At 50.7% G+C, this 57671-nt stretch carries 60 protein-coding genes (2 of these 60 cut by a window edge); 19 read left to right on the forward strand and 41 right to left on the reverse strand.

Annotated features, from left to right (window positions below; translation table 11 throughout):
- Together leuA and IMCC21906_RS12810 are read left to right on the forward strand one after the other, a co-directional pair.
- Positions 1 to 1256: the 3' portion of a 2-isopropylmalate synthase gene (gene leuA / locus IMCC21906_RS12805; protein WP_047012489.1), read on the forward strand. Its footprint begins 430 nt before the window's first position; the window shows 1256 of its 1686 coding nt (coding positions 431-1686); its start codon lies beyond the left edge, outside the window; it ends in the stop codon at positions 1254 to 1256.
- A gap of 283 nt (positions 1257 to 1539) precedes the next feature.
- Positions 1540 to 2016 carry a hypothetical protein gene (locus IMCC21906_RS12810; RefSeq protein WP_047012490.1) on the forward strand — a complete coding sequence of 159 codons (477 nt, stop codon included), beginning with the start codon at positions 1540 to 1542 and terminating at the stop codon, positions 2014 to 2016.
- A 34-nt stretch (positions 2017 to 2050) separates the two neighbouring features.
- Here the strand turns inward: IMCC21906_RS12810 and IMCC21906_RS12815 are convergent, their stop codons facing one another.
- Positions 2051 to 3667 carry an acyl-CoA synthetase gene (locus IMCC21906_RS12815; RefSeq protein ID WP_047012491.1) on the reverse strand — a complete coding sequence of 539 codons (1617 nt, stop codon included), beginning with the start codon at positions 3665 to 3667 and terminating at the stop codon, positions 2051 to 2053.
- A gap of 371 nt (positions 3668 to 4038) precedes the next feature.
- Between IMCC21906_RS12815 and IMCC21906_RS12820 the strand changes: the two genes are divergently transcribed.
- Positions 4039 to 4464, forward strand: a complete 426-nt coding sequence (locus IMCC21906_RS12820; RefSeq protein WP_231580267.1) for a YbaN family protein — start codon at positions 4039 to 4041, stop codon at positions 4462 to 4464.
- Between the two features lie 97 nt (positions 4465 to 4561).
- Here the strand turns inward: IMCC21906_RS12820 and der are convergent, their stop codons facing one another.
- The 37 genes from der to rpsB form a co-directional block, all read right to left on the reverse strand.
- Entirely contained in the window at positions 4562 to 5977 is a 1416-nt protein-coding gene (der, locus tag IMCC21906_RS12825) for a ribosome biogenesis GTPase Der (protein ID WP_047012493.1), read from the reverse strand.
- A 51-nt stretch (positions 5978 to 6028) separates the two neighbouring features.
- Positions 6029 to 7180, reverse strand: a complete 1152-nt coding sequence (gene bamB / locus IMCC21906_RS12830; protein WP_047012494.1) for an outer membrane protein assembly factor BamB — start codon at positions 7178 to 7180, stop codon at positions 6029 to 6031.
- Positions 7177 to 7848: a tetratricopeptide repeat protein gene (locus IMCC21906_RS12835; RefSeq protein ID WP_047012495.1), complete on the reverse strand. Its 672-nt coding sequence runs from the start codon at positions 7846 to 7848 to the stop codon at positions 7177 to 7179. The genes bamB and IMCC21906_RS12835 overlap by 4 nt, the downstream gene beginning before the upstream one ends.
- Positions 7849 to 7886: 38 nt before the next feature.
- Complete coding sequence (gene hisS / locus IMCC21906_RS12840) at positions 7887 to 9158, reverse strand: histidine--tRNA ligase (RefSeq protein WP_047012496.1); 1272 nt, start codon at positions 9156 to 9158, stop codon at positions 7887 to 7889.
- Positions 9159 to 9190: 32 nt separating this feature from the next.
- Entirely contained in the window at positions 9191 to 10303 is a 1113-nt protein-coding gene (ispG, locus tag IMCC21906_RS12845; protein ID WP_047012497.1) for a flavodoxin-dependent (E)-4-hydroxy-3-methylbut-2-enyl-diphosphate synthase, read from the reverse strand.
- A complete protein-coding gene (locus tag IMCC21906_RS12850) occupies positions 10300 to 11085 on the reverse strand; it encodes a RodZ domain-containing protein (RefSeq protein ID WP_047012498.1) in 786 nt (261 codons plus the stop codon). The genes ispG and IMCC21906_RS12850 overlap by 4 nt, the downstream gene beginning before the upstream one ends.
- Before the next feature lie 8 nt (positions 11086 to 11093).
- Positions 11094 to 11900: a type IV pilus biogenesis/stability protein PilW gene (gene pilW / locus IMCC21906_RS12855; protein ID WP_047012499.1), complete on the reverse strand. Its 807-nt coding sequence runs from the start codon at positions 11898 to 11900 to the stop codon at positions 11094 to 11096.
- Between the two features lie 11 nt (positions 11901 to 11911).
- Positions 11912 to 13066, reverse strand: coding sequence for a 23S rRNA (adenine(2503)-C(2))-methyltransferase RlmN (rlmN, locus tag IMCC21906_RS12860; RefSeq protein ID WP_369795783.1), 1155 nt, complete (start codon positions 13064 to 13066; stop codon positions 11912 to 11914).
- Positions 13067 to 13090: 24 nt separating this feature from the next.
- Positions 13091 to 13519 carry a nucleoside-diphosphate kinase gene (ndk, locus tag IMCC21906_RS12865; RefSeq protein WP_047012500.1) on the reverse strand — a complete coding sequence of 143 codons (429 nt, stop codon included), beginning with the start codon at positions 13517 to 13519 and terminating at the stop codon, positions 13091 to 13093.
- A gap of 129 nt (positions 13520 to 13648) precedes the next feature.
- On the reverse strand, positions 13649 to 14812 hold the full coding sequence (locus tag IMCC21906_RS12870) for an IscS subfamily cysteine desulfurase (RefSeq protein WP_047012501.1): 1164 nt from the start codon (positions 14810 to 14812) through the stop codon (positions 13649 to 13651).
- Positions 14813 to 15283 (reverse strand): Fe-S cluster assembly transcriptional regulator IscR, encoded by a 471-nt coding sequence (gene iscR / locus IMCC21906_RS12875; protein WP_047012502.1) that lies wholly within the window; start codon positions 15281 to 15283, stop codon positions 14813 to 14815.
- 76 nt (positions 15284 to 15359) lie between these two features.
- A complete protein-coding gene (trmJ, locus tag IMCC21906_RS12880; RefSeq protein ID WP_047012503.1) occupies positions 15360 to 16130 on the reverse strand; it encodes a tRNA (cytosine(32)/uridine(32)-2'-O)-methyltransferase TrmJ in 771 nt (256 codons plus the stop codon).
- Between the two features lie 4 nt (positions 16131 to 16134).
- Positions 16135 to 16569, reverse strand: coding sequence for a SufE family protein (locus IMCC21906_RS12885; protein WP_047012504.1), 435 nt, complete (start codon positions 16567 to 16569; stop codon positions 16135 to 16137).
- A gap of 33 nt (positions 16570 to 16602) precedes the next feature.
- Entirely contained in the window at positions 16603 to 17136 is a 534-nt protein-coding gene (gene sufT / locus IMCC21906_RS12890) for a putative Fe-S cluster assembly protein SufT (RefSeq protein WP_231580268.1), read from the reverse strand.
- Between the two features lie 16 nt (positions 17137 to 17152).
- Positions 17153 to 17506 carry an iron-sulfur cluster assembly accessory protein gene (locus tag IMCC21906_RS12895; RefSeq protein WP_047012505.1) on the reverse strand — a complete coding sequence of 118 codons (354 nt, stop codon included), beginning with the start codon at positions 17504 to 17506 and terminating at the stop codon, positions 17153 to 17155.
- Between the two features lie 98 nt (positions 17507 to 17604).
- On the reverse strand, positions 17605 to 18852 hold the full coding sequence (locus tag IMCC21906_RS12900) for an aminotransferase class V-fold PLP-dependent enzyme (protein ID WP_047012506.1): 1248 nt from the start codon (positions 18850 to 18852) through the stop codon (positions 17605 to 17607).
- Complete coding sequence (gene sufD, locus IMCC21906_RS12905) at positions 18849 to 20156, reverse strand: Fe-S cluster assembly protein SufD (protein WP_047012507.1); 1308 nt, start codon at positions 20154 to 20156, stop codon at positions 18849 to 18851. The genes IMCC21906_RS12900 and sufD overlap by 4 nt, the downstream gene beginning before the upstream one ends.
- On the reverse strand, positions 20156 to 20905 hold the full coding sequence (gene sufC, locus IMCC21906_RS12910; RefSeq protein WP_197085899.1) for a Fe-S cluster assembly ATPase SufC: 750 nt from the start codon (positions 20903 to 20905) through the stop codon (positions 20156 to 20158). The genes sufD and sufC overlap by 1 nt, the downstream gene beginning before the upstream one ends.
- 35 nt (positions 20906 to 20940) lie before the next feature.
- A complete protein-coding gene (sufB, locus tag IMCC21906_RS12915) occupies positions 20941 to 22389 on the reverse strand; it encodes a Fe-S cluster assembly protein SufB (protein WP_047012509.1) in 1449 nt (482 codons plus the stop codon).
- Positions 22390 to 22657: 268 nt separating this feature from the next.
- Positions 22658 to 23971, reverse strand: coding sequence for a tRNA lysidine(34) synthetase TilS (gene tilS, locus IMCC21906_RS12920; protein WP_047012510.1), 1314 nt, complete (start codon positions 23969 to 23971; stop codon positions 22658 to 22660).
- A 31-nt stretch (positions 23972 to 24002) separates the two neighbouring features.
- The gene (accA, locus tag IMCC21906_RS12925; protein WP_047012511.1) at positions 24003 to 24953 is read right to left on the reverse strand and encodes an acetyl-CoA carboxylase carboxyl transferase subunit alpha; all 951 of its coding nucleotides are present in this window, start codon (positions 24951 to 24953) and stop codon (positions 24003 to 24005) included.
- An 89-nt stretch (positions 24954 to 25042) separates the two neighbouring features.
- Positions 25043 to 28522 (reverse strand): DNA polymerase III subunit alpha, encoded by a 3480-nt coding sequence (gene dnaE, locus IMCC21906_RS12930; protein ID WP_047012512.1) that lies wholly within the window; start codon positions 28520 to 28522, stop codon positions 25043 to 25045.
- Positions 28512 to 29120: a ribonuclease HII gene (gene rnhB, locus IMCC21906_RS12935; RefSeq protein WP_369795784.1), complete on the reverse strand. Its 609-nt coding sequence runs from the start codon at positions 29118 to 29120 to the stop codon at positions 28512 to 28514. The genes dnaE and rnhB overlap by 11 nt, the downstream gene beginning before the upstream one ends.
- A gap of 1 nt (position 29121) precedes the next feature.
- The gene (gene lpxB / locus IMCC21906_RS12940; protein WP_047012514.1) at positions 29122 to 30282 is read right to left on the reverse strand and encodes a lipid-A-disaccharide synthase; all 1161 of its coding nucleotides are present in this window, start codon (positions 30280 to 30282) and stop codon (positions 29122 to 29124) included.
- Between the two features lie 46 nt (positions 30283 to 30328).
- A complete protein-coding gene (gene lpxA / locus IMCC21906_RS12945; protein ID WP_369795841.1) occupies positions 30329 to 31096 on the reverse strand; it encodes an acyl-ACP--UDP-N-acetylglucosamine O-acyltransferase in 768 nt (255 codons plus the stop codon).
- Positions 31097 to 31128: 32 nt separating this feature from the next.
- A complete protein-coding gene (gene fabZ / locus IMCC21906_RS12950) occupies positions 31129 to 31566 on the reverse strand; it encodes a 3-hydroxyacyl-ACP dehydratase FabZ (RefSeq protein ID WP_047013415.1) in 438 nt (145 codons plus the stop codon).
- A gap of 6 nt (positions 31567 to 31572) precedes the next feature.
- Positions 31573 to 32610 carry a UDP-3-O-(3-hydroxymyristoyl)glucosamine N-acyltransferase gene (gene lpxD / locus IMCC21906_RS12955; RefSeq protein WP_047012515.1) on the reverse strand — a complete coding sequence of 346 codons (1038 nt, stop codon included), beginning with the start codon at positions 32608 to 32610 and terminating at the stop codon, positions 31573 to 31575.
- Positions 32610 to 33119, reverse strand: coding sequence for an OmpH family outer membrane protein (locus IMCC21906_RS12960; protein WP_047012516.1), 510 nt, complete (start codon positions 33117 to 33119; stop codon positions 32610 to 32612). Before IMCC21906_RS12960 ends, lpxD begins: the two co-directional genes overlap by 1 nt.
- A 32-nt stretch (positions 33120 to 33151) precedes the next feature.
- Entirely contained in the window at positions 33152 to 35728 is a 2577-nt protein-coding gene (bamA, locus tag IMCC21906_RS12965; RefSeq protein ID WP_047012517.1) for an outer membrane protein assembly factor BamA, read from the reverse strand.
- A gap of 88 nt (positions 35729 to 35816) precedes the next feature.
- Positions 35817 to 37175, reverse strand: a complete 1359-nt coding sequence (gene rseP, locus IMCC21906_RS12970) for an RIP metalloprotease RseP (protein ID WP_047012518.1) — start codon at positions 37173 to 37175, stop codon at positions 35817 to 35819.
- A gap of 10 nt (positions 37176 to 37185) precedes the next feature.
- Complete coding sequence (gene ispC, locus IMCC21906_RS12975; RefSeq protein ID WP_047012519.1) at positions 37186 to 38364, reverse strand: 1-deoxy-D-xylulose-5-phosphate reductoisomerase; 1179 nt, start codon at positions 38362 to 38364, stop codon at positions 37186 to 37188.
- Positions 38364 to 39200, reverse strand: coding sequence for a phosphatidate cytidylyltransferase (locus IMCC21906_RS12980; RefSeq protein ID WP_047012520.1), 837 nt, complete (start codon positions 39198 to 39200; stop codon positions 38364 to 38366). The genes ispC and IMCC21906_RS12980 overlap by 1 nt, the downstream gene beginning before the upstream one ends.
- 8 nt (positions 39201 to 39208) lie before the next feature.
- On the reverse strand, positions 39209 to 39955 hold the full coding sequence (uppS, locus tag IMCC21906_RS12985; RefSeq protein WP_082117478.1) for a polyprenyl diphosphate synthase: 747 nt from the start codon (positions 39953 to 39955) through the stop codon (positions 39209 to 39211).
- A gap of 40 nt (positions 39956 to 39995) precedes the next feature.
- Positions 39996 to 40517: a ribosome recycling factor gene (frr, locus tag IMCC21906_RS12990; protein WP_369795842.1), complete on the reverse strand. Its 522-nt coding sequence runs from the start codon at positions 40515 to 40517 to the stop codon at positions 39996 to 39998.
- A 37-nt stretch (positions 40518 to 40554) separates the two neighbouring features.
- Positions 40555 to 41301 carry a UMP kinase gene (gene pyrH / locus IMCC21906_RS12995; protein WP_047013416.1) on the reverse strand — a complete coding sequence of 249 codons (747 nt, stop codon included), beginning with the start codon at positions 41299 to 41301 and terminating at the stop codon, positions 40555 to 40557.
- A gap of 231 nt (positions 41302 to 41532) precedes the next feature.
- Positions 41533 to 42396, reverse strand: coding sequence for a translation elongation factor Ts (gene tsf / locus IMCC21906_RS13000; protein WP_047012523.1), 864 nt, complete (start codon positions 42394 to 42396; stop codon positions 41533 to 41535).
- Positions 42397 to 42510: 114 nt separating this feature from the next.
- Positions 42511 to 43257 carry a 30S ribosomal protein S2 gene (gene rpsB / locus IMCC21906_RS13005; protein ID WP_047012524.1) on the reverse strand — a complete coding sequence of 249 codons (747 nt, stop codon included), beginning with the start codon at positions 43255 to 43257 and terminating at the stop codon, positions 42511 to 42513.
- A gap of 108 nt (positions 43258 to 43365) precedes the next feature.
- Between rpsB and IMCC21906_RS16890 the strand changes: the two genes are divergently transcribed.
- The 15 genes from IMCC21906_RS16890 (at position 43366) to IMCC21906_RS13075 (ending at position 55345) form a co-directional block, all read left to right on the forward strand.
- Complete coding sequence (locus tag IMCC21906_RS16890; protein WP_156166049.1) at positions 43366 to 43542, forward strand: hypothetical protein; 177 nt, start codon at positions 43366 to 43368, stop codon at positions 43540 to 43542.
- Positions 43539 to 44330 carry a type I methionyl aminopeptidase gene (gene map / locus IMCC21906_RS13010; RefSeq protein WP_047012525.1) on the forward strand — a complete coding sequence of 264 codons (792 nt, stop codon included), beginning with the start codon at positions 43539 to 43541 and terminating at the stop codon, positions 44328 to 44330. The genes IMCC21906_RS16890 and map overlap by 4 nt, the downstream gene beginning before the upstream one ends.
- A gap of 3 nt (positions 44331 to 44333) precedes the next feature.
- Positions 44334 to 47018 (forward strand): [protein-PII] uridylyltransferase, encoded by a 2685-nt coding sequence (gene glnD / locus IMCC21906_RS13015; RefSeq protein WP_047012526.1) that lies wholly within the window; start codon positions 44334 to 44336, stop codon positions 47016 to 47018.
- Complete coding sequence (gene dapC / locus IMCC21906_RS13020; RefSeq protein ID WP_047012527.1) at positions 46978 to 48171, forward strand: succinyldiaminopimelate transaminase; 1194 nt, start codon at positions 46978 to 46980, stop codon at positions 48169 to 48171. The genes glnD and dapC overlap by 41 nt, the downstream gene beginning before the upstream one ends.
- Before the next feature lie 3 nt (positions 48172 to 48174).
- A complete protein-coding gene (gene nth / locus IMCC21906_RS13025; protein ID WP_047012528.1) occupies positions 48175 to 48828 on the forward strand; it encodes an endonuclease III in 654 nt (217 codons plus the stop codon).
- A 59-nt stretch (positions 48829 to 48887) separates the two neighbouring features.
- On the forward strand, positions 48888 to 49241 hold the full coding sequence (locus tag IMCC21906_RS13030; RefSeq protein WP_047012529.1) for an ArsC family reductase: 354 nt from the start codon (positions 48888 to 48890) through the stop codon (positions 49239 to 49241).
- Between the two features lie 64 nt (positions 49242 to 49305).
- Positions 49306 to 50343 carry a 2,3,4,5-tetrahydropyridine-2,6-dicarboxylate N-succinyltransferase gene (dapD, locus tag IMCC21906_RS13035; protein WP_047012530.1) on the forward strand — a complete coding sequence of 346 codons (1038 nt, stop codon included), beginning with the start codon at positions 49306 to 49308 and terminating at the stop codon, positions 50341 to 50343.
- 173 nt (positions 50344 to 50516) lie between these two features.
- Positions 50517 to 50699 (forward strand): PLDc N-terminal domain-containing protein, encoded by a 183-nt coding sequence (locus IMCC21906_RS13040; protein ID WP_047012531.1) that lies wholly within the window; start codon positions 50517 to 50519, stop codon positions 50697 to 50699.
- Between the two features lie 7 nt (positions 50700 to 50706).
- Positions 50707 to 51159 (forward strand): MgtC/SapB family protein, encoded by a 453-nt coding sequence (locus IMCC21906_RS13045; RefSeq protein WP_047012532.1) that lies wholly within the window; start codon positions 50707 to 50709, stop codon positions 51157 to 51159.
- A 2-nt stretch (positions 51160 to 51161) separates the two neighbouring features.
- Entirely contained in the window at positions 51162 to 52232 is a 1071-nt protein-coding gene (locus IMCC21906_RS13050; protein WP_052763529.1) for an AI-2E family transporter, read from the forward strand.
- A 1-nt stretch (position 52233) separates the two neighbouring features.
- Positions 52234 to 53247: an amidoligase family protein gene (locus IMCC21906_RS13055; protein WP_047012533.1), complete on the forward strand. Its 1014-nt coding sequence runs from the start codon at positions 52234 to 52236 to the stop codon at positions 53245 to 53247.
- Positions 53244 to 53906: a gamma-glutamyl-gamma-aminobutyrate hydrolase family protein gene (locus IMCC21906_RS13060; RefSeq protein WP_047012534.1), complete on the forward strand. Its 663-nt coding sequence runs from the start codon at positions 53244 to 53246 to the stop codon at positions 53904 to 53906. The genes IMCC21906_RS13055 and IMCC21906_RS13060 overlap by 4 nt, the downstream gene beginning before the upstream one ends.
- Positions 53906 to 54331 (forward strand): YqaA family protein, encoded by a 426-nt coding sequence (locus IMCC21906_RS13065; protein WP_047012535.1) that lies wholly within the window; start codon positions 53906 to 53908, stop codon positions 54329 to 54331. The genes IMCC21906_RS13060 and IMCC21906_RS13065 overlap by 1 nt, the downstream gene beginning before the upstream one ends.
- 36 nt (positions 54332 to 54367) lie before the next feature.
- On the forward strand, positions 54368 to 54919 hold the full coding sequence (locus IMCC21906_RS13070) for a YaeQ family protein (protein WP_047012536.1): 552 nt from the start codon (positions 54368 to 54370) through the stop codon (positions 54917 to 54919).
- A gap of 15 nt (positions 54920 to 54934) precedes the next feature.
- Positions 54935 to 55345, forward strand: a complete 411-nt coding sequence (locus tag IMCC21906_RS13075; RefSeq protein WP_047012537.1) for a VOC family protein — start codon at positions 54935 to 54937, stop codon at positions 55343 to 55345.
- Positions 55346 to 55400: 55 nt separating this feature from the next.
- On the opposite strand, the gene IMCC21906_RS13080 is transcribed toward IMCC21906_RS13075, so the two are convergent.
- Positions 55401 to 55697 carry a hypothetical protein gene (locus IMCC21906_RS13080; RefSeq protein ID WP_052763530.1) on the reverse strand — a complete coding sequence of 99 codons (297 nt, stop codon included), beginning with the start codon at positions 55695 to 55697 and terminating at the stop codon, positions 55401 to 55403.
- A 282-nt stretch (positions 55698 to 55979) separates the two neighbouring features.
- Positions 55980 to 56165, reverse strand: a complete 186-nt coding sequence (locus IMCC21906_RS13085; RefSeq protein ID WP_047012538.1) for a hypothetical protein — start codon at positions 56163 to 56165, stop codon at positions 55980 to 55982.
- A gap of 262 nt (positions 56166 to 56427) precedes the next feature.
- On the opposite strand from IMCC21906_RS13085, the gene dapE reads away from it, so the two are divergent.
- The gene (dapE, locus tag IMCC21906_RS13090) at positions 56428 to 57564 is read left to right on the forward strand and encodes a succinyl-diaminopimelate desuccinylase (protein ID WP_047012539.1); all 1137 of its coding nucleotides are present in this window, start codon (positions 56428 to 56430) and stop codon (positions 57562 to 57564) included.
- Between the two features lie 48 nt (positions 57565 to 57612).
- Here the strand turns inward: dapE and IMCC21906_RS13095 are convergent, their stop codons facing one another.
- On the reverse strand, positions 57613 to 57671 hold the 3' end of the coding sequence (locus IMCC21906_RS13095; protein ID WP_052763531.1) for a class I SAM-dependent methyltransferase. It continues 718 nt past the right edge of the window; the window shows 59 of its 777 coding nt (coding positions 719-777); its start codon lies off the right edge, out of view; its stop codon occupies positions 57613 to 57615.

Raw genomic sequence — 57671 nt, forward strand, 5'->3', positions numbered from 1 at the left:
AAGGCATTAAAGCCATTGGTGTGCAGGGCGCACGCTGGGTAAAAGAGTACGCCGAAAAATACCCCAACACAGAATGGAGCTTTCAATACTCCCCCGAGAGCTTTAGCAGCACCGAAGTAGAGTATGCTACCGAGGTCTGCGACGCTGTTATTGCCGAATGGCACGACACCGGTAAACCGATCATCATTAACCTGCCTGCCACGGTGGAGTGCACCACTCCCAACGTATTTGCCGATCAGGTTGAGTGGTTTTGCCGCAATGTAAAACACCGCCAAGATATTATTGTATCGCTGCACACCCACAATGACCGTGGCTGCGCAATTGCCGCCGCCGAGCTGGGCGTGATGGCTGGCGCCGACCGAATCGAAGGCACTTTGCTGGGTAATGGTGAGCGCACCGGCAATATGGACATCGTCACCATGGCAATGAATCTTTACAGCCAAGGTGTCGACCCCGAGTTGGACTTGTCTCAAATGGACGAGATTATTGCCGTTGCCGAACATTGCACCAATATTCCACTGCACCCTCGCCACCCTTATGCCGGCGATCTGGTCTTTACCGCATTCTCTGGCAGCCACCAGGATGCTATTCGCAAATGCATGAGCAAACAGGGCGACGACGAACATTGGCAAGTGGCTTATCTGCCCATTGATCCCGCCGATTTGGGGCGGACTTACGAAGCGGTTATTCGTATCAACAGCCAATCGGGTAAAGGTGGCGTGACGTGGGTACTGGAAAATGATTACGGCCTGAACTTGCCCCGCTGGATGCAAATTGACGCCAGCCGTAAAGTCCAAGCTGCCGCCGAGGAGATTTCTGGCGAAATCAGCCCTCAGCAAATATGGGAGCTGTTTGAAGAAAACTACCTGAAACCCGTTGATGGCTGCGCCATGCAAAACTTTGCATTAAGCCAAGATAACGCCGAAAACGACGGCCGCGACGCCCTTAAGTTGATTTTTGACTACCAAGGTAAGTCGGTGGAGATTACCGGTCAGGGCGAAGGGGCTATCAGTGCCTTGGTTAACGGCTGGCGCGATCACTACGGCGATACCGTTGAGATTTTGGACTACAGCGAACACGCCCTGAATTCTGGCACCTCGTCGCAAGCCATTGCCTACGTAATGCTGTCAGTAAACAACACGCGCTATATTGGTGTTGCCGCTCACAGAGACGTGGTTAGCGCTTCTATGCAGGCCGTGATCAACGCTGCAGCCCAATCTCAGGCAGAGGCCGAAAGCCAACGTAAAGCGGGATAAGCCTGTACTCACGTCACCACAACGATCAAGCCCCCCTGCCAAAACAGCAGGGGGGCTTTTTATTTCAGCAGCCTTACATCGCCAGTACATCGCCAATCTATTCTAGCTCAAATGTGATGCTGACATCGTTCCGGCTTGTCCCTGATCAGTACCCCTAGCCCCGCCCCAGCACTTCTGCCATTATTGCCAGCACGTACTAAAGTTGATTTATCTAGTCGCCTCAAAAGCAATACTCAACACAGCCCACATCACGGAAACTGAGAAAACTAAAAGGATAAAAGGCATGAAAACGCTATTACTGACTCTGGGTCTCATCTTATCCGCAGGCACAAGCCTTGCCGAAACCCAAACCCAAGAGATCAATGGCATCACCATCGGCGGCAAATCCACTTGCCCATTTATATCAGACCAGAGCTTGATTAATATGCTAGGCCAGCAGCTTAGCCGCGCGCCGCACCCGGTTATTCCACCCAACCAGCGCGGCATGCGCATTGTCAGCAATTTTCATTGTGATACGCCTGAGCAAGCTGGCGGTCATGTTCTGTATACCGGCGCCGTTGCCCTGGAGGTTTTGGCTCGGGTAGACCGCCCCTTTTCTGATAACTATTGGTTGCCGATTTACGACTACAAAATTTACGGCATTAAAACCAAAGAGGATTTACCTAGCTCTTTCGCGATGGGCGTCAATGAGTTTATTGGCTCAATGAAAAACGTCACGCCAACAGCCTACCGAGGTTTTGGACTGCAGCCACCACGTTAGTAAGCTTTGAGCCTCTTAAATCAAACCACTGATTCTACGCCGTCCAGCCACCGTGACTGGAGGCGTAGGCTTTCGCAAAACCGTAATCGGGTTTGCCGCTGGGGCTGCGAGGCAGCTCGTCTATTACATGAATTTCCCTAGGCAACTTGTAACTGGCAATATGCTGACGGCAATGGGCAAGCAAGCCCTCAAAATCCACTGCCTGCTCTTCTCGACACTGTATAACCGCACTCACCTTACTCCCCCAGCGGGCATCTTCTAAACCCATTACCAGAGCATCGTAGACTGCGGGATGGCTCTTCAACGCTATCTCAACCTCTTCTGGAAAGACCTTTTCACCCCCGCTGTTAATGCAACTACTACCACGGCCAAAAATTGTGATGCTGCCGTCTTCACCGCGTTCTGCCACATCCCCGGTTAGCAGCCAACGCTGCTGGTTAAACATCACAAAAGCCTGCGCGGTCGCCTTAGGGTCGCCGAAGTAAGCTTCGGGAATATGCCCGCAACGGGCTAAAATCCCCGGCTCACCAATTGCTGCTACACGAGTGCCATAGCGATCTAACACCAGTACGGCCGTATCACTTCGCGGCTCTATTTTAACCAGCCCCAAACCGGCGGAGCTGCCAATGCCCGCGCCCACTTGGCCACTCTCAGATGAGCCGTAACTATTCGTTAAATAAAGCTGAGGGAAATGCGCCAACAACCCCTCTGAGCTAGAAGGCGAAAGAAGCGCACCACCAGTCCCCAAGGCAAAAAGGCGCGACAAATCCCAACGTTCCGGGTTGGCCTCTAAGGCATCCAGCAGCGGTATCGCCATGGCGTCTCCCACAATTTGAATTAAATTGCAGCCCTCGTCAGCAACACATTGCCATGCCTGTTCCGCATCAAAGGAGCTCGACCCCATCAGCACCAGTTTGTTTCCAGCCAATAGCTGAATTAGACCAAACCACTGAGCCGCCCCATGCATTAACGGCGCCATGGCAATACTACAAAACGCCGGAGTATTTATTCGTTGAACGATATCTTCGGGTTGTTTACATGCGCCTTCAGAAGAAAAATAACCGCCACCACCAAGCGCCGCAAAAAAAACATTCTCGTGGGACCAGAGCACTCCTTTTGGCAAGCCCGTCGTGCCTCCGGTATACAACACATAAGAGTCCTGGCCGGAGCGGCTGGGAAAGTCGCTCGAATTTTCATGCCGATCCCTGGCATTGGCATAGTCTGCAGCGGGCAAAGTGAGCTCTTCACCGCTGCCATCATCCACTGCAATCAAAAAGCGAAAGGCGTGGCCGCTACAATGTAGCTCCTGAACCATTGGCGCAAAACGCCGATGAAAAATACACACCTGCAGATTCGCATTATCAAACAAGTGCTTTAGTTCATCTTTCACATAACGGTAGTTAATATTGACGGGCACTGCGCGAATTTTGAAACAGCCTAAAAGCAGCTCAAAATATTCGGTACCGTTAAGGAGATATAAACCCACGTGGTCACCCTGCCCTACGCCTAACTCCGAGAGATAATGAGCAATTTGATTCGCCCGCTTATCCAACTCCCCGTAGCTTAAGCGGCTTTCACCACACACCAAGGCTTCCCGGCTCGGCACTTCCTTGGCCACCGCCTCAAACAAATCCGCAAGGTTAAACTCCATACTCACTCTCTTAGCAATACAGAACCACTATCATGGCCAACATCAACGACGCTCAAAACGGTATCTAACAAAACAACTTAAAACGCAAAATTTATTCACTAAGACACAGCTGACTTTAACGCAATGCAAGAAATCTATCGATAAAGTCTCGTTAATCTTACAAATTTCAATCACTGTGACACAGACACTACGAAGCTATTAATTAAGACGCCTGACCAGCAGGAAAGCAATTACGAGTTATACGGATAAGCACAAGCATTGCTAAACAAGGCAGTCTCGTGTCCCCAGCGTGAAATTTGCTGATATGATTGTGTTTAGGCAATGACACATCAACAGCCTAGCTATAAGTCATCAATTATTGCGGTATGCACTTGAACCGAGAACCCTTTGAACACCAAAACCGTTTTATTCGCTACAGCTTGCTGGTGATTGGCTGGGTATCGTTTATTTTGGGAATGATCGGCCTGCTCTTGCCTGTGGTGCCCACCTCACCTTTTCTTATTTTGAGTGCAGCGTGTTTTTTAAGAAGCTCGCCAAAGTTTTATTACTGGCTAGTAAACCATCGCTGGTTTGGCCGCTATATTCGCTATTACCTGAATGGGGAAGGTATACCCCGGCGAGCCAAAGTGATGATACTCAGTTTATTGTGGATAATGATGCTGAGCAGTGCGTTGTTGATAGTCAAAATTGCCTGGGTATCCGTCACCATGTTGCTTATCGCCGCTGCGGTGACGATATACATTATTCGTCAACCCGAGCCCGATGCGAAGGCAGAGCCAGACAACAACCCCCACTAACTGATATTTGTCGCCATGCCGTTCGCTAATAAGCTTGGGCGCTCGGCATGGCAATCCTCACCCGACAACACCCGCCCTTTAGCTAATAAACACCGCTTTATCTGCCGCGCTTTTTCTTGGAATCCTTTTTCTTCACAAAGCTCACCAACCGCCGTTTGCGATCAATCTGCCGTTTAGTCAGGGTATTTTTCTTACCCTCGTAAGGATTGTCTGATGTTTTATATTGGATACGAATCGGCGTGCCAACCATCTTCAGTTCACGGCGAAACACTTTTTCAAGGTAGCGGGTATAACTGGCAGGCACCTTGTCAGTCTGATTACCGTGAATCACCACGATGGGCGGATTATTGCCACCGGGGTGCGCCAAACGCAGTTTAATACGGCGGCCATTGATCATTGGTGGCGCGTGGTCGTATACCGCGCCCTCCAGAATCATGGTTAAGTTACGGGTTGCCAGCTGTCGAGTGGCCGACTCATAGGCTTTCTCAATGGATTCATATAAATGCCCAACACCTGTGCCATGCAGTGCCGAGATAAAATGAATTTCTGCAAAATCAATAAATTGTAAGCGTCGGTCTAGCGTGGTTTTAATATGGGCTTTTTTATCGCTATCCAAGCCATCCCACTTATTGATAGCCACCACCACGGCTCTACCTGCGTCTATCACTTGCCCCAGTAAATGAAGATCTTGATCAACAATACTTTCTTGGCCATCCATCACCAATATCACCACATTGGCGTCATCGATGGCCTTTAGGGTTTTAACTATAGAGAATTTCTCTACGGTCTCATGAATATGCCGACGCTTGCGCACCCCGGCAGTATCAATCAAGGTATAGTCTTCGCCGTCCCGCTCATAATTAATATAAATACTGTCGCGGGTGGTGCCGGGCTGATCAAAAACTACCACCCGATCTTCACCCAGCATGCGGTTAACCAAGGTAGATTTACCCACATTGGGGCGGCCCACCACAGCAATTTTTTTGCCGCTGGCTAACGCCGCCGCATCGGCTTCGTCCGACTCTGGGAACTGCTCCAAAACATCCTGTAATAATTTACGCACCCCTTTACCATGGGTTGCCGTAAGCGGGTAGATTTGTGCGGCACCGGTTTGATAAAACTCGGCCATTGCCACATCAGGGTCGGTGCCATCCACCTTATTGGCAACAAAAAACACCGGCTTGGAACAGCTGCGTAAATGCTGAATCAGGCCTTGGTCTGCAGGCATTAGCCCGGCACGGGAATCCAGCATTAACAAAACCGCATCGGCTTCATCAATCGCCTGCAAAGACTGCTGGGCCATGGCTGAATCGATGCCTTCTTCGTCGCCGGTAATCCCCCCCGTATCAATAACCATAAAACGACGATCACCAAACAGCGCCTCGCCATATTTGCGATCTCGGGTCAGCCCCGGAAAGTTAGCCACCAAGGCATCCCGGCTTTTGGTAAGCCGGTTAAACAGCGTTGATTTACCCACATTGGGTCGGCCAACTAGGGCGATAACAGGAATCATGATTTTACCGTAAGAGGAAGGGGACCCGCGCCGCGGGCCCAAAATAGCAGATCAGCGATCTTGCAGTTTTAAGGCAACAAGCTCGCCGCTGTTTCCGTAAACATAAAGCAATTTGTCATCGACCAGCATGGGCGCCCGAAGACCGTCGCTATCAACTCTGGTACGCGCCACAAGTCGGCCATCAAGCTGAGACAAAAAGTGTAAATAGCCATCAAAATCACCCACGGCTACCGTGCCTTTAAACGCCGCAGGTTCGGTCAATTCTCGACGAGCGAGTACGGTTTGACTCCAACGTACGCCTTGGCCGTCATCTTCAAACGCCGTCACACTACCATCGGCCAATGCGACAAAAACGTAGCCTAGCGCAGTGCTGGGGCCAACATAGCTAGACGCTTCTTTGGACCACAGTGGACGTCCATTGGCGATATTCACTGCCATGACATTGCCTTGGTAACCCGTGGCAATCACAGAACGTCTATCACTTGAAATCAACAGACGACCATCCACATCAGCTAACCGCTCAATTTCGGTGGAGCCTTGGGGGGCAGAAATCCGTTGTTCCCAAAGCAAGGCGCCTGTATCGACATTAAACGCGGCCAAACGACCGCTGGCCAAGCCGACCATGGCGGTATCACGAATAATGACCGGAGAGCTGGTGCCTCGCAACGTCAACCGAGGCGGCTGAGTATTATAGACCCAAAGCTGCTCACCATTTTCAATGTTCAACCCCATGATATCGCCAGCATAAGTCTGCACGACCACCACGCGGCCGTCTGAAGCAGGGGCACCTAACACTTCACTGTTAACAGCTTTGCGCCATACAATATCGCCAGTGATCCGGTCCAGAGCAACCACTTCACCATCTGCCGTGCCGACAAAGATCATGGCTGAGGCAACCCCGACACCACCTGAAATGCGCAGGTCGTAGGATTCTTTCCAAACCCGCTTGCCGCTGGTTTTATTCAATACCGCGACTTTTCCGTCGGTAGACGCAATAATAATTTCTTCACCATCAATCGCCGGCGTGATGCGGTAGTAGGCATTACCCTGACCGTCACCGATGGAATAAGACCACGCTTCCTTCACGCGTTTTTCTGCATCAAAACTGGTCAGTTCAGCAGGCTCTTTATCTGTAGGTGTTGAGCTACAGGCTGCCAACAGCGCCACTGCCAACAGTGCAGAAGCTAAGCGCATCAACTTCATGATTGGGCTCCCTGTATTGTCGTGGACAGATCGTTAATTTTCATCTCTAACATAGGGTGCTGACTTGGATTCTGCTGAGCTGCAAGGGTTTTTCTAGCTTGTCGATATGCTGCCAGAGCCGCATCGGAATCGCCCTGCTTCAGTAAAATGTCACCTTTCAGCTCCAGGGCATCTGGTCCAAAACCGGTACTTTCCAAACCTTTAATTAAGTCTAGAGCCTGGTCATATTCGGTCTGGGCAAAATACACTTGCGCCAAACGCATTTCGGCTTGGGACTTCACCGCGGCCTCTGGACCTTGGTCTATCACCCATTTTAATTCTTCAGCAGCGGCAGCATTATCGCCCTTTAAAACAGCGTATTTTGCCTTGTACAGTGCCGCAAACTGGCCATAACTCAAGGAGCCGTAAGCAGACTTAATCGTTTCTGCCAGGGTTTCTGCCGTAACCGTCACTTGACCATTTTTTTGTACTGCGGCATCGGCAGCCAAAAGCTGATCAAACATAGCCGACGCGTCCCCCGCTTGACTCTGTTGATGATCTTGCCAACCTCGCCAGCCAAACACCGCGGCCAAGGTTACAACAATAATTAACACCGTCGACTTACCGTTTTCCTGCCACCAGGTTTTCAGCGCGTCAATTTGTTCTTCTTCTGTACGATAGCTTTCCACAAAACATCCTCTACAGCGCAACAGGCGCCGCTTATTCGTTAATCATTTTTTAACAGATTGACCACATCACTTAGTGCAACCATCTGCTGTTGCGCTTGGGCATCCCGCAGCGGTTTGACCGCCACTTCGCCTTTGGCGATTTCATCTTCACCGATCACAATCGCCAAGCGGGCACCGCTTTTATCGGCCTTTTTGAACTGGCTTTTAAAGCTGCCGCCGCCGCAATGGCTCTGCACCCGCAAGTGCGGCACCGCTTCACGAATGTCCTCAGCCAGTTTCAGTCCAGCTAGTTCAGCCGCCTCGCCCATTGCGACAATATAAATGTCTGCCTGGCCAATTGCTGCCGGTAAGGCATTTAAGGTATCAAGCAGCAGTACCAAACGCTCAATACCCATCGCAAAACCGACTGCTGGCGTAGCTTTGCCACCCAGTTGTTCCACTAAGCCGTCATAACGGCCACCAGCACACACCGTACCCTGGGCACCCAGTTTTTCGGTGGTCCATTCAAACACTGTCAGCCCATAATAATCCAGTCCACGGACTAAGCGGGTGTTGATTTTATAGCTGATACCCACCGTATCTAAACGCGCGCAAAGACCGTCAAAATGTTGCCGAGAGACCTCGTCAAGGTAGTCACTTAGTACCGGTGCCTGCACCAGGAGTTCCTGAGTACGGGGGTTTTTACTGTCCAGAATTCGCAACGGGTTAGTGTCTAAGCGACGCAGGCTGTCTTCATCCAGCTCGTCTTTAAAGCCAGACAGATACTCAAGCAATGCCGCCTTGTAACGGCGCCGGGATTCACTACTGCCAATACTGTTTAACTCAAGGGTCAATGCATCCGCGATACCCAATTCTTTCCAGAGTCGCGCGGTTAAGGCAATCAGTTCCGCATCAATGTCCGGCCCGGTCATACCAAAGGTTTCAACGCCTATCTGGTGAAACTGACGCAGGCGCCCCTTTTGCGGACGCTCATGTCTAAACATCGGCCCGGCATACCACAGCCGTTGTTGTTGATTGTGGAGCAAGCCGTTTTGCTCACAGGCCCGCACGCAACTGGCAGTACCTTCTGGACGCAGGGTCAGACTATCGCCATTGCGATCGTCAAAGGTGTACATCTCTTTTTCAACAATATCGGTGACTTCACCAATAGAGCGTTTAAAAAGCTCGGTCTGCTCCAAAATAGGAAAGCGGATTTCCTGATAGCCATATCGGCCGAGAAGCCGGCGAACGACGTCCTCAAGATATTGCCACTGCTTGCTGTCTTCGGGCAGGATGTCGTTCATACCCCGCACTGACTGAATTCGCGCCACTACTGCTTTCTTCCTGTTCAAGCCACCCAGAATTAATTCCGGGCGATAAGATCTTTATCCTGCTCTTCTTTAAGAGCAATCTTTTCTCTGATGAGTGCTTCCAAATGGTCCAGCAGCTCGGGATTTTTTACTTTGTGGTCAGGCTTCCCGCCCACGTATATCAAATTATTGGGCGTACCGCCGGTTAAACCGATATCCGCCACTTTGGCCTCACCCGGACCATTAACGATACAGCCAATAACCGCCACATCGAGTGCTGTGGTGACATCTTCTAAACGGCTTTCCAGCTCGTTCATGGTGCCAATCACATCAAAGTTCTGCCTGGAGCAGCTGGGACAGGCGATAAAATTAATGCCCTTGCTGCGCAGCTTGAGACTCTTAAGAATCTCATATCCTACCTTTACTTCTTCTACAGGGTCGGCCGCCAACGAAATGCGGATGGTATCACCGATACCGTCCATCAACAGCATGCCTAGACCCACTGAAGATTTAACCGTGCCGCCCCGCAGCCCGCCCGCTTCGGTAATCCCCAAATGCAAAGGTTGCTCAATTTGCGTGGCGATTTGTCGATAAGCCGCAACGGCCATAAACACATCGGAGGCTTTAACACTGAGCTTAAAATCCTGGAAATCTAAGCGGTCCAAAATATCAACATGGCGCATGGCCGACTCCACAAGTGCTTCTGGTGTGGGTTCGCCATATTTTCGCTGCAGTTCTTTTTCTAATGACCCGCCGTTAACGCCAATACGCAATGGGATATTGTGATGTTTAGCTGCATCAATTACCGCTCGCACCTTGTCTTCACGACCGATATTGCCGGGGTTAATACGCAGGCAATCGACGCCATATTCAGCGACTTTTAACGCAATTTTATGATCGAAATGAATATCCGCGACCAGCGGTACAGAAACCTGCTTGCGGATTTCACGAAATGCTTCGGCGGCATCCATGCTAGGCACTGAAACGCGAACAATATCAGCACAGGCTTCTTCTAAGCGACGAATCTGGGCAACCGTTGCCTCAACATCACAAGTTTCTGTGTTGGTCATGCTCTGCACACTAATAGGCGCATCGCCACCAACGGCTACATTACCGATATGAATTTGTCGTGACTTACGACGCTTAATCGGCGACTCCATATTCATATTTCACCCACCTGCAGGCGCACTGCTTTGCTCTTGGCAATATCATCTAATTGAACCGACTTACCATTGTATTCCAGCACCACCGCTGGCCAGTACGCTACACTAAAAAAAATAGGTCCTTCTACTGCCAGGCTAAGTTGCTTGCCTTTAGGCTGCTGACCTGAAAGCACCACAGCACCGCGAGCATCTCGAATTTCCAGCCATACCGATTCTTTGACATGTAAGGAAATCGTTGCCGAATGGGTACTGATATCACCCTCCGAGTCAACTGGGATACTGGTTTCTAAATTCTCGCCTTTAAGCAAGCTTGCACCTAAAGGCGCGGTTTTTTTAAGTTCGGGCAGTCCCGCGTGGCGCTCAGGCAGCAGCTCCACCGATAGTGTCGTTTCTGGCTGAGCACCCAAAAGCCACACACTCAAACTCCACACAATCAGCGCCATAATCAGGGCGACAAAGACTCCACCGCGTGCAGGTGCCTTGGCCCCGGCCGTGCGCTGCCGTACTTGGTTGCTGCTTTCATCTTTGCGACGACAAATGCGGTCACAATCATTGAGCAACGGCACTTCATCAAGCCCCATATACCGGGCATAACTTTTTATGTAGCCCCGGGCAAACAACGGCGAATTAAATCGCGAGTAGTCATTTTCCTCCAAGGCCTCAACATAGGTCTTGAGCAAATTGAGTGCTTCGGCGACTTCTACAACCGACTTCCCTGCATTAAGACGTGCATCCTGCAAGACAGAACCGGGTGGACCCGGAATTGACTCTTTTATTTCAGGCATGTTTTTCCTCAACGGCTATTGCCGCTATCCTGTTCGATGTAGGCTTTATACAGTAAATACTCTTCCGATTTTGGGAACAGGTTCTTCAATGCCAGCGCATAACTAGCGCGGGCATTTTTATCATCAAATGTATCCGCTAAGCGAATACCCAACCAAAGTGCCGAGGCACTGGGCTTTGTTTCGATACTTTCGTAGGCTTGAAAATAACGCTGGGACTCAGCAAATTCGTCTAACTGAAAATAGATATTAGCCAGCGCCAGCACCACACCCGGATTAGTGCGGTCCATTAAAAAGGCTCGCCGGAATGTGGCCTCAGCCTCGGCATACTTGTCTAATTTTACGTAACAACGGCCCAAGTTCAAAAAAGCCTCGACCCTGCGTTCATACAAGAGATCTTGAGCAACAATCTCGAGTTGTGCGGCAGCTTCTTCGTAGCGCCCCAAATCGTAGAGAAACACTGCATAATTATTGCGGGTGCGCATTACGTTTGGCGCCGCCTGGATAGAGCGTTTGTAATACTCTTCGGCAGTCTCTAGCTCACCGGTGTTTTGAAAAACCACCGCTAAGGTCTCCAAGGTTTCGGGATTGTTTTTATTCACCGACTCAACGTATTGCAAATGCCGCTTGGCCTGATCCCAATTCCCCAAGGAGATGTAATTTCGAGCCAATTGCAAAGAAGTTTCCAAGGCTTTGCTTTGGTCGGCCTTCTCTCCCACTCCGCCAGATTTAGTGGTAACACAGGCGGTTAAAAGCAAGACGGCGCTAATCAATAGCGCCGTAACAATATGCCGAGGCATGATATTGACCTTGCTCATCAGGTATATCCTCAAACCAACCGCACAGGCTGGGCAATGGTTTCGGCTCGGCGGCGATGCCGTTCACTGCGCCGGGTCCGATCTTGAAATTCACCCGCTAGCTGCCCACAGGCAGCGTCGATGTCATCACCCCGGGGCGTGCGCACCGTGGTAACGTATCCCGCTTCAGTCAGCACCTGCCAAAAACGATTAATCGCATTGTTGCTGGGACGCTTATAATCCGACAATGAAAAAGGATTAAACGGAATCAAATTAATTTTACAGGGCAGATTTTTTAACACGACCGCCAATTCACGCGCATTGTCTTGGCTATCATTTACCCCGGCAATCAAGGTGTACTCAATGGTAATCACTCGATGAGTATCAGCCTGCTTATCTAAATACCGCTGGCAGGCAGCCAACAATTCGGCAATAGGATAGCGACGATTAATGGGGACTAATTGGTTGCGCAGCGCATCGTTGGGAGCATGCAAAGACACCGCAAGGGAAACCTGCGAAACATCACCCAACTTATCCAACATGGGTACCACGCCTGACGTACTCAGCGTAACCCGGCGCTTTGACAAGCCATAACCGAAGTCATCCATCATCAAGGCAGTGGCATCAACAACATTGTCAAAATTCAGCAGTGGCTCGCCCATGCCCATCATCACGACATTGGTGACGATTCGGCCACTACCCTGCTTAAACGCATCAAAGGATTTTATGGCAAGCCACACTTGGCCAATAATTTCGGCGGCCGTCAGGTCGCGCATAAAACCCTGTTTGCCCGTAGCGCAAAAACTACAATCCAGACTGCAGCCTACCTGGGACGAGACACAAAGCGTGCCGCGCTGGCCATCGGGAATAAAAACCGTTTCTACAAGATTGTTGCCGCCAACTTCAACAGCCCATTTACGGGTACCGTCTTTTGAGTCCAGCTGGCGGACAACATTGGGAGGGCGAATCTCGGCCATATCGCTCAGCTTAGCCCGAAGCGATTTACCAAGATTGGTCATTTCATCGAAGTCATCGATGCCCGCGTGGTAAATCCATTTAAGGATTTGCTGGGCGCGAAAGGGCTTCTCGCCAATGGAGCTGAGAAACGCCTCCAGTTTTGGTCGAGTCATGCCTAGCAGATTGGTCCGCTGGACAGCTACCTCTTCTATTATCGCGCCATTATCCACGACCTTACCTCCCGGAGTGAGCGCTTAACCGCGCTCGCAGATTTCGCTTGTCGCGAAGAAAAACGCAATTTCACGCTGAGCAGATGCTTCAGAGTCAGAGCCGTGAACGGCGTTGGCATCAATGGACTCAGCAAAGTCTGCGCGAATAGTACCGGCTTCAGCTTCTTTTGGGTTGGTTGCGCCCATCAGCTCACGGTTTTTTAACACCGCACCTTCGCCTTCCAAGACTTGAACCGTTACCGGGCCAGACGTCATGAAATCTACCAGCGCAGGGAAAAAAGGACGTCCTTTATGCTCAGCATAAAAACCTTCTGCCTGCTCGCGGCTCAGACGCAACATTTTAGCTGCAACAATGCTCAGACCCGCTTTTTCGAAGCGGCTATAAATCTCACCCACCACGTTTTTGGCGACAGCATCGGGTTTGACAATAGAAAGGGTGCGTTCAACGCCCATCGTAATATTCTCCAATAAAATCAATATGTTCTAAAAAGCCTGTTAAACAACAGACCCAAATTGCAAAAGCCGCTGATTATAAGCGCATCAGCGGCAAATGAATACGTTACAGCGCCCTTATTTCTGGCCTCAACCCGCCTCTCGCCGGGCCGCACGCAAGCGTTGCACCGCCGCGCAGACCTGCTCGGCGGCGCTGCTCAAATCTTCCGCGCGGGTATAGCGGCCAAAACTAAAGCGTAAGGAGCTCAAGGCCAAAGACTCACTCCGGCCAATAGCACGCAACACATAAGAAGGCTCAAGGCTTGCCGAGGCACAGGCCGAGCCGGTAGACACCGCCAAATCTTTAATCGCCATCAGCAATGTTTCGCCATCGACGCCATCAAAACTCAGATTGACAATTCCCGGCCAGCCCTTGTCTGCACCATTGAGGTAAACCCCATCTAGGGCCAAAACCGACGTCAGAAACCCATCCCGCAACACCGTTAACCGCTCAAGCTCATCCCTTAATGAATCCTGAGCTAAGGCGCAGGCCTCACCAAAACCGACAATTTGATGGGTTGCCAGGGTGCCAGAACGCATCCCCCGCTCGTGACCGCCGCCATGAATCTGCGCCGCCAGCTGACAGCGGCTTCGCCGCCGCACATACAAGGCACCAACCCCTTTTGGGCCATAGCACTTGTGGGCAGACAAGGACATTAAGTCGATGCCAAGAACGGCCATATCCAAGGGTAATTTCCCTAAGCTTTGGGCCGCATCAACATGGAAGAAAGCCTGATGTGACTGCAGCAGCTCAGCAATAGCCGCCAGATCGATGACGCTGCCCAACTCATTATTGACGTGCATCAAGCTGACCAAAATGGTGTCATCCCGCAAAGCCTCAGCGACGCGCTCAGCATGGATCACACCGATGCTATCAGGCGCAAGATATGTCACTTCAAAGCCTTTAGACTCTAAGTAAGCACAGCTATCCAGTACGGCTTTGTGCTCTATTTGCGAGGTAATAATATGCCGACCACGCTCGGAGTAGGCTTCTGCCACCCCTTTAATCGCGAGGTTATCCGCTTCAGTGGCACCCGAGGTCCAAACGATCTCGCGAGCATCCGCCCCAATCAGGTCGGCCACTTGCCGACGGGCGCTCTCAACAGCCGCCTCGGCCTTCCAGCCGGGTAAGTGGGAGCGAGACGCAGGGTTTGCAAAATTACCCTCTTGGGTCAAACACGCCACCATTTTCTCGGCCACGCGAGGATCAACCGGCGTAGTGGCCGCGTAATCTAAATAGATGGGTGACTGCATTTATTCCACCATGGTCATAACAATCTGATTGCGTTCACGGAGATTCTGCCGGGAGGCGATTTGTTGAATTTCACGGCGCTCAACAAGACTAGCCAAGCTGATCCCACTTAAAAAACTGTGGATTTGATCACTGAGATCAGTCCACAAATGATGGGTCAAGCACACCTCGCCCTCTTGGCAATTTGCTTCGCCAGAGCAATTGGTGGCGTCCACATTCTCGTCCACCGCGTCGATAATATCGGCAACATAGGTATCTTGAGTGGACATAACCAAGCAATAACCGCCACCGGGGCCGCGAATACTTTTTACCAGGCCCCGTCGCCGCAATTTGGCAAACAACTGTTCAAGATAAGACAGCGAGATATGTTGGCGATCAGAAATAGCCGACAAGCTTACCGGGCCTTGGTCACTGTGCAGCACCAGATCCAGCATGGCGGTTACGGCATAACGGCCTTTGGTGGTTAATCGCATAGTAGTAAGTACCTCGTTGCCGCTAGCAGACGGCCAGTCGATCGTATGACGGTGTGCAACCCTGTCATAAGCCTATTCAAGCCTCGGGTTCTTTCGTTGCTGCTGTTTTTGCTGCTTGTTCGCGGATCTGATATTGGGTAGACGTTAAAATGCCCCGTAAAATATTCACTTCCATCTCATCTGGACGCGCCCGAGTGTAAAGGCGCCGTAAACGGGTCATTAATTGTTTGGGAGCCTTGGGGTTCAAAAAACCCATTTCTAACAAAGTTTCTTCAAGGTGATCAAAATAACGCGCCAAGGCCTCCGGTGTTGCCGGAGGAAGATCCCACTCTGCCAGCGGGTCTGCACTTAAGTCACCGCTTAAATGAGCCATCCGCAATTCATAGCAAAGCACCTGTACGGCCATGCCTAAATTTAGCGAGCTGTATTCTTCATTGGCGGGAATATTCACGTGAAGATTACACTGCTGCAGTTCCTCGTTGGTTAAACCCCGGTCTTCGCGACCAAAGACCAACGCCACCTTGTGGCGACGGGTTTCAGCATAGGCTTGCTCAGCGCAGTGGCGAGGATCAAGCAATGGCCATGGAATAGTACGACCACGGGCGCTGGTCCCCACCACCAAGCCGCAATCGGCAATGGCTTCTTCCAGGGTGGCAAAAATCTGGGCAGCTTCCAAAATATCGTTGGCGCTAGCCGCTCGCCATGTGGCTTCGTCGTGGGGAAATTTACGCGGTTCAACCAAGGCCAAATCACTGATCCCCATGTTTTTCATGGCGCGCGCAACAGCGCCAATATTACCGGGATGAGAGGTATTAACCAGAACGATGCGAATACTGTCTAAAGACATCTGTTTACTCCGAGGCGATATCGCGAATACGCTGAACCATCGCTCGCAGACCATTGCCCCGAGTTGGACTCAGGTGGCGCATCAAGTCTAGCTGTTCAAAATATTGTTCAATATCAAAGGCCAAAATATCGGCTGCGTTTTTATTGTTGTAGGCACTGAGAATCACTCCCAGCAAACCTTTAACGATAAAAGCATCACTGTCTGCCTGAAACTGAAAATGCTCCCCCGCCTGCGCGTGTTCCAACCACACTTGGCTTTGGCAACCCCGAATTAAGCGATCTTCGGTTTTAAGCTCATCAGACATAGCAGGCAGCTCTTTACCCAAGTCGATAATGTACTTGTAGCGATCTTCCCAGCTATCAAAAAAGCTTAGCGTATCGACGATATCAGTGGGGCCAATACTGCGGCCAAAGGGGTTTTCACTCACAGAGGTATTCATAAATCTCGGTCTAAGCAGTTTAAAAAAGTGCGGTTAATAAAACATGCCGGTTTCAAGCTGGGCTTCTTCCGACATCATTTCTCGGCTCCAGGCCGGATCAAACACAAGCTCGACATCAACTCGATCAACATTGGGCACTTGGGCAACGCGGTATTCCACATCTCCTACCAATACCGGTCCCATGCCGCAAGCCGGTGCCGTCAGGGTCATCTCAATGTCGACCCGTTTGTTGTCTTGATGAATTTCAACCTTATAAATCAGCCCCAAATTCACCAAATCCACCGGAATCTCAGGATCAAATACTGTCCTCAGCGCATCCCACACTTGCGATTCCAAAATGTCATCGCCGCCGGGATCATCAAATTCTAATAACTGCGGCTCAAAACCCAGCGCCGCCGCATCGGTTCCATCTACCCGGACCATATTACCGTTAAAGGTCACGGTGTAATTGCCGCCCAATGCCTGAGTGATGGTGACAAAATTATCTTTCGGAATTGTGATCGGCGTGCCTACCGGAACAATACGGCCAGGACAATCGCTGACCGTAACCACCATTTTTTTTTCCATTTCTGCTCGCCCTGACTCAGTTCACGCTGAAGCTTTCGCCGCAGCCGCATTCATCCGACACATTCGGATTGATAAATTTGAGTGTGCGGTTAAGACCTTCACTGGTGTAGTCAATTTGAGTGCCGCGCATCATTGTCAGTGCATTGGCGGCCACCAACAACTTAACTCCGTTATCCAAGGTTAAGACGACATCACTGGCCTCACCCTGCTCAACAATATCGATAACGTATTTGTAGCCCGTACAACCACTCTCTTTTACTGACAAGCGTATAGACGCGTCTTCTGCTTTGCTTAGTTGTTTACGGAAATGCTCTTGGGCAGCCGCAGTAACAGTCAGTGCCTGCTCGGGTGTAAACGTTTCAACACTCATTTGCGTACTCCAATTTTCAACAAAACCTCGGGTTACATTGTGTGAATGTGAGAACCCGAACTTTCCAAAAATGCTTTATCCTCTTAGCTTAGAGGGCATTACAACAAAAAGGTTTTGGCCTTTTCCAAACCGGCGAACAAGCGATCAACATCGTCAACATTGTTGTACAAGGCAAACGACGCCCGCGCCGTACCGGGAATGCCAAACTGCTTCATAATCGGTTGAGCACAGTGGTCGCCGGTACGAACAGCAATACCCTGCTGGTCCAGCAACATACCGATATCTGCCGGATGAGCACCCTCCAATAAAAAGGAAAATGCCCCAGCAATGTTTTGCGCACGGCCTACTCGTTGCATCCCTTCAAAATTTGCAGCTTTGTCGTGGGCGTAATGCATTAACGCGGCCTCGTGGGCAGCTAATGCCGAACGATCTATCGATTGTAAAAAATCCACTGCCGCACCCAAGCCGATCACACCGCCGATGTTGGGGGTACCTGCTTCAAACTTAAAGGGCAGCTCATTAAACGTGGTGCCATCAAAGCTGACGGTTTTAATCATTTCACCGCCACCATGATATGGCGGCATTGTCTCCAGCAGAGACGCTTTACCGTAGAGCGCACCCGTTCCGGTGGGGCCATACATTTTGTGGCCGGAAAATGCATAAAAATCGCAATCCAATGCCTGCACGTCCACAGCAAAATGCGGTACACCCTGGGCGCCATCAATCAATATTTTGGCACCCGCCTGATGGGCTAAAGCAATTATCTCTGCGATGGGATTGACTGTACCCAGCGCATTAGAAACATGACCGACTGCTACAATTTTTACTCGCTCGTCCAGCAATTGTTGGTAAGCAGACATATCCAGCTCACCGTCACTGGAAACCGGAATCGGCACAACCTCAGCACCGCAGCTTTGCGCAACCAACTGCCAAGGTACAATATTAGAATGGTGCTCCATTGCCGACACCAACACCCGATCACCGGCTTTAAGCACGCTTTTGCCATAACTATTGGCAACCAAGTTAATAGCTTCGGTAGTGCCTCGAGTCCAGATGATTTCGGTAGTAGAAGCAGCATTTATCAGCCCCACCACTTTTTTCCGGGCCTCTTCAAAAGCCACTGTCGCTCTATCACTTAAAGCATGGGCGCCGCGATGCACATTTGAATTATCCCGCTGGTAAAAGTGGGATACCGCATCGATTACCGACTGGGGCTTATGGGTTGTAGCCGCGTTATCCAAATACACCAACGGCTGGCCATTGACCTTTTGCGCCAATGCGGGAAACGCAGCCCGCAACGCTTCGACATCAAAAGTTTGCGCGTTCGTCGCCGCTGACAAGGTCATGCCGCACTCCGCTGACGAGAAAATTTACGCACAAACAACTCAGACACCAATGGGGTCAAGTAATCCCGCACAGGCACATGGGGTAATTGCTCTAATAGCTCATTGATAAAACCAAAGCTCAACATCATTTCTGCTTGAGCTTTGTCCATACCCCTGCTCTGCAAATAATAGAGTGCCTTCTCTTCTAACTGAGCCACCGTAGCACCGTGGCTGCACTTAACATCGTCAGCATAAATCTCTAACTCGGGCTTGGTATCAACTTCGGCATTAAGGCTAGTCAGCAAGTTTTTGTTGCTTAAATCAGCCTGGGTTTTTTGGGCATCCGGATGAATATGGATACGACCATTAAAAACCGCCTTGCCATGATCACTAATAATGCCGCGAAACACCTCACTCGTTGTGCAATGTGGTGCAATATGCTCAATGCAGGTGTGGTAATCCACCACGTGTTTGTGGCTGGGCAAATAAATACCGTTCAGGCCACAATGCGCGCCTTCGCCGCGGTGGTTTACCACCACATCGGTACGCTGCAAGATGGCACCCAAACTGGCCATAAAGCTGTTTAATACGGCATCGCGCTCTAAATTAACATGCACACCACCAATATGAAGCGTGTTCTCTTCTTCAAGATGCAGGTGATAATGGGTGAGCTTTGAATTGGCATCTAGCTGCAATTCTGTCACCGCATTGCTAAAGCAGTTTTGGGCCTCATCAGTGCTGCTAAAATGCTCAACCACCGTCGCCTCGGCACCGGTTTCTACGTGCACCAGCAGCCGTTGATTAACCACAAAATTTTCCGCCTCTGTCGCGGTAATATGGTGAACATAAATAGGCGTTTTAACTTGCGTGTTTTTAGCGACCCGCAGGTAAACTCCTTCATTCAGCCAGCTGTCATTCAGCGCCGCAAATAAGTGCTTTTCACTGTCTGCAATATTGCCTAAATGCGTCTGAATTGCTTGCTGCTGAGCGTCGTTGGCTTCCGAAAATCGCACGCATTCCACGCCATCAGGCAATTTCTCACAGGATAAAGACGAAGAGAAAACGCCGTTTACAAACACGATACCGCAGGCTTCAAGCCCTTTAATGGCATCCACTTGTTCAGACAGCTCTGCCCCTTGGCTTTGGGGCCACCGCAAATAACTACCGTCTGCCAAGGATTGCAGGCTGGTGTATTTCCAACTTTCGGTCTTGCGGGTCGGGAAGTTTGTCACTTTCCAACGCTCGCGGCCGCGCTGATTAAACTCAGACAACCACGGCAAAGCGGTGGATTGTAATTCAGCGGCTTGTTGAGTAAACGCTGCCATTAGGCCACCTCTTTGGTAATCCAGCCGTAGCCTTTTTCTTCCAGCTCCAGCGCCAGAGAACTATCACCAGATTTAATAATGCGGCCACCCGATAAAACATGAACAAAATCGGGCTTGATATAACTGAGCAGCCGCTGGTAATGCGTTACCATAATGAAAGAGCGATCTGCAGCACGCATAGCATTAACACCATCGGCTACAACTTGCAGGGCGTCGATATCCAAGCCAGAGTCAGTCTCATCAAGAATGCAGAGCTTGGGCTCAAGCAACATCATTTGCATTAACTCGTTGCGCTTCTTCTCGCCACCAGAAAAGCCTTCGTTAACACCGCGCTTAAGAAACTGGTCGTCCAGGTTAACGGCTTTGCATTTTTCTCGAGCCAACTTCATAAACTGGATTGCGTCCATTGCCTCTTGTCCACGATGCTCACGCACCGAGTCCACCGCCGTTTTCAAAAACTCCATATTGCTCACGCCAGGAATTTCCAGCGGATACTGAAAGGCGAGAAACAAGCCTTCACGGGCCCGAATTTCAGTGTCCATTTCCAGCAAATCTTTGCCGTCAAAAGTGACGCTACCGCTGGTAGCCTGGTAGTTTTCCCGGCCAGCTAGCACATGACCCAAAGTACTCTTACCAGAACCATTCGGTCCCATAATGGCGTGAATTTCCCCTGGCTTAACATCCAGACTGAGGCCCTTCAGAATTTCTTTCTCGCCCACGTTTGCACGCAGATCTTTAATAGACAACATGAAACTTCTCTCCGAAATGAGGTAGCGTGTGGCGTTTAGCCCACCGCCCCTTCTAAACTGACTTCAAGCAATTTGCCGGCTTCTACCGCAAACTCCATGGGAAGCTCTTTAAAGACTTCTTTGCAGAACCCGTTGACGATAAGCGACACCGCTTTTTCTGGGTCGAGGCCACGCTGACGGCAAAGATAGAGCTGGTCATCACTGACCTTTGAGGTGGTCGCCTCATGCTCAATTACCGCACTGGGGTTGCGACTTTCTATATACGGGAAAGTGTGTGCCCCACAGCGGTCACCAATCAGCAGTGAATCGCACTGGGTATAGTTGCGCGCCCCCTCGGCACGCTGGCTCATACGCACCAGTCCCCGGTAGGCATTTTCACTGCGACCCGCCGATATCCCCTTGGAGATAATAGTCGAGCGCGTGTTTTTGCCCATGTGAATCATTTTGGTACCGGTATCGGCTTGCTGGAAATTATTGGTCAGCGCCACCGAGTAAAACTCGCCGACACTGTTATCGCCCCGCAGCACAACACTGGGGTATTTCCACGTTACCGCAGAGCCTGTTTCAACCTGGGTCCAGGAGATTTTGGCATTGTCGTGGCAAACACCACGCTTGGTAACAAAGTTGTAAATGCCGCCCTTGCCTTCTTTGTCGCCGGGGTACCAGTTTTGCACCGTGGCGTACTTAATTTGAGCATCACCAAGGGCAACCAATTCCACCACCGCAGCATGGAGCTGGTTTTCATCCCGCATCGGTGCCGTACAACCTTCCAGATAGCTCACATAGCTGCCCTCATCGGCAACAATCAGCGTGCGCTCAAACTGACCGGTTTTGGCTTCGTTAATACGGAAATACGTCGACAGCTCCATGGGACAACGCACACCCTTAGGGATATACACGAAGGAACCATCGCTAAACACGGCGCTGTTCAGGGCCGCAAAGTAGTTATCTTTGCGGGGCACAACGCTTCCCAAATACTTTTTTATCAATTCGGGATAGTCGTGGACAGCTTCAGAAATGGAGCAAAAGATGACCCCAGCCTCTTTCAGTTTTGCACGATACGTCGTGCCCACCGATACCGAGTCAAATACCGCATCAACCGCTACCCCCGCCAGCATTTCCTGCTCATGCAGGGGAATACCCAGTTTCTCGTAGGTGCGTAACAGCTCTGGGTCAACCTCATCCAAGCTCTTGGGCTTGTCAGCCATACTTTTAGGTGCTGAAAAGTACGACAGCGCCTGCAAATCTATCGGCGGATACTTAACATGGGCCCAGCCAGGTTCTTGCATGTTCTGCCAACCCCGATAGGCATCTAAGCGCCATTCCAGCATCCATTCGGGCTCACCTTTTTTGGCAGAAATGAAGCGAATAACATCTTCATTCAGCCCAGGCGGCAGAGTATCCGACTCAATATCGGTATAAAAACCGGCTTCATAGTCGTTTTTCAGCAGCGTATCAATTTGCGCCTGTTCACTTTGTGACATGGTTATGGACTCAAAAATCTATGAATTTCAATCTGCTAGCAATATGTCGACCATCACTAGCGCGGCGATTGTCACCAGACAGGGCCGAGTGTCGCGGCCCAAACATGAGCTTACATTGTGACAAACCTTAGTAAATTACTCAACTATTACTCCAATCTCGGGCTGCATTATAGCAGCTGACCCGCCGCAAGGCTCCCAGAAGCCGCCATCAACGGACTCTACAGGCATTTAAAACAAAAATTGGAGCAGTGTTAGTCCCACAATTGTATTAATGACGATGCCAAACGACGGTCAAACCCTGCTTCGGGTCTGCCACATAAAACGGCTGACAAACGGCCAAATCAGCCACTGCCGCCAGCTCGCCATCACAGTAGATAAGCGGCACATTTTCTCGCAGCCACGGGGGGACCCCCCAATCTTGCAGTAATTTTTTAAGCTTGTGGCGCCCATTACGACCCGGAAGCTGACAACGTTCACCACCTTGCCGGAAACTTACTTCAAGCTGACCCTGGGGACGAAAATGCCCTTCACGCCTAAGCAGCAAACTTCCCCCAGCTGGCAAGCTAAGCTTGTCATTCAGGGACCATGGCAGCAATTGTGGCTCCACAACACCAGCGGTCATCGGCAAGCAAAACAAGCACTGCTGAAACCGTAAAAACCGATGCCCGGCTATTTGCATCTCCGGCTGGGCATCAGGCTCTGAGGCCAGCATTTGCTGACAGAGCTGTTCCAGCTGCGCCACTTGCAAATTGACACCGGCAAATTGCAAAGCAAATTGCCGCAACAGCGCCCGCTGACGTTGTGACGAATAGCCCGCCAAACCGCGCAAATCCAGCCCCCCTTCGCGGTTCAACAAAGCTGCCAGGTCTTCGCTCAGGTATTCACTTAATAGCTGGGCCGCATCGCGCTGCAAACCCATTACTCTTGATAATCGCCCAGCGTAATCCGGCCAATATTCGGCCAGCACAGGCATCAGCTTATGGCGAAGAAAATTACGAGTGAAGCGAACATCATCGTTGCTCGGGTCTTCCTGCCACTCTAATCCCGCGTGATGTGCGTAGTCTTTGAGTTGCTGACGGCGCTGAGTTAACAAAGGCCGCAGCAACTGCCCCCGACCTAAATCTCGAAATGGCGGCATGCCCGACAAGCCCATAGGACCGCTGCCACGAAGAAGTCGAATAAAAAAAGTCTCTACTTGATCGTCTTGATGGTGGCCTAGCAACAACAGCTCATTGCTCTCGACTAAGGCTTCAAAAGCCTGATAGCGGGCTTCTCTGGCCATCTTTTCAAGACCTTGCCGGCTACCGCTGATGGATACCGATACCGTGTCGCAGGGAATATTAAGCGTCTGACAAAAATCCACACAAGCTTGCTGCCAACTATCTGCTTGAGACTGCAAGCCATGATTAATATGCACTGCCCGTAACTCCGGGCGCTGAGTTTGGGGCCACAGGGCAAGACATGCGGCTGTGGCATGAAGCAAAACCGTCGAATCCACCCCACCACTGAAGGCCACCCAGAAACGCGAACGGCCCATAAAGGGCCGCAGCTGTCGGTCAAGCTCTGATTGCAACTGGTCCATTACCGGTTCCAGAGTGCGCTGTCGCGCTTAATCAACTTTTACCGTAAGACATCAAGCGATCGTAGCGAGTCGCCAAAAGATCGTTTTCTGGCAAGCTTTGCAAGCGCGCCAATTCACTGAGCAAATGCGCTTTTACCCGCTCGGCCATTTTATCGATATCTCGATGGGCTCCGCCCTCTGGCTCAGCAATAGTGGCATCAACAATACCCAGCTCTTCCAAAATCGTTGAGGTTAAGCCCATGGCCTCTGCGGCATCCGGGGCAAACTCAGAGCTTTTCCAAATAATATTGGCACAGCCTTCTGGAGAAATCACAAAGTAGGTTGAGTACTGGAGCATGGCAATATGATCACCCACACCAATACCTAAGGCACCGCCCGAACTGCCCTCACCGATGACCACGCAGATAATAGGCGTTTTTAATCGGGACATGACCGCCAGGTTTTGGGCAATAGCTTCACTAATGCCCCGCTCTTCACTGTCGATGCCCGGATACGCTCCCGGCGTGTCGATCAGTGTCACAATCGGCATATTAAAGCGTTCGGCCATTTCCATCAGACGCAGTGCTTTACGATAGCCTTCGGGCTTAGGCATACCAAAGTTGCGCTTCACTTTTTCTTGTACGCCACGACCTTTTTCTTGGCCGATAACCATCACTGGCATACCGTCTAAGCGGCCAATACCTGCAACAATGGCGCTATCGTCGCCAAAGTGGCGATCGCCATGCAGCTCGTCAAAATCCGTGAAAATCCGACGAATATAATCAAGGCAATAAGGGCGCATGGGGTGACGGGCAATTTTAACCACATCCCAGGCCGTCAGATTAGAAAAGATTTTTTCGGTCAGCTTGCTGCTTTTTTCCCGAAGCTTGGCAATCTCTTCCGTAATATTAATGTCGTTATCATTGCCCACCAGCTGCAGTTCTTCGATCTTGGCTTCAAGCTCGGCGATGGGTTGTTCGAAATCGAGATAATTAGGATTCATTTCTTCTCTTGTTTCGCTGTTTGCACCGTCTGTGGCCTAAGTACTACAAATCCCTGCAATACCTGGCAGTGTGAGGTGGTGATTATACGTTATTCGTAATTGATGACCACGTTATTAGTGCCATAGTCATCTCTTAATCGTTGTAATAATTCATCTTTGGGAAGAATTTTCCACTCTTCACCAAAGCGTAACCGGGCATAGCCTTCGGGCCGTTGATACTGCACAACCACCGGGCAGCGACCCCCTTTAGCTACCGTCAATGCCCCTTTAAGCTGTTCAACATTGCTTGCCAGCAATCTGTCAGAAGAAAGGCTCAGTACCAGTTCCTTGGCATTTTGCTCTCGCGCTTCAGCCAAGCTGCGCACCGATTTAACCCGCATTTTTTTGCCACCGCTATACTCGTCGAAACTGCAAATACCTTCAACAACTAACACGGTGTCCTTGAGTAGCTTGTCACGGTTTGATTCATAACTATCGCTAAATAGTGCCACCTCTATGCGTGCCGTACGATCATCAAGCTGGACAAAGGCCATGGTATCGCCGCGTTTGTTTTTCATGGTACGCATATTCACCACCAAACCGGCGATGGTCTGTGCTTGCTTATCTGGATTTAAATCGACGATTTTTCGCGGCACAAATCGTCTTAGCTCATCCTCGTAATCATCAATGGGGTGACCGGTAACATAGAGTCCCAGCGTGTCTTTCTCGCCTTGTAAGCGCTCTTTGGTGTTCCAGCGCCGGACACTGCGAAAACTCTGATAGACATCGCGATTATCCACTGCCAAGGTGTCGCCAAATAAATCAACCATGCCACTTTCTGCATTTTTGGCAGACTGCTCAGCGCCTTGCACGGCCTCGCCCATCGCGGCCATTAGCACCGCTCGATCTTCACCCAAATCGTCAAAGGCGCCGGCACGAATCAGGGCCTCGATAGCGCGCTTATTCACCTTGCGAGGGTCTGTACGCTCGCAAAAATCAAATAGATTCTTGAAATCACCACCGGCGTTGCGGGCGGCAATAATATTCTCCACAGGGCCTTCGCCCAGGCCTTTGATCGCCCCCAGACCGTAAACGATTTGTCCCCGATCGTTGACGGTAAACATATACTCACCCTCGTTCACCGAAGGAAGCTTGTATTCCAGCTTCATGTCCCGACATTCTTCGATAAAGATCACAATCTTATCGGTGTTATCGAGTTCTGAGCTCATTACTGCTGCCATAAACGGCGCGGGATAGTGGGTTTTTAACCATGCGGTTTGATAGGAAACCAGTGCATAGGCTGCCGAATGAGATTTGTTAAAACCGTAGCCGGCAAACTTTTCCATCAAGTCGAAGATGTTAGACGCGAGGTTTTTGTCAAAACCCTTATTCACCGCGCCTTCCATAAAAAGGACCCGCTGTTTTTCCATCTCTTCGGGTTTTTTCTTACCCATCGCCCGACGCAGCAAATCGGCGCCGCCTAGCGTGTAACCGCCCATCTCCTGAGCAATCTGCATAACCTGTTCTTGATACAGAATAATGCCGTAAGTCGGCCCAAGAATCGGCTTTAGACAGTCGTGCTGGTACTGAGGATGGGGGTAGGCCAGCTCGGCGCGACCGTGCTTACGATTAATAAAGTCGTCGACCATCCCTGACTGCAGCGGGCCGGGACGAAACAAAGCAACCAATGCAATAATGTCTTCAAAACAGTCAGGTAGCAGCCGCTTGATAAGATCTTTCATACCCCGGGATTCCAACTGGAATACCGCCGTGGTTTCTGCTTTCTTCAGCAAATCAAAGCTGGCCACATCTTCCAATGGGATAGCCATAATATCTAAGGGCTGTTCATTGACCTTGCTTCGTTGAGCATTAATTATTTTAAGCGCCCAGTCGATAATAGTGAGGGTACGCAGCCCCAAAAAGTCAAACTTAACCAGCCCGGCGTCTTCGACATCGTTTTTATCAAACTGGGTTACCAGGCCCGCTCCCGATTCATCACAGTACAGCGGTGCAAAATCGGTGAGTTTGGAGGGCGCGATAACAACCCCCCCCGCATGCTTACCAACACCACGTACTACACCTTCCAGCTGCTGGGCCATATCCCAAATTTCTTGGGCCTGTTCATCCGCCGCAAGAAAGTCCCGCAGCTCACCCTCTTGCTCAAAGGCTTTTTCAAGGGTGATCCCCACTTCAAAAGGAATCAATTTGGAAAGCTTATCGGCTAAGCCATAAGATTTGCCCTGTACCCTAGCAACGTCCCGCACCACCGCCTTGGCCGCCATGGTGCCAAAAGTAATAATCTGGCTCACCGCATCACGACCATAATTATCGGCTACATAGCTGATAACCCGATCTCGACCTTCCATGCAAAAATCGACATCGAAATCGGGCATAGAAACCCGCTCAGGATTCAGAAAGCGCTCAAACAGCAGATCGTATTCAATAGGGTCAAGGTCGGTAATTTTTAGCGCATACGCCACTAAGGACCCCGCACCAGACCCCCGCCCCGGTCCCACCGGAATCGCGTTATCTTTGGCCCACTGAATAAAGTCCATTACGATGAGGAAGTAACCGGGAAACCCCATTTGCAGAATAATATTGAGCTCAAAATCCAGCCGCTCCCGATACTCTTTTTCCGTTTCGGGATAAGTGGGGGCATTGGGATCAAAGAGAAACTCTAAACGCTCGGTCAAACCGTCGTGACAAAGCTTGCGGAAGAAAACCTCCTGGGTCATTCCCTCAGGAATGGGGTACTCGGGTAGATAGTAGGTACCCAGCTCAATTTCCAAGTTGCAGCGCTTGGCAATCTCGACACTGTTTTGCAAGGCTTCTGGGATGTCAGCAAAAAGCGCCAACATTTCGTCGGGGCTGCGCAGGTATTGCTGATCACTGTAACTGCGGGGGCGACGAGGATCATCCAAGGCTCGACCATCGCGGATACACACCCGTGCCTCATGGGCCTCAAACTCATCACTTTCTAAAAACCGTACATCGTTGGTGGCAACCACGGGGCAGTCACTTTGCGCCGCAAGGCTCGCCGCCGCGTGGATATAGTCTTCTTCATACTGGCGGCCGGTGCGCTGTAGTTCTAAATAGTAGCGATCACCAAATACCCCTTGCCAACGTGCCAGCGCCGCACTGGCCAAATCCTGCTTGCCACCAACAAGAAGCTGACCTACATCGCCGTCTCGGGCACCCGACAGTACGATGAGCCCCTCATTCAACTCTTCTACCCAGCTTCGAAAAATATAGGCCTTTCCTAGATGCTGGCCCTGAAGGTAGGCACGAGAAATCAGCTCGGTAAGGTTTTTATAGCCTTTTACATTTTGCGCAAGCAAACACAGGCTCGATACTTGATCGGAATCCTCGTCCTCTTTTAAAAAGAAATCGGCTCCAAAAATAGGTTTTAAGCCTGCGCTTTGCGCGGCCTTCTGGAATTTAATCAGCGCGTAAAAATTGCAAAGATCCGTTAAGGCTACCGCTGGCATTCCCATTGCTGCCACCGACTTACACAACGATTTAACCCGGACAACACCGTCGACTAAGGAATATTCGGAATGCACCCGCAGGTGAACAAATTCACTTGTCATTTGCGTCCTCCAATAAAGCTTTGACGGGGCCGTAGCTACGCCGATGAATGGCTGTAACACCCAATTGTTTTAGCGCCGCAAGATGTATTTTGGTGGGATAGCCTTTGTGGCCAGCCAAACCATAGCCAGGGTATTGCTCATCCAGGACCTGCATTTCGCGATCCCTGGTGACTTTGGCCAGAATTGAAGCGGCAGCAATAGCCTGCACTCGACTATCGCCTTTAACAACCGCTTCTGAGCGATAAGGCCACTTAGGCAAACGATTGCCATCCACCAAGACCATCTCGGGTTGTGGGCTCAGGCCTTGAACCGCCCGGTGCATCGCCAAAAGACTGGCGTGTAAAATATTTAACTGATCAATTTCTTCTACACTGGCCCGAGCAATACTGAAACACAACGCTTTCTCCTGTATTTCGATAAACAGCGCTTCACGCCGTTTTGCCGTTAAGGTTTTAGAATCATTTAAGCCCAAAATGGGCTTGTGAGGATCCAAAATCACCGCTGCGGTAACCACATCACCACACAGTGGGCCGCGCCCAACCTCGTCAACACCCGCCGTCAGTAGCGGGTAATCCTGAACGGAAAATAAATCATCCATTTCAGGCATCCGTGACCTCGGCCACCCCAGCCAACCTTAAAACAACCTCCGCCGCTCTATCACTGGCCTTGCGGGCAAGGCCTTGGTGAATTGCCCTAAACTCAACAAGCAATGCCTCTCGATGATTGGCATTATCCAGCTGCTCCAATATCAAAGGGCCAATGACTTCCGGGCAGACTTCATCTTGTCGTAGCTCAGGCACCAACGCTCGCTGGGCCAGTAAATTTGGCAGTGAAAAATGTGGCGTTTTTATCATTCGGGAAATAATTTTGTAAGACCACTTACCAAAGCGATACGCCACCACCATCGGCCGCTGCAGCAGCAGTGCTTCCAGGCTAGTCGTACCCGACGCCATTAATACCGCGTCGGCCGCAGCCATCACCGTCCGAGAGCGGCCGAGTATCACTCTGACAGGCAAATCTTTTGACTGGCTTGCCACAATCTCTAAAATTTGAGCTTTTCGCTCAGGGTTAGCGGCGGGAATCAAAAACTCAATGCCGGGGTGAGATCGCCGCAACCATTCAGCAGCGCCTAAAAACGGCACCATCAATTGTGCCACTTCACCACTGCGACTGCCGGGAAGAATAGCAACCACCTGCTGCGCTGCAGACAAATCCAGTTCAGCTCTGGCGGCGACCTGCTGATCTTCCATTGGAATCTGGTCGGCAAGAGGATGGCCAACACAACTCACTGGCACACCGTGCTCTTGATAAAAGGCTTCCTCAAAGGGGAATAGCGTCAACATATGATCCACCGCTTGAGCGATGGTTTTTATTCTACCTTGACGCCATGCCCACACCGACGGACTCACATAATGAATCGTCTTTATGCCCCGCTGGCGAAGGAATTTTTCGATATTAAGATTAAAGTCAGGAGAGTCTATGCCAATAACCACATCGGGCTGCCAATTTAGCAGATGTGATTTAACCAAGCGCCGAAGGCGCAATAATTCAGGCAACCGTTTTAAGGGTTCAACTAGCCCCATTACCGCCAAACGGTCCATCTCGCAAAGGCTGTGAAACCCCTGCTCGATCATCAGTGGACCACCCACCCCTTCAAACTGAGCATCGGGTATTCTGGCGCGGATCGACTTAACTAAGTCGGCACCCAGAATATCTCCCGATGCCTCTCCGGCGATAATGCCGATACGCAGTGCAGCCATAATAGTATTAAGTACCTGGAGGTTGTGGTGCTACGGGGCAAAAAAACTATCGCGTAATACCGCGGGTAGACTCTGTTAGCGATTTTAACAATAAATCTACTTCAGAAAACTCATCCACAAGAGGCTTCAATTTTTCCACCGCCTCGGCCACAGTAAGACCTTGACGGTAAATAATTTTATAGGCCTTGCGAATGGCAGTAATAGCTTCCGACGAGAAACCTCGACGCCGAAGACCTTCAGCATTAATGGTTTTCGCTTCGGCTGGGGAGCCGCTCACCGTCACGTAAGCAGGCACATCTTTACTAATACCTGAGCCATAACCTGTAAAGCTATGGGCTCCCACTTGGCAGAACTGATGCACCAAGGTATAGCCGCTCAGAATTGCCCAGTCCCCCACCACGACATGACCTGCCAAAGCCGTATTATTCACTAGAATGCAATGGTCACCCACTATTGAATCATGGCCAATATGCACATAGGCCATAATCAAATTATGACTGCCAACAATGGTTTTACCCTGATCCTGAATCGTGCCGCGATGAATCGTGACGCATTCGCGAATGATATTGTTATCACCAACGATTAGCTCAGTGGGCTCGCCGTTGTATTTTAAGTCTGGTGTATCTTCACCGACACTGGAAAATTGATAAATGGTATTGTTTGTGCCTATCCGGCTAGGGCCTTTAAGCACAACGTGAGAACGGATATCGCAGCCCTCACCAAGCTCAACCTGAGGACCAACAATCGTCCAAGGACCTATTTTGCAATTGGCACCAATAATTGCTTCCGGGTCAATAATCGACCGGGGGTCAATTTCTGCACTGGGGTGAATACTTCCCGCCACGATTAGCGCTTCCGATCAATACAAAGAATAGTCGCAGAACAGGCCAGCTGGTCTTCTACATAGGCCTGACATTCAAACTTCCATAAGCCCCGCTTATCGGAGACATACTGCGCTTTTAATATTAACTGATCACCCGGCACAACTTGGCGTTTGAAGCGCGCATTATCGACGCCTGCAAACATATAAATAGAACCGTCAGAAGGTTTTTTGTCTAGCGTTTTAAAGCCCAAAATACCCGCAGCCTGAGCCATGGCTTCGATAATCAACACCCCTGGCATAATCGGTAGGCTGGGGAAGTGGCCATTAAAATGTGGTTCGTTTCCCGTCACATTTTTTACCGCGACAACAGATTCCCCCAAATTCAATTCGATGACTTTATCTACCAGCAAAAAAGGATAACGCTGGGGCAAATATTCTTTAACTTCATTGACATCCATCACCATGGCTCAATTTTTTCCTTCTTTGTTTTTTAATTGCTTTTCTAAACCCACGACCCGGCGATGCAGCTCGTCCAGCTTGCTAAAGCGAGCAAAATTTTTCCGCCACAAATTTGATGCCATAGCAATGACGCCACCGGAATAAGAGCCCGGTTTATCAATCGATTTGGAGACCAAGCTGCGAGCAGTAATCTGTACATTATCCGCTATTTCTACGTGACCAATCACCCCAACATTCCCTGCAAAAGTGCAATTTTTACCAATCTTGGTACTGCCAGCCACTTGGCAACATCCGGCCATTGCAGTGTTATCACCAATTTCAACGTTGTGAGCAATCATTGTCTGATCATCTAGAATCACGCCATTGCCAATGATGGTATCGCTTAGCGCTCCTCTATCAATGGTGGAGTTCGCCCCTATCTCTACCCGTTTTCCAATTTTAACGCTGCCAAGCTGGTGAATTTTTATCCAGCCTTCATCACTGGGAGCAAAACCAAATCCATCAGCACCAATAACGGTGCCAGAATGGATGACACAGTCATCGCCCATGCTGACGCTGTGATACACAGTAACATTGGCATGTAGCAAGCAATTGCGACCTAACCGTACATTCTCCCCAATAACCGTGCCCGGACCAATAACGCAACCTTCCGCGATTTCAGCGCCGGCCTCTATCACACAGTTCGCCCCAACCGACGCCGATGGATGTACCTGATCAGAGGCCACTACCGCACTAGGATGAATACCTAATCGAGGTCGCTGCCAAGCATCAAACAACGCACTAACGCGGGCGTAACTGAGATAAGGATTAGTAGACAGCAGCACATTTGTGGGACACAAATCTGCCATATCAGGATGCACAATCACTGCAGAGGCAGCACTCTGCTCTAAACTGGATTTAAACTTAACACTGGAAAGAAAACTAAGCTCCCCTTTACCGGCTGACGCCAAGGGCGCCAAACCGGTGAGAAGCTCATCGCCTTGCCCACGAAAAGGAAGATCAAGAGTGGCAGCAAGTTCTGCCACGCTATAAGTGGGCCCGGGCATTATTTGGACTGATTAAGCTTATCTGCCACTTTCGCCGTGATGTCAAAATCGCTCTCGACATGCATTACAGACTGACGTGGTAACAACAAGCCAATATTTTCGTCTTTGATGATCTGCGGCAAAATTTTCTGCAGAGTAGGACCAACTTCCTGCATGATTGACTGCATTTCTTGCTTCTGAGCTGCCTCTAGCTTCTTAGCAATATGCTCAGCATCACCACGCTTGGCATCAATTTTGTTCTTCCGGGTAATTTTTTGCTCGTTGCTCAAAATATCCATGTCTTTTTGAAACTGTTGAACCAACTTTTCAAACTCTTTTTTAATGCCTTCTAGTTCTTTCACATTATTTTGAAAGTCTGACTGGTTCCGCAATGCATTAATTCGGCCTTTCGCCAAATCGGTATTCATCACTGCGGCTTCCAAATCCAATACCGCAATGCGGCCTTCGGCCATCACATTAGCAGCAAACGTGGCCATCAACATGACTACTGCAACTCTAAGAAACTTCATTGTAAACTCCTGCTTTTATATAGTGTTGAGAATTAAAAAGTACGTCCAAGAGAGAACTGGAAGATTTCAGTTTCATCCTCTTTCTCGTCATTAAGTGCCCGGCCCAAACTAAAGGTAAGAGGGCCAAAGCCTGACAACCATGTCACCCCTATCCCTGCTGAATAACGCAACTGCCCCAAATCAGGTTCTGAGCAATTAATCTGAGCTATACCACAACTAGTGCTAAACACATTACCCGCGTCAAAAAACAAGCCGCTTCGTACTGAACGCTGATCTTTGACAAAGGGTAAGGGAAACAGCAACTCAATCGAGCCTTCCACCAAAACGTTACCACCAAACGGATCCGTATCCCGGCGAGTACCTACAACCACTAGTTTATTGGTGGTCGGGTCTAACACATAGCCAGCATCATCAGAGAAGGTAGCCGCATTGTTTGAGGCATCCAAGGCGACAACCGCACGCCTAAAGTTATAAATATCTGCCGGGCTACTGCGTGGTCCTAAGGTGTTACTGCGATAACCGCGGACCGAGCCAAAACCACCGGCATAGAAATTTTCAAAGAAAGGCAGTTGATCCAGCTCCCCATAACCATCGCCATAACCTAACTGGGTTTTAAACCGCAAGGTCCAACTATTGGTAATGGGAAAATAAATCTGCCCTTCATAATTCAGCTTGAAAAACTCCAGGTCCGAACCGGGTACAGCCACCGACAAACCGACGGTTTGCGAAGAACCCCGGGTCGCAAAAATACCTCTATTCAAGGTCGAGCGACGATAGGAAACACCCGTTGTAAAGTTATCGAACTCACTGCCGAACTTATCCAGAAAGCCTTCTTCTTCAGGTGGACTAAGGGCGTTTGGATCAAGGTTCTCTATCGGCGTCAGGGTTTCCGGACCACTGTAGGTACCATCGTCATTCTGGGCAGACTCAATGTAGAAATTAATATCGTCCAATAACCGCGGGCTGGTAATAATTTCTTTTACCGCGGTCGCGCCTGCATCGATCTCAGTACGACTGACACCAAGGTCAAAATTAATCCGCTCAATTTCAGACAAGGGGTAGCCAAAGTTAACGGTGGCACCGTAAGTGTCACTGGTGTAACTGGCAACGTTAATTTCTTCCAGGTCCGTTGATCGGAAGTACATGGTAAAACCACGTGAAACACCATCTTCTGTGTAATACGGGTTTAAATAATTAAAGCTGGCACTTTTTTGATATGCACTTTGTGAAACACCAAAGCCAACCTGTTTACCGCTACCAAAGAAGTTGTTCTGCTGAATATTAGCGCTCAACAACAAGCCGCTATCCTGAGAGAAGCCCACACTGGCACCGAGGCTACCAGAGCTTTGCTCTTCAACCTCATACACCAAGTCGATCATGTCGTCGGTGCCGGCAACCTCATTCGTTTTCACCTCTGCACCTTTGAAAAAGCCTAGCCGCTCCAGGCGAATACGAGAGCGCTCAATTTTATCGGAAGACGCTGGCGCAGCCTCCATTTGGCGCATTTCCCGTCGCAATACTTGATCAGATGTTTTGGAGTTGCCTTTAAATTGAATGCGGCGAACATAGGTGCGCTTACCCGGATCAATAAAAAACTTTATTAATACCGAGTTATCTTCTTCATTCACTTCTGGAATGCCGCGAACCTTGGCAAAATTATACCCTTCGTTACCTAATCGCTTGGTAAGGAATTCTTCTGTGCTGGTGACCAATGCCTGGGAAAATACCTGGCCTTTTTTCACTAAAACAAAGCGCTCAAGATCATCTTCAGGCAATACCAAATCACCAGAGAGCTCTGTACCACTGATTTCGTACTTCTCACCTTCAATGACATTAACCGTAATATAAACGCTCTTTCGATTAGGGCTAATCGCCACCTGCACGGAGTCAGCGTTAAACTTCAGGTAACCCCGGTCCAAGTAGTAAGAGTCCAGTTTTTCCAGGTCGCCTCTTAACTTCTCTCTGGAATATTTATCCGCACTGCTAAACCAGCTAAACAAACCGCCGTATTTCAACTCAAACTCGTCTAAAAGTGTATCGTCGTCATAGACAGTGTTACCGACAATATTGATATGTTTGATTTTGGCATTGTTGCCTTCATCAATATTGATAGACAAGGACACTCGGTTACGAGGCTGAGCCACAACATCAGTCTCAATACTCGCATCGTAGCGGCCCTGAGACACATATTGCCGCGTTAACTCTAAACGCATATTGTCCAGTGTCGCGCGCTTAAAGACCTGCCCTTCCGACAAGCCCGCCCCTTTCAGGCCGTCTAACAATGCCTCAGTTTCTAGTGCCTTGTTGCCTTCAATCGTAATTTCGCTAATGGCTGGCCGTTCTTCAACACCGACCACCAAAACGTCGCCATCGATACCAATACGAATGTCATCGAAATTGCCCGTGCGAAATAGTGCCCGGGTGGCATTGGCCATCGATGCCGATGACGCCGAATCGCCGACACTGATCGGCATTGCCGAGAACACGGTATCAGCAGAGATTCGTTGCAAGCCTTCTACACGAATGTCCGAAATCACCACGGAGTTTTGGGCCATAGCGCCAAAACTTAGCGACAGCAAAAGAGAACTAAGAGCAACAATGCGTTTCATCAAAAACAAAAAACCAAGGCTTAGGGCCCCAAGAAAACATCATCCCGGGTGCCACTTATTCAAATTCGAATACGCTGTGCGCCAAAAATCAAAGGCGCAATACGTCGTTATATAAAGCAAATACCATCAAGCAAACCACTAACAGCAAACCTACTTGATTGGCTAGGGCCTGCACTTTCTCAGTCACGGGCTTACCACTGCCCCACTCAATCAGCGCATAAACGATGTGACCACCATCGAGAACCGGCACTGGTAACAGGTTTAAAACCGCTAAGCTAACACTCAATAAAGCCAAAAAGCTCAACCACGCGAAAACCCCGTACTGGGCCGAAGAGCTGGCCACTTTAGCAATGGTTATCGGGCCACTCAAGTTTTTCGGAGAAAGAAGCCCAGTGATCATTTTTTTTATGGACTCTAAAGTGAAGGCACTCATCTTGTAGGTTTTAGCTACCGCAGCTGAAAATCCGCTAAAAATGCCATAATCCACCGTTCTGCGCATGGATTCAGGCCACTCTGGCATGACTGCGCTCACTCCAGCAAAACCAAAAGCCTTGCCCTCTTCATCTAACTTTCTATCTGGTGTAAAGCGCAGAGAGACAAGCGCATCTCCCCGCTCTACAAGTAAAATCATCTCGACTCCGGGGCTACTTCTAACTAAGTCTACCCACTCAGCCCAATCTGCCATCGGCTGGCCATCGACACTGACAACCAAATCACCGCTTTGCATTCCCGCCCGCTCAGCTGCGCCGCCAGCAACCACCTCATCCACTTGCGCTTCGACCTTGGGCACATACAGCTGCACCCCAAGCTCTTTCAGCGGGTTAGGCTCATCGACATCACTCATCCAGCGCTCAAGCTGAACCTCGGTGTGCTGCACATTGTCACTGCCTTTCGGCTTAACAGCGAATGCCAGCTTACCTTGTTCACCGATACGCTCGAGCAACTGCATTTGCAGCGCTTCCCAGGTTGGGGTTTCTTCGCCATCAACGGCAACAATTTCTTGTCCGGTCTGCAAACCCGCTTGCTCAGCCAACGAGCCGGGAACGACCGTATCAATAATGGGGGCAACGCCATTCACACCATTAAGAAACACCGCCCAATATACCAACACCGCGAGAATAAGGTTTGCCACAGGCCCCGCTGCGGCAATAGCAATACGCTTAGCAGGTGACGCTCGGCTAAAAGCCTGGTCTAGCTCATGATCAGCTACCGGACCTTCGCGTTCGTCCAGCATTTTGACGTAACCACCCAAGGGGATACCGGCGAGCACATATTCAGTACCACTGCGATCAGTCCATTTTAATAACGGCTTGCCAAAGCCCACAGAAAAACGCAGCACCTTAATGCCGCAACGCCGAGCCACCCAAAAATGTCCAAACTCGTGAATAGCAACCAAAATCGCCAAGGTCGCCACAGTAACAAGTATTGTTTGTAAGACTTCTAGCATCTTCTCGCCCTCACGCCGTCGAACGACGGGCAACCACTTCCTCTGCAAGACGACGCGCCTGCGCATCGGCGTCTTGGACATCCTCCAGGGACAGCGGTTCAATAATGGATACGCGGTTCATTATGGCATCGATAACCTTTGGAATATCGACATAAGACAGGCGTTTTTCTAAAAATGCTGCAACGGCCACTTCATTGGCTGCATTTAGTACCGCACTGGCACTGCCCCCGGTTTCCGCTGCTTCCCTAGCCAAACGCAAACACGGGAAACGCGTCTCGTCGGGCGCCTCAAAATCCAAACGGCCCTGGGCAATAATATCTAACGGTGCCACGCCTGAGACAATACGCTCAGGCCACGCTAAGGCATGGGCGATAGGGGTTCGCATATCAGGGTTACCCAGCTGCGCCAACACTGAGCCATCGACATACTCCACCATAGAGTGGATCACGCTCTGGGGGTGAACAACCACCTCTATGCTCTCGGGTGGCGTGTGGAAAAGCCAACAAGCCTCTATCAGCTCCAAGCCCTTATTCATCATGGTGGCCGAATCTACCGATATCTTTCGACCCATCGACCAATTGGGATGGGCACAAGCCTCATCAGGAGTAACGCTATTTAATTCATCTAAAGCACGGGTGCGAAACGGCCCCCCGGACCCCGTTAACAACACCCGGCGCACGCCTAATGGCACCAGGCCGTCGCGACCCACTGCTGGCAAACACTGAAAAATGGCGTTGTGTTCACTGTCTATCGGCAATAATTGAGCGCCACTGCGGGCCACCGCCTCCATAAACAGGCCACCCGCCATCACCAGCGACTCTTTATTGGCGAGCAAGACTTTGCGTCCCGCTTCCACCGCCGCCAAGGTTGGCATCAGCCCGGCAGAACCCACAATGGCCGCCATGACAACATCCGCACTGGCGGCCACCTCAAGTAACCCAGCTTCGCCAGCCAGCACCTCAGTAGGCAAGCCTTCTTGCTTTAAACGCTTCGCAAAAGCCGGTACCAGACTCTCATCTCGGAGCACAGCGTAACGAGGACGATGGGTTTTCACCTGTTCAAACAGTTGTTTATCGCTACGATTAGCCGTCAGCGCAAACACCTCAAAGGTCTCTGGGTGACGCGATAAAACATCCAGGGTGCTATGGCCTATTGAGCCGGTTGAACCCAGTACCGTTACACGCTGCACTAAGCTGCCCCCACCGACAACAGGCCCAACGTAAAGACGGGAATAGCTGCAGTCAAACTATCGATTCGGTCCATCAGGCCGCCATGTCCCGGCAACAACTGGCCACTGTCTTTAATTCCCCGGTGACGCTTAACCATACTTTCTAACAAGTCACCTAAAACAGACGCGAGCGCAGTAAAACCTGCCAACACCAACATCGACAAGAAACCCGCAGGCATCGCTTCGCCAAAAATCACAAACAACACGGTCATCAACAACATTGCCGAACCTAGCCCGCCCCAAAACCCAGCCCAGGACTTGCCGGGGCTGACGGAAGGCGCAAGCTTGGCTTTACCCCAAGCCCGACCGACAAAATACGCGCCAATATCTGCTGCCGCCACCAGGGCAATGACCAGTAATATTAACCACACTCCGCCTTCGAGAAACCGCAGATAACTAACCGACAACCAACCTGGTGCCAATACCAACAGGCCAATAAATGCCCGCATGGTTTTAGAACCCCAAAGCCCGGCGCTTGCGGGGTAAGCTTTAACCCAAAGCAACGCAATAGCCCACCAAGCACATGCAGCGACCATCACATCACGAACCTTTAGCGGGTTCACATCGGAAAACAGCGCCACATTTAAGGCCAGCGCCAGCATGACCGTAAAACACCCAGCAACAAAAAGACCACGGCCCAGGCGACTTTCAAAGCCACTCATGTCAGACCATTCCCATGCCGCCATTAAAATCAGTACCGCAAACACCGCCGCCAGCCAACTCGCCGATAAAAATGCCAACGCAGCAAACAACGCAACAACAATCAATACGGCGGTTATCACTCTTTGTTTAAGCATGTTCGGCCCTAATGTTGATGGGAGGCATCTTCGTCTCCATCTCTACCACCGTAGCGACGATCTCTTGCCGCAAAGGCCTCTATAGCCCTGTCCATTTCGGCCTCATCAAAATCGGGCCACAGACATTCAGCAAAATACAGCTCACTATACGCAAGCTGCCACAATAGAAAATTACTAATACGTTGCTCGCCAGCAGTACGGATACACAAATCGGGACGGGGTAGCTCCGTTAGCGCGACAAACCGGTCAAATAATTCAACATCAATATCGTCAACCGACAGCGCACCCTGCTCAACTTGCGTAGCCAGCCCTTTCGCAGCCTGAACGATATCCCATTGGCCGCCGTAATCGACCGCAATCACCAGCGTTGTTTCTTTATTAAAGCGGGTAAGCTGCTCGCTATAATCCATTTGCTTGCGCAAACCTGCAGAAAACTGCTCGCGGTTGCCAATAAACCGAACCCGCACACCATCCGCATGGAGTTGCTTGGTCTCACTATCCAGATAGCTGGAAAACAAGCGCATAAGTGCTTGTACTTCCAAAGTGGGGCGTTGCCAATTCTCACTTGAAAAGGCGAATAAGGTGACGACCTCGATGCCCCGACTTTTGGTGTGTTTCAGCAGGCTACGAATCACCTCAACTCCGGCACGATGGCCTGCGGCGGCGTTCAAACCTCGTTTTTTCGCCCAGCGATTGTTGCCATCCATAATGATAGCAACATGCCTAGGCACCAGCGGGCTAGCGGGATTCCGCATGCGTAATACAGCCTTTTAGTCAGTCGCAGCTAAAGCCGACTTAAATTTCCATCAAATCGGCTTCTTTTGCCGTCAACGCCTTATCAACTTCACCAATATATTTATCGGTAATTTTTTGAATATCATCCTGGGCGCGACGCTCTTCATCTTCGCTAATTTCTTTTTCTTTTAGCAAATCTTTAATGTCGGCAAGCACATCTCTACGGGCACTACGAATTGAGACCCTTGCACTTTCCGCCTCTTGCTTAGCTTGCTTGATATAACCTTTGCGCGTCTCTTCCGTCAGTGCAGGCATAGGGATACGAATTACCGTACCCGCCGACGATGGGTTTAAACCCAAATCTGACTTCATAATGGCTTTTTCCACATCGGGAACAATATTTTTTTCCCACGGTGTTACCGTCAATGTTCGCGCATCTTCAACACCAATGTTAGCCAGCTGGCCCAGTGGCGTTTCAGAGCCGTAGTAATTCACACGAATACCATCGAGCAAGCTGGGGTGCGCACGACCCGTACGGATTTTGTTGAAATTGCTGCCCAGCGCGTCAATTGCTTTTTCCATGCGCTCTTTCGCATCTTGCTTAAATTCGTCAATCACCTTATTTCTCCTCGTAGTCGGTGGTGGCCACTAGCGTGCCTTCGCTGCCACCAACAACTATATTCAAAAGTGCACCCTGCTGCTCCATTGCAAACACTCGCAACGGCATACTGTGGTCCCGGCACAGACAAATAGCGGTCAGGTCCATCACTTCAAGCTTTTTATCCAACACTTCGTCGTAGGTCAAAAACGCGTATTTTTCAGCACTGGCATCTACCATAGGGTCAGCGCTGTACACGCCATCAACCTTGGTAGCCTTAAGCACCAGATCAGCCTCAACCTCAATACCCCGGAGGCAAGCCGCTGAATCGGTGGTAAAGAAAGGGTTGCCGGTACCGGCAGCAAAAATCACCACTTCACCCCGAGACAACGCGCGAATCGCCTTTCGACGATCATAATGATCAACCACGCCGCTCATCGGTATCGCCGACATGACAGAAGATTTAATATTGCTGCGTTCAAGCGCGTCACGTAAAGCCAGCGCATTCATTACCGTCGCCAGCATCCCCATATGGTCACCGGTTACCCGGTCAAGCCCAGCTGTCTGCAGTGCTGCGCCACGAAAGAGATTGCCACCGCCAACAACCAAGCCGACCTGAACACCAATCCCGACTAGCTGCCCCACTTCCAGCGCCATGCGGTCAAGGACTTTAGGGTCAATACCAAACCCCTGCTTTCCCATCAGTGCTTCGCCGCTTAACTTCAGCAAAATTCGTTTGTATTTTTTGTCGCGACTTTGGCTAGACATGCCTTGCAGAACCCCACGTGAACCAACATCCAATACAACGCCAGCCCAAATATTTCAGCAGCGCCCCAGCATTACCGGCACCCAAAAAGTGCTATCGGCAAAAAACGCCGTATTCTAACAGGAATTTCATCGAAATCGCGTCAAATCTAAACGGCGATAATGCCAAGGATTCCACTGCGTTTTTGCCGCACATACAAAAAGGGGCCCGAAGGCCCCAGTTTTTCAAGTGGCTTAGCCCTTTAGCTGGGCCGCTACCTCGGCAGCAAAATCCACTTCTTCTTTTTCAATACCTTCACCAACTTCAAAGCGCAGGAAGGATTGAATGTCGGCGCTGTTGTTTTTCAGCAATTTACCGACCGTCACTTCAGGGTCTTTCACAAAAGCTTGATCAACCAGTGCATTCTCAGAAAGGAACTTGCGAATACGACCATCAATCATTTTTTCGATGATTTCAGCAGGCTTACCACTCTCTTGAGCTTGAACCGTAAAAATCTCACGCTCCTTCTCAATCAGCTCAGCGGGCATATCGTCAGGCTTGGCAACCTGAGGGTTGACCGCTGCAACGTGCATGGACACATCGCGAGCCAACTCAGCGTCACCGCCTTTCAAGGCCACCAACACAGCAATGCGATTATTGGAATGAACATAGCTATCAACTACGCCACCCTCAACAGCCAGCACTTGCGAACGACGTACAGAGATATTTTCGCCAATTTTTTGAACCAGTGCTTCACGAGCCTGCTCCAATTCGCCATCCATCAGCGCAGCAACATCTTCTTGCTTTGAAGCAAATGCTTTTTCCAGCACCAAGTTAACAAACGCCAAAAAGCCTTCATCCCGAGCAACAAAGTCAGTTTCGCTGTTCACTTCAACAATAACGCCGAAGCTACCATCTTCAGCTACTTTAGCGGCAACCACGCCATCCGCCGCAGTACGACCTGCTTTTTTAGCCGCTTTCATGCCGCTAGATTTGCGCATCTCTTCGATTGCCAGCTCGATATCGCCACCAGCATCGTTCAGTGCTTTTTTACACTCCATCATGCCCAGACCTGTGCGGTCGCGCAGTTCTTTAACCATCGCTGCTGATACAGCCATCTCTAAATCCTCTATATATTGGGCTTTAACCTGACCCAAACCACTGGGCCTGCTCAATAGGTATCTAAAAAAGGGGGCCTGGCCCCCTTTCGCAGACTACCTGTTAAAAATACCTTACTCGGCGGCGTTTTCTTCGCCTTCGGCAGCCACTTCTACAAACTCATCTTTAACGGGCACTTCGTTTTCAACCGCACCCACCAACGTGTCGGCAATCGCAGTGACGTAAAGCTTAATAGCACGAATTGCATCGTCGTTACCGGGAATAACATAGTCAACGCCATCGGGGTTGCTGTTGGTATCAACAATGCCAAATACTGGAATGCCCAGCTTATTCGCTTCTTGAATCGCAATGCGCTCGTGGTCTACGTCAATAACAAACAACGCATCTGGCAAGCCAGCCATATCCTTAATACCGCCAATGGAACGCTCAAGCTTTTCCATGTCACGACGGCGCATCAGCGCTTCTTTCTTAGTCAATTTGTCAAAGGTACCATCTTGGCTTTGAGCTTCTAACTCACGCAGACGACGCACAGATTGACGAATCGTTTTGTAGTTGGTCAGCATACCGCCCAACCAACGATGGCTAACAAACGGCATACCGGCACGTGCGGCTTGCTCGCCAATAATTTTACCGGCGGCGCGCTTGGTACCAACAAACAGAATCTTGTTCTTGTTTGCGGCCATTTTAGCCATAGCATCGAGGGCACGGTTCATTGCAGGAACGCTGTGCTCAAGATTAATGATATGAATTTTGTTACGAGCACCGAAGATGTACGGTGCCATTTTAGGATTCCAATAACGGGTCTGGTGACCAAAGTGAACACCAGCCTGCAACATTTCGCGCATGCTTACTTGTGACATGATTTTTCCTTAATAAACATCGGGTTATTAACTTGCAGCTACCCCGCAACCCAACCCCAGCCATTGCTGAAGCACCCGGGATTACGTGTCGGTAACGGCGCGTCGTTTATGCTGTTGTCAACTGAGGCCGACAAACAGGCGCGTCTTTATACCACAACTGCCCAACAGCTTAAAGAAAAACCGCTGTTAAAAAGCAGAGCCCTTCGCCTGTCCAGAAGCAATGGTTTACAATATCGACCTTTGGCTAAAATTGCCCCACCGACGCTGGTGCCCTCACGTTTATGAATGTTACAAAGAAGACCCCCGAAGAAATTGCCGCTATGCGCGTTGCTGGACGCTTGGCCGCCGACGTATTAGAAATGATCACCCCTTACGTTCAGCCCGGTGTCAGCACTGAAGAACTGGACCGTATCTGCCACCAATATATTGTTGAGGTTCAAGACGCGATTCCCGCACCACTCAACTATAATGGCTTTCCCAAATCGATCTGCACCTCCGTCAATGAGGTGATATGCCACGGCATCCCATCAGATAAAAAGATTTTGAAAGAAGGCGATCTGCTTAATATCGATGTCACCGTTATTAAAGATGGCTGGCATGGCGACACCAATCGCATGTATTACGTGGGCGAGGTACAAGATCACGCCAAGCGCCTTTGCCGCGTCACCCAGGAATGCCTATATAAAGCCATTGAATTGGTTCGGCCGGGCTGTATGCTAAGCGACATCGGTACTATTATTGCCAAGCACGCCCGGGCCAACCATTATAGCGTCGTTGAAGAGTACTGCGGTCACGGCATTGGCCGAGGCTTTCACGAAGACCCTCAAGTTTTACATTATGGCGAAGGCTATAACCGCCGCAATGACCTGAAACTAGAAGAAGGCATGACTTTCACCATCGAACCGATGATCAATGCCGGTAAAAAACATACCAAACTCAATATGAAAGATGGCTGGACGGTCACCACCAAGGACCGCCGCCTGTCTGCCCAATGGGAACACACCATGGCAGTCACCGCTGATGGCGTTGAAGTTTTAACCGCCAGACCCGACGAACCCTTTTATCAAGGCTAATAAATGCCCCAGCTAGACCGCGAGAAACTCGATCAAAATGCGAGCAGCACTTTGTCGCACTATAAAAACTTTCTCCACGCCCTGCAGAAGGAGCTCGAAGAAGGCTTTCATGATGGCGTGCCGGTGCGAGACCTGGTCGCGCTGCGCTCCAATAAGATTGACGAGTTACTACAAGACCTCTGGAGCCGTTTTGAATGGGATAACGACATAGCACTCATCGCCGTTGGCGGCTATGGTCGAGGTGAACTGCACCCCTACTCCGACATCGATATTTTGATACTGACCCAAGGTGATACTGACAAGTACCGCGACAATATCGAGCGGCTTATCACCCAATTATGGGACTTAAACCTGAATATCGGCCACAGCGCCCGCAGCATTGCCCAATGTCAGCAAGCCGCCATTGACGACATCACCATCGCCACCAACTTAATGGAGTCCCGCACCCTCAGCGGAAACAGCGCCCTTCACGAAGAATTAATGGGGTTGGCAGGCCCCGAGACTATCTGGCCCAGCGCTGATTTTTTCCGGGCGAAATGGGACGAGCAAATTCAACGCCACCGCAAATACGCTAACACCGAATACAACCTTGAACCCAATATAAAAAGCTCTCCCGGCGGTCTTAGGGACATACAGATGATTGGCTGGGTGGTAAAACGTCACTTCGGCGCCCAGTCAATTGGCGAACTTTACGAGCGTCAGTTCCTCAGTTTGGAAGAGCTCTCACTAATCAAAGATGGGCAGGACTTTCTCTGGCGTCTGCGCTTTGCCCTGCACTTAGTCGCCGGTCGGGAAGAAGATCGCCTCCTGTTTGATCACCAGCGCACGCTGGCCACCATGTTCGGTTTTGAAGACAGCGATGGCAAACTCGCTGTTGAGCGGTTTATGCAGGAGTATTATCGCTGGGCGATGAATCTTGGTGTCATCAACGATGTACTGATGCAACACTTTGATGAAACCATACTAAGAGCCTGTGAAGCTGAAACCCTGATCGAACTCAACACCCGGTTTCGAGTGAGAAACGGTCATATCGAAGTCGCCAACGACAAAGTGTTTGCCAAAAGCCCTTCCGCATTAATGGAAATTTTTGTGCTGATGGCCAGCAACCCTTCCATTGACGGCGCCCGGGCCAGCACCATCCGGCTCATTCTGAAATCTCAATATTTAATCAATGACCGGTTTCGTGCCGACCCCCGCACCAAGCGTTTATTTATGGAGTTGCTACGGTCACCGCAACGGGTTGCACTGCAATTACGGCGAATGCGCCGCTGGGGTGTGTTGGGCGAATTCATTCCAGAATTTGGTCAAATTATGGGGCAGATGCAGCACGACCTGTTTCATATTTACTCCGTCGACGCCCACACCATGGTGCTGATCAAAAATATCAGCCGCTTCCGCTACCCGGATATGGTCGAAACCTTTCCGATGGCGCACCGCATTATGCAGCGTCTGGCAAAGCCGGAATTACTATTTCTGGCCGGCCTGTTTCACGATATCGCCAAAGGCCGAGGGGGTGATCACTCCACCCTCGGCGCCGTCGATGCACGGCACTTCTGCGAAAACCTGGGGCTCAATAAGCGCGACAGTAACCTGGTTGCGTGGCTGGTGGAAAAACACCTGGAAATGTCCTCTGTTTCTCAGCGCAAGGATATTCAAGACCCCGAAGTTATCCGCGATTTTGCCCTAATGGTAGGCGAGCAGTCCCGGCTGGACTACCTGTTTTGCCTGACCGTGGCCGATATCAACGCGACCAACCCCACGCTGTGGACCTCTTGGCGAGCATCATTAATGCGCCAGCTTTACGCCGAGACCCGCCGGGCGCTGCGCCGGGGCCTTGAAAACCCCATCGACAAACAAGAGTGGATTGCCGAAACCCAGCTTGGCGCCATCGAAAAACTGGAAGATTACGGATTTACCGACACCGAGACTAAACAACTCTGGGCAAATACCGGCGAAGACTATTTTATCCGCGAACAGATCGACGATATTGTCTGGCACACTCGGGCTATTGCCGAGCGGACTCGGGCAGACGCCTCCTTGGTACTGGTAAAAGAAGGGGGCCTGCAAGACCACGAAGGCGCGACCCAGATCTTTGTTCACACCAAGGGTCGCCCCGGCCTCTTTGCTCAGCTTGCAGCGGCTATGGAGCAGCTCGACCTGAGTATTCAAGATGCCCGTATATACAACAGCGGTTCTGGTTACACCTTAGATACATTTTACGTACTCGATGCCAATGGCGAGTCTCTGGGCGACAACAACGACCGCATTGAACAGATCATTCAGTTCCTGCAGGAGCGCCTCGAACACCCAGAACGCTTCCCGGAAGCCAATAGCCGCCGAACTCCTCGGCAAATGCGCCTGTTTAGCACTCCAACTCGCACCAGCATGGCGACGGATCTGAACAAAGGCCATACCGTTCTGGAAGTCATCACCCCGGACCGCCCCGGACTGTTGGCTAAAATTGCCCGAATTTTCAACCAATACGATTTGCGTCTACAAAACGCCAAAATTGCCACCTTGGGCGAGCGAGTAGAAGACGTTTTCTTTATTACCAACAGCGAGCAGAAGCCCGTGGAAGACCCAGTGTTATGCCGGGAAATTCAAGACAGCATCTGCAAGGAGCTGGACCAGCAAGTGAGTAAACAGAATGAATCCACGGCTCCAGGCCCTTCAGGCCTATCCATTTGAAAAACTAAAGGCCTTACTGGCAGACACGAATCCACCAGACTGCAAACCTATTCCGCTCTCCATAGGCGAGCCCCGCCACCCCGCGCCAAGTTTTGTGCTTGACGCGTTGGCGGGTAACTTAGACAAACTTAGCAATTACCCCACTACCAAGGGCATTGCCGAGCTTCGAGAAGCTATTTCGGCCTGGGCTTGTCAGCGCTTTGCCCTGCCTGCGTTATCTGTCGAGACCCAGTTACTGCCCGTTAATGGCACCCGAGAGGCACTCTTCGCCTTTGCCCAAACAGTAGTAGCGGCAAGCCCCGACGCACTGGTTTGCACGCCCAACCCCTTTTACCAAATTTATGAAGGTGCAGCGCTGTTGGCTGGCGCCCAGCCGCACTTTTTAGCCTGCGATGTCCGCAATGGTTTTATTCCCGATTTTGACGCGGTGCCTGCTGACATTTGGCAGCGTTGCCAGCTGCTGTTCATCTGCACGCCGGGCAACCCTAGCGGCGCCGTAATGGACATTGCCAGTCTGCAAAAGCTAATTGCATTAGCAGACCAGTACGATTTTGTTATTGCCAGTGACGAGTGCTATTCCGAGCTGTATTTTAACGAAGACGCACCACCACCGGGACTACTTCAAGCCTGCGCGGATATGGGCCGCAATGATTATCGCCGCTGCGTGGTATTTCACAGCCTGTCAAAACGCTCCAATCTACCCGGCTTGCGCTCTGGCTTTGTCGCCGGTGACGCCAACATTCTCAAAGACTTTTTGCTTTACCGGACCTATCACGGCTGTGCCATGCCGGTTCAACACCAACTTGCCAGTGCGGCGGCCTGGTCTGACGAGCATCACGTCAAAGCCAACCGCGACCTCTACCGAGAGAAGTTCGCCAAGGTTCTGGCAACATTAGACGGCTGCCTGGAAGTAAGCCAACCCGACGCGTCCTTTTATTTATGGGCAAAAACGCCCATTGCCGACACCGACTTTGCCCGCCAGCTTTTTGATCAACAACATGTCACCGTATTAGCGGGCAGCTACCTCTCAAGAGAAGTTGATGGTATTAACCCCGGCGCTAACTATGTGCGTATGGCCTTGGTGGCAGAGCTGGATGACTGCCTAGAAGCCGCCCGTCGCATTAAGGCCTTCTGCCAGTCGCTGGAGGCTTAAGGTATGTTGAAAGCCGAGCGGGTGGCGTTTATTCAACGCCGCCTGGATGAACTCTATCCTGAGCAGCCCATACCGCTGGATCACAAAGACCCTTACACCTTGCTGGTTGCCGTGTTGCTCTCCGCCCAGTGTACGGATGTCCGAGTGAACCAAGTCACGCCTGCGTTGTTTGCCCTGGCCGATAACCCAGCCGATATGGCCCGGCAAAGCGTGGAAAAAATCCGCGAGATTATTCGCCCTTGCGGCCTATCGCCACAAAAATCAAAAGCCATAAAGCGTTTATCCGAGATGCTTATGGAAGACCACGGCGGCGAAGTTCCCCAAGACTGGGAGGCCTTGGAGCGTCTCCCCGGTGTCGGTCATAAAACTGCCAGCGTCGTCATGTCCCAGGCCTTTGGGGTACCCGCTTTTCCTGTCGACACCCATATCCACCGTTTGGCCCAACGCTGGGGCTTGAGCAACGGCAAAAATGTCGCCCAGACTGAAAAAGATCTGAAACGTCTGTTTGCCAAAGAAAACTGGAACAGTTTGCATCTGCAAATTATTTACTACGGCCGCGAATACTGCAGCGCCAGAGGCTGCGATGGCACAGTGTGCGAAATTTGCACCACCTGCTACCCCGAGCGTAAAACGGCCAAGAAACTCCGAAAAGCCTGAAGATACAAGCACTTTTTGCTAAGCTTAGCGACCCAAAACTGGAGGCCACCACACGCACTATGACTGTGATTTTATACGGCATAAAAAACTGCGATACCGTTCGCGCTGCCAGAAAATGGCTGGATGCGGAAAACATTGAACACCAATTCCACGATGTTCGGGAGCAAGCCCTCAGTGAAGACCAGCTTAATCAATGGTTGGACAAACTGGGGGACAAACTGATTAATAAACGCAGCACCACCTGGAAACAGCTGGACGAAGCCGACCGAGAGCAACTTAGCGACCGCGCGGCCAAGCTCTTACTTGCCCACCCGACACTAATGAAACGGCCGCTGCTGGATACAGGAAAAGAACTGCATCTGGGCTTTAAAGACACTGATTATCAGCGCATTTTCACCCATCACACATTGTGAAGCCGGCAGCGATTTTAAACATCAATATGACACTCACCCCAACAACACAGGATGCCATCTCAGCATGACCGACTCTATTTTTAGCCTGGGCATAGGCCTCGGCAGCCAAAACAACAAAGGCGAATGGCTAGACAGCTTTTATCCCAAACCCCTGCTTTCGCCCTCTGCTGAGCTTATCGCGGCGGTTACACCCGTCGTAAATTACACCGGCGGCAACACCGCCATTGCAGTCAATGCCGACACAATGGCAGCACTGGCCGATGCGATTAAAGGTTGCGGCGAAGATGCCTTGGCCGAAATTGCCGTGCAGTTAGCCAGCAGCAACCAAGCACTGGTGGTCACGATACTGGCCAGCGATGAAGCGCCAAGCTCGGTTCCCGAGTCTTACCTCAAACTTCACCTGCTCTCTCATCGTCTGGCCAAGCCACATCAGCTGGATCTAAACGGGATGTTTGGCGTGCTACCCAATGTCGCCTGGACCAACCAAGGTGCAGTTGATTTGGCAGAACTACCTCAAAAACAGCTACAAGCTCGCATGAAAGGCGAACTGCTAGAAGTGATGTCGGTAGACAAATTCCCCAAAATGACCAATTACGTCGTCCCCACTGGTGTTCGCATCGCCCATACTGCCCGCGTGCGCCTTGGTGCTTACTTGGGTGAAGGCACCACCATCATGCACGAGGGTTTTGTGAACTTTAATGCGGGCACCGAAGGCCCAGGCATGATCGAAGGCCGGATTTCTGCCGGCGTTATGATTGGTGCCGGTTCAGATCTTGGCGGCGGTGGCTCAACTATGGGCACCTTATCGGGTGGCAACAATGTGATCATCTCCGTTGGTAAAGAATGCCTCATTGGCGCCAACGCCGGTGTCGGCATTCCCCTTGGTGATCGCTGTACCATTGAAGCTGGCCTTTATATTACTGCTGGCTCTGTCGTCACCATGGTCGACGACAAAGGCGAAGCTGCGGCCACCACTAAAGCCAGAGATTTGGCTGGCAAGTCGGACCTGTTATTCCGCCGCAACTCCAAAAACGGCGCCATTGAGGTGCTGACAAACAAATCAGCCATCGCCTTGAACGAGATGTTGCACGCCCACAATTAAGTGTGATTCAACACCTTCCTACTCGACATTGCGGTAACCCGCCGCAATGTCGCTTTTTGCAAACACTGGTGAACTCCTTGCCAAGCGGCTACTCTATAAAGGCAACTTGTCTATAAAACAGCGACTTAGACAAGCCGGCTTATTTCTGCCTCAGCGGCGACAAGGAGATAGAGATGGATCTGCAAATTACCGGTATTCTTGGCTTTATTATTTTTATTGCCGATATTTGGGCAATCCTCAATGTTATTCAGAGCCGAGAAAGCTCAGGCACAAAATTACTGTGGATTGTACTCATTCTAGTTCTGCCACTATTGGGCCTGCTCATCTGGTGGTTTGCTGGACCACGAGAGCCATAGCTACGCCGTGTATCTTGTTTCTGAGATCGACTGGCCACTGATCGTCCACCACCTCACTCAGCTCGCAATTGCCTATGTTTTGGCACTGCCGATAGGTTTTAACCGCGAAGCGGAATCCAGAGGCGTTGGTTTACGTACATTTCCCTTAGTTGCTATTGCCTGTTGCGCTTATTTGCTTATTGGCCGGGACGTGCTTAGCGGTGACGAATCCCACGCCAGGTTAATGTATGGCTTGATGAGCGGTATTGGTTTTATTGGCGGTGGCGCCATATTAAAACAGGGCGATTCTGTCTCAGGCACCGCCACGGCATCGGCTATCTGGTCCACTGGTGCAATCGGTACAGCCGTTGCCTGGCAGCGATATGAAATAGCCATTGTCGTCAGCCTGATGACCTTTCTGACCCTTCGATTACTGGTACCCGTAAAACGCTGGGCCAAGACTAAGAGACATAACGACTAAATATGGACGTTTCCAAAACACCCAAATCGGCTGACTGGGCGATAAAAATTCTCGCCGTGCTGGCAGTGCTCTACACCTTACAAGTTGCTAGAGACGTGATGCTACCCATCACCTTAGCCATTATTTTTGCCTTGTTGCTGGGTCCTGCCGTGACTCGCTTACAAGACTACCGCATTCCCAGAAGCTTAGGTGCTCTCGCGCTACTCACCCTGAGCCTGGGCGCTTTTGCTGGTGGTTTGTATATGCTGACCACCCCCGCGCTAGACTGGTTAGGGAAGGCCCCCGAAGCAATCAACATCATCCAAGATGAGTTACTCAGCGTCGACAGTGGCAGCAACGAAGTCGATGCGGCAAGCCGCAGCATCGACTCGTTGGCCAAAACCCTGAGTAGCGAACCCAGCAACCCGCAAATTACCCAAGTAGTGATTACTGAGCCTGGCTGGCGAGCAGAAGTCTGGGAGATAGGCAAAAATTTTGGCGTCTACGGCACCTTGAGCATCATCATGCTGTTCTTTCTGCTCACCTCCGGCGAAGCACTGCTCAAGCGCTTTATTCACATATTACCCAGCCAGCGCGACAAGGCCACGGTAATTGACGTGGCAAAACACGCCCAAGAGCAAATGTCCCGGTATTTGGTAACCATTACCGCCGTCAATATTGGCCTGGGAACTGTTACCGGATTGGCATTATGGGCGCTGGGGTTTCCCGATCCGGCTTTATGGGGAGTCGTTGCTGCTGTTCTGCGTTATATACCCTATCTGGGCGTCAGCATTACAATCATGCTGCTAGCCATCATCAGTGCCGTGAGCTTTGATTCAACGGAAATGATTCTGGCCGCGCCACTTGGCTTTGCTTTACTCACATCCTTTACCGGACAATTTGTCGACCCCTTTGTCCACGGCTACCGCTTTAGCCTTAACGCCATTGTCGTCTTTTTATGGATATTCTTTTGGGGCTGGATGTGGGGGGCACCGGGCGTTCTGCTTGCCGTGCCACTACTCACCTTATTCCAAGTAATTTGCCAACACGTAGATCGACTCACGCCGATTGCACACATGATAGGAAACGAATGACATGACGGATCTGGATACCTACCGCAAAGCGTTATGGCCGCTGCCCATTCAGGCAAAAACAGCCAACAAAAAATACCGGCGCGTAGGCGTAGAAATAGAGTTTACTGGCCTGCAAATCGACGCCATTGTCGAGATCATCAAAGCAGAACTTGGCGGCAAGGCCGCGCCGGTCTCTGACTATGAGGTTAATGTTGAAGACACCTCATTAGGCAGCTTTGGAGTCGAACTGGATTTTGCCTATATCAAAAAGCTTGGTCGGGAACGCAGTGAAAACGGCAAAGGCAATGATTTTGATGAACTCGCCGAAAACCTTGTCGGCACCATTGCCAAGCAACTAGTGCCCTTTGAGGTTGTCGGGCCACCGGTAGCAATGCCAGAGTTGTGGAAGCTGGAAAGTCTGTTTAAAGCCCTGCGACTAGCGGGTGCCGAAGGGACAGGCAGCTCCGCCACCAACGCTTTTGGTTTGCAGCTCAACCCGGAAATGCCTGATTGCGAAGCGGCCACTATCGTCAATTATTTGCGGGCATTCTTTTGCTTGTTTGATTGGCTCAAAGAACGCAGCAAGGTTGATCTGACTCGCCGCCTGACCTCCTATGTTGATCCGTTCAGCAAAGAGTATATCCGCCTGGTGCTTAACCCAGACTATGCCCCGGACATGGACACACTGATCGACGACTACTTAAAACATAATCCCACCCGTAACCGGGCACTGGATATGCTGCCCTTGTTCACTCATATTGATGAGGCTAGAGTCCGGGCCAAAGTCGACGATGACCGAGTGAAGCCCCGGCCAACACTGCACTACCGTCTGCCCAACAGCTTAATTGATGATCCTCAATGGGGCTTAATTACCCCATGGCGAGACTGGCTGCAGGTGGATAACCTGGCCAACCAACCCGAATTATTGGCCGAAGTGTGCGAAGCTTATCTGAAGCACCTGGACAGCTTTACCGATAGCCTGTTTGGCGACTGGGGACACGCGGTTTATCGCTGGCTGTTTCCGGAGCTGCTATGACTCGTCCGTTGATTGGCGTCACTGGCGACGATCAAACCCTACGATTTTCTTGGTGGTTTATCCGCTGGGCACTATGGCGCTGTGGCGCTAAAGCCTGGCGGCTGACGCCCGATCGCAGTACGCTCCCCGACAATCTCGATGGCATCATCATTAGCGGTGGCGACGATATCGACCCGCAACTCTATTTACCAGACGCCCCCGACGTTGCCCCCATCAATGCTAGACGGGATCGTTTTGAAATCGCTATTTTAGAAAGTGTATTGGGCAAAAGCATGCCTATCCTTGGGATTTGTCGGGGCGCGCAGCTGATGAATGTAGTGCTTGGCGGCACCTTATTTAGCGATCTTAGGGAAGTGCGCATCAAAACCTCTAATCGACGAATGTTGCTACCCCGCAAAACCCTCAACGTGTTAGATAACAGCCAATTGCAAGGAGTACTCGGCACTGCGCGCTGCAAAATAAATAGCCTGCACCACCAAGCTGTCCGCGACTTGGGAGAAGGCTTAGTGGTTAGCGGCAGAGATCTGGATGAAATTATTCAAGGGGTAGAGAGCCCTGAACACCGCTTTAGAATGGGGGTACAGTGGCACCCTGAATACCTTCCCCAAAAGACCGAGCAACTCAGGCTGTTCCAGCATTTAGTTCAGGCGGTTAACTAATGCTGTTTCAGTATTTTCTGCTTTTTGCTGCCTCTTTTGGTGCCGCAACTATTCTGCCATTTTATTCAGAGATCTTGCTTGTTTCACAGCTTCGGTCTGGTTTAGATCCTTTCTGGCTGTGGTTTTTTGCCAGCCTTGGTAACACGCTAGGCGCCGGCGTGAACTGGTGGCTAGGGGAGCGTCTGGTGCAGTACTCTGATCGACGCTGGTTTCCTGCCCGCCAAAGCGATTTACTCCGGGCCCAAAACTGGTTTAATCGCTACGGCCAATGGACCTTATTAATGACATGGTTGCCAGTGGGGGGCGATGCATTGACCGTTATCGGCGGCATGATGCGAGTGCCAGCACTGCAGTTTTTTTTACTGGTTGGCATCGGTAAAAGTGCCCGCTACGCTCTACTTATTCTTGGTTACAACGCCTTCTAGCCGCGTACAATAGCGCTATTTCAAGAGTGTTCTGAAATGGCCTTAACTGCAACTGTCTTTAAAGCTTCGCTGGATATCAGCGACCTCCGCCGCCATCACTATCAGCACTACGCCTTCACTATTGCACGCCATCCCTCAGAAACTGACGAGCGCATGATGCTTAGGTTGCTCGCCTTCGCCCTTTTCGCCCATCAAGATTTAGAATTTACTCGGGGCATTAGCGATACTGACGAGCCAGACCTATGGTTAAAAGCGCCTAGTGGCGAAATTGAACTCTGGGTAGAGCTTGGTAATCCCAGTAGTAAGCGGCTGCGTCGTGCCCGCAGTTTGGCTTCAAAGATTATGGTTGTCAGCTACGGAGGCCGCACCGCTGAACAATGGTGGCTAGAAAATGAACGTGAATTACGGGGTTTTAAATCCCTTAGCCTCATTGAGATTGCCCAAACCGAATCTCAGGCACTGGCCGAAATGGCCCAACGGAATATGCGTCTGCAATTTACTTTAGACGAGGACTCGATTTGGGTATCAGATCAAAACACTAGCCTAGAAATTCAAGCACAGCTGCGGCTAGGTGACTGGGCCATATAAGCCAAGGAGGATTGAGTGAGCGTTATCAACATTCATACCATCGATCACGTCGTGCTGCGCACCGACAAATTGTCAGCAATGCTCGATTTTTACCAACACATTCTGGGGTGTAAATCAGAGCGGTGCGAAGAAAGCATCGGCCTGTATCAACTGAGAGCCGGGGATGCGCTTATTGATATTGTTCCTGTAAACAGTCCGTTAGGCAAAGAAGGTGGCCCTCCGCCCGGAGAGCAAGGCCACAATATGGACCATGTCTGCTTACAGCTCAGCCCTTTTAACGGTCCTGAGATTTTACAATTTTTAGATGCGCAAGGTGTTAGCCGCAGCGATATTGAACGTCGTTATGGCGCCAAGGGTTTTGGTCCGTCTATCTACATCTATGACCCAGAAGGTAACAGAGTCGAACTGAAAGGCCCGCCTGAATAGTTTCTGTGATTCCCTTTCAGCCGAACAGCAGCCATTAGCTGATATTACTCAGCGGCTAATTAAGAATATTGATGATCTCAAGGGTGGCTGCAATCAAACGAAGGCGGCGATCTTCAATTTGCACCGTCACATAACCGTGCTTATCCACCGGCGAAATAATACGACCATGCCGGTAAATATCCCGGTCCAAACGATGCCCTACCGCAAGTTTTTTCTGCCAACCTGGAGGTAAATTGCCCTGGGCCGCTTTTTTCTGAAGACCGGGAGGCAAGCCGCCAGGGGGCTTTGCCATTAGCGGTGCTGACACTGAGCACGCCATGACGACGGCAAGTGCAATGCCTATCTTTTTCATTTCAACTCTCCTTCATGACCCATACGTCTAACTAAGACGTTAGCTTAGAGCGAGGGTTCTGACGTTGAGCTGAACAAATAACGGTACTATTTTGTATAAGCACTGGTTTGTATAAGCAGTGATTTGTATAAGCACGGGCAGCGTCATGCAAACACCGGCAGCATGTCGTACAAAAATCGTCCAGAAAGTCTTATATAAACCGTGTGGGGACAGCCACTGCTGAAGCGCGGACGCATCCCCTCAAAGCGCGCCACCTCAACAGGTGACGCCAAACAGCCGGGGCTAAATGCTGTCTTTCATCGCGGCATTGATTCTGACCTCGCGATGGGGCTGAAAACTAGGTCCTGCCAATTGCTCAATACGGCCACCACGCTCGAGAAACTCATCTATCTGACGAGAAATTTCGGCGCGCAACGTTTGCTGATGGCCAGGGGAATGGCTACCGTGGATTTTCTGGAATCGGTTCATGTTTTCACCTCATCGTTCAATCATCTAATGTAAAGCCGCTGCTGCGACCCCAATCAGACTAGTGCCCGACGATGACAAAATTGCGATAAATTTATGACAATCTCAGGGCAACAGCAGCCATCACTTTTTTATCTCCGCCCTGCTCTCGCAGCCCGCCAATCCAGTGATCATTACTTTTCCCATTCACCCGCAAGGCTCGACTATAGCCAGTGATGGTCACATATCTGTTAAAATCCCGCTTTTGCTTTTGGTCCCCCATACTATGACAAGCCTTACGCCTACTTTGGAACTCGCCTGCGATCTAATGAGCCGCCAATCTGTTACTCCGGAAGATGCCGGTTGCCAACAGCTGATGATGGCCCGCCTTGAGGCCATAGGCTTTCAATGCCAAAACCTGCGCTTTGAAGACGTCGATAACTTTTGGGCGGTCAGAGGCGACAGCGGTCCTCTGCTTTGTTTTGCAGGGCATACCGACGTGGTGCCCACTGGCCCCGCCGAAAACTGGCAGCAACCCCCTTTTGAGCCCATCATCAAAGACGGCATGTTACTGGGCCGGGGCGCAGCCGACATGAAGGGAAGCTTGGCGGCAATGGTCACCGCCTGTGAGCGGTTTATAGCAGAGCACCCTAAGCATCAGGGCCGCATCGCATTTTTAATAACCAGTGACGAAGAGGGGCCTTCGGTTAACGGCACCGTCAAAGTCGTGGAGTGGTTAGAAAACCAACAGGAAAAAATCACTTGGTGTCTCGTCGGCGAGCCCTCCTCTAGCGAGGAAGTAGGCGACGTTATCAAAAATGGGCGTCGAGGCTCCTTAGGGGCAGTACTCAAAGTGCGTGGTGTACAAGGCCATGTGGCTTACCCCCATTTAGCCGTTAACCCCATTCACACTGCCACACCAGCCCTGGCCGCCCTATCTCAGGAAGTCTGGGATGAGGGCAATGACTTTTTCCCCGCCACATCCTTTCAAATTTCCAATATCAACGGCGGCACCGGGGCAACCAACGTCATCCCCGGCGAACTGGAAGTGGTTTTTAATTTCCGTTTTTCCACCGAACTGACCGAAGACGATTTAAAGCGCCGGACACTGGCCATACTAGACGCCCACAACCTGGATTACCGAGTGGATTGGACGTTAAGTGGCCATCCCTTTCTCACCGCTGAAGGCCCGCTAGTAGAAGCTGCCCAAGCGGCTATCACCACCGTCACAGGACGCAACGCGGTTCTCTCCACTGAGGGCGGCACCTCTGACGGCCGTTTTATTGCCCCGACTGGAGCACAAGTGGTGGAGCTGGGACCAGTCAACGCCACCATTCATAAAGTCGACGAGCAAGTGAGCGCCGCCGACCTCGACACCTTGTCGCAAATCTATGAAGTGATGCTGGGGAGACTGCTCACCTAAAAGCCTATACGCCTATTGATGCTGAACCATTTTTGAAGCGGTCTAGTACTAGGATTTATTAAAGGCTTTTAAAGGATACACATCGAAGCGCACCGCCTTGCCTGTCA

Source organism: Spongiibacter sp. IMCC21906 (assembly GCF_001010805.1).
Lineage (GTDB): Bacteria > Pseudomonadota > Gammaproteobacteria > Pseudomonadales > Spongiibacteraceae > Spongiibacter.

Coding starts and splice junctions, on each gene's coding strand:
- map (WP_047012525.1), top strand. CDS start 43,539: ATGAATGTTACAAAGAAGACCCCCGAAGAAATTGCCGCTATGCGCGTT.
- dnaE (WP_047012512.1), bottom strand. CDS start 28,522: ATGACAAGTGAATTTGTTCACCTGCGGGTGCATTCCGAATATTCCTTA.
- IMCC21906_RS12815 (WP_047012491.1), bottom strand. CDS start 3,667: ATGGAGTTTAACCTTGCGGATTTGTTTGAGGCGGTGGCCAAGGAAGTG.
- rnhB (WP_369795784.1), bottom strand. CDS start 29,120: ATGGATGATTTATTTTCCGTTCAGGATTACCCGCTACTGACGGCGGGT.
- uppS (WP_082117478.1), bottom strand. CDS start 39,955: ATGCGGAATCCCGCTAGCCCGCTGGTGCCTAGGCATGTTGCTATCATT.
- IMCC21906_RS12980 (WP_047012520.1), bottom strand. CDS start 39,200: ATGCTTAAACAAAGAGTGATAACCGCCGTATTGATTGTTGTTGCGTTG.
- rpsB (WP_047012524.1), bottom strand. CDS start 43,257: ATGTCACAAGTAAGCATGCGCGAAATGTTGCAGGCTGGTGTTCACTTT.
- tilS (WP_047012510.1), bottom strand. CDS start 23,971: ATGGACCAGTTGCAATCAGAGCTTGACCGACAGCTGCGGCCCTTTATG.
- sufT (WP_231580268.1), bottom strand. CDS start 17,136: ATGGAAAAAAAAATGGTGGTTACGGTCAGCGATTGTCCTGGCCGTATT.
- IMCC21906_RS13085 (WP_047012538.1), bottom strand. CDS start 56,165: ATGAACCGATTCCAGAAAATCCACGGTAGCCATTCCCCTGGCCATCAG.
- IMCC21906_RS12885 (WP_047012504.1), bottom strand. CDS start 16,569: ATGAATACCTCTGTGAGTGAAAACCCCTTTGGCCGCAGTATTGGCCCC.
- IMCC21906_RS13080 (WP_052763530.1), bottom strand. CDS start 55,697: ATGAAAAAGATAGGCATTGCACTTGCCGTCGTCATGGCGTGCTCAGTG.
- lpxD (WP_047012515.1), bottom strand. CDS start 32,610: ATGCCCGGGCCCACTTATAGCGTGGCAGAACTTGCTGCCACTCTTGAT.
- IMCC21906_RS12850 (WP_047012498.1), bottom strand. CDS start 11,085: ATGCCTGAAATAAAAGAGTCAATTCCGGGTCCACCCGGTTCTGTCTTG.
- ispG (WP_047012497.1), bottom strand. CDS start 10,303: ATGAATATGGAGTCGCCGATTAAGCGTCGTAAGTCACGACAAATTCAT.
- sufD (WP_047012507.1), bottom strand. CDS start 20,156: ATGGCAGCGTTTACTCAACAAGCCGCTGAATTACAATCCACCGCTTTG.
- bamA (WP_047012517.1), bottom strand. CDS start 35,728: ATGAAACGCATTGTTGCTCTTAGTTCTCTTTTGCTGTCGCTAAGTTTT.
- iscR (WP_047012502.1), bottom strand. CDS start 15,283: ATGCGATTAACCACCAAAGGCCGTTATGCCGTAACCGCCATGCTGGAT.
- IMCC21906_RS13050 (WP_052763529.1), top strand. CDS start 51,162: ATGGACGTTTCCAAAACACCCAAATCGGCTGACTGGGCGATAAAAATT.
- frr (WP_369795842.1), bottom strand. CDS start 40,517: ATGGAAAAAGCAATTGACGCGCTGGGCAGCAATTTCAACAAAATCCGT.
- IMCC21906_RS12810 (WP_047012490.1), top strand. CDS start 1,540: ATGAAAACGCTATTACTGACTCTGGGTCTCATCTTATCCGCAGGCACA.
- dapE (WP_047012539.1), top strand. CDS start 56,428: ATGACAAGCCTTACGCCTACTTTGGAACTCGCCTGCGATCTAATGAGC.
- bamB (WP_047012494.1), bottom strand. CDS start 7,180: ATGAAGTTGATGCGCTTAGCTTCTGCACTGTTGGCAGTGGCGCTGTTG.
- dapC (WP_047012527.1), top strand. CDS start 46,978: ATGAATCCACGGCTCCAGGCCCTTCAGGCCTATCCATTTGAAAAACTA.
- trmJ (WP_047012503.1), bottom strand. CDS start 16,130: ATGTCTTTAGACAGTATTCGCATCGTTCTGGTTAATACCTCTCATCCC.
- IMCC21906_RS13040 (WP_047012531.1), top strand. CDS start 50,517: ATGGATCTGCAAATTACCGGTATTCTTGGCTTTATTATTTTTATTGCC.
- IMCC21906_RS12895 (WP_047012505.1), bottom strand. CDS start 17,506: ATGAGTGTTGAAACGTTTACACCCGAGCAGGCACTGACTGTTACTGCG.
- pyrH (WP_047013416.1), bottom strand. CDS start 41,301: ATGTCTAGCCAAAGTCGCGACAAAAAATACAAACGAATTTTGCTGAAG.
- glnD (WP_047012526.1), top strand. CDS start 44,334: ATGCCCCAGCTAGACCGCGAGAAACTCGATCAAAATGCGAGCAGCACT.
- lpxB (WP_047012514.1), bottom strand. CDS start 30,282: ATGGCTGCACTGCGTATCGGCATTATCGCCGGAGAGGCATCGGGAGAT.
- IMCC21906_RS12870 (WP_047012501.1), bottom strand. CDS start 14,812: ATGCAGTCACCCATCTATTTAGATTACGCGGCCACTACGCCGGTTGAT.
- IMCC21906_RS12960 (WP_047012516.1), bottom strand. CDS start 33,119: ATGAAGTTTCTTAGAGTTGCAGTAGTCATGTTGATGGCCACGTTTGCT.
- pilW (WP_047012499.1), bottom strand. CDS start 11,900: ATGAGCAAGGTCAATATCATGCCTCGGCATATTGTTACGGCGCTATTG.
- ndk (WP_047012500.1), bottom strand. CDS start 13,519: ATGGGCGTTGAACGCACCCTTTCTATTGTCAAACCCGATGCTGTCGCC.
- IMCC21906_RS16890 (WP_156166049.1), top strand. CDS start 43,366: ATGCTGTTGTCAACTGAGGCCGACAAACAGGCGCGTCTTTATACCACA.
- IMCC21906_RS13065 (WP_047012535.1), top strand. CDS start 53,906: ATGCTGTTTCAGTATTTTCTGCTTTTTGCTGCCTCTTTTGGTGCCGCA.
- sufB (WP_047012509.1), bottom strand. CDS start 22,389: ATGTCACAAAGTGAACAGGCGCAAATTGATACGCTGCTGAAAAACGAC.
- accA (WP_047012511.1), bottom strand. CDS start 24,953: ATGAATCCTAATTATCTCGATTTCGAACAACCCATCGCCGAGCTTGAA.
- IMCC21906_RS13030 (WP_047012529.1), top strand. CDS start 48,888: ATGACTGTGATTTTATACGGCATAAAAAACTGCGATACCGTTCGCGCT.
- rseP (WP_047012518.1), bottom strand. CDS start 37,175: ATGCTAGAAGTCTTACAAACAATACTTGTTACTGTGGCGACCTTGGCG.
- der (WP_047012493.1), bottom strand. CDS start 5,977: ATGATTCCTGTTATCGCCCTAGTTGGCCGACCCAATGTGGGTAAATCA.
- sufC (WP_197085899.1), bottom strand. CDS start 20,905: ATGTTGTCTATTAAAGATCTGCGTGCAAACGTGGGCGAGAAAGAAATT.
- nth (WP_047012528.1), top strand. CDS start 48,175: ATGTTGAAAGCCGAGCGGGTGGCGTTTATTCAACGCCGCCTGGATGAA.
- IMCC21906_RS13060 (WP_047012534.1), top strand. CDS start 53,244: ATGACTCGTCCGTTGATTGGCGTCACTGGCGACGATCAAACCCTACGA.
- IMCC21906_RS13070 (WP_047012536.1), top strand. CDS start 54,368: ATGGCCTTAACTGCAACTGTCTTTAAAGCTTCGCTGGATATCAGCGAC.
- IMCC21906_RS12900 (WP_047012506.1), bottom strand. CDS start 18,852: ATGACCTTGTCAGCGGCGACGAACGCGCAAACTTTTGATGTCGAAGCG.
- tsf (WP_047012523.1), bottom strand. CDS start 42,396: ATGGCTGTATCAGCAGCGATGGTTAAAGAACTGCGCGACCGCACAGGT.
- dapD (WP_047012530.1), top strand. CDS start 49,306: ATGACCGACTCTATTTTTAGCCTGGGCATAGGCCTCGGCAGCCAAAAC.
- IMCC21906_RS13055 (WP_047012533.1), top strand. CDS start 52,234: ATGACGGATCTGGATACCTACCGCAAAGCGTTATGGCCGCTGCCCATT.